The 57,671-nt window shown below is 51.3% G+C and carries 50 protein-coding genes (1 of these 50 running past the window's edge); 30 read left to right on the plus strand and 20 right to left on the minus strand.

Annotated elements, in window-relative coordinates:
- Positions 1 to 151: 151 nt before the first annotated feature.
- Complete coding sequence (cysK, locus tag DES29_RS01175) at positions 152 to 1,075, minus strand: cysteine synthase A (protein ID WP_038025330.1); 924 nt, start codon at positions 1,073 to 1,075, stop codon at positions 152 to 154.
- Positions 1,076 to 1,308: 233 nt separating this feature from the next.
- On the opposite strand from cysK, the gene DES29_RS01180 reads away from it, so the two are divergent.
- From DES29_RS01180 to hydF, 6 genes are all read left to right on the plus strand, one after another.
- On the plus strand, positions 1,309 to 3,138 hold the full coding sequence (locus tag DES29_RS01180) for an AMP-dependent synthetase/ligase (protein WP_021994639.1): 1,830 nt from the start codon (positions 1,309 to 1,311) through the stop codon (positions 3,136 to 3,138).
- Between the two features lie 164 nt (positions 3,139 to 3,302).
- The gene (locus tag DES29_RS01185; RefSeq protein ID WP_016475266.1) at positions 3,303 to 4,616 is read left to right on the plus strand and encodes a coproporphyrinogen III oxidase family protein; all 1,314 of its coding nucleotides are present in this window, start codon (positions 3,303 to 3,305) and stop codon (positions 4,614 to 4,616) included.
- A 643-nt stretch (positions 4,617 to 5,259) separates the two neighbouring features.
- On the plus strand, positions 5,260 to 6,630 hold the full coding sequence (locus DES29_RS01190; RefSeq protein ID WP_021994638.1) for a [Fe-Fe] hydrogenase large subunit C-terminal domain-containing protein: 1,371 nt from the start codon (positions 5,260 to 5,262) through the stop codon (positions 6,628 to 6,630).
- Between the two features lie 21 nt (positions 6,631 to 6,651).
- Positions 6,652 to 7,005, plus strand: coding sequence for an iron hydrogenase small subunit (locus tag DES29_RS01195; RefSeq protein ID WP_113854333.1), 354 nt, complete (start codon positions 6,652 to 6,654; stop codon positions 7,003 to 7,005).
- The gene (locus DES29_RS01200; RefSeq protein WP_005429269.1) at positions 6,998 to 7,684 is read left to right on the plus strand and encodes a cytochrome b/b6 domain-containing protein; all 687 of its coding nucleotides are present in this window, start codon (positions 6,998 to 7,000) and stop codon (positions 7,682 to 7,684) included. Before DES29_RS01195 ends, DES29_RS01200 begins: the two co-directional genes overlap by 8 nt.
- A 186-nt stretch (positions 7,685 to 7,870) precedes the next feature.
- Positions 7,871 to 9,115: a [FeFe] hydrogenase H-cluster maturation GTPase HydF gene (gene hydF, locus DES29_RS01205; protein ID WP_021994637.1), complete on the plus strand. Its 1,245-nt coding sequence runs from the start codon at positions 7,871 to 7,873 to the stop codon at positions 9,113 to 9,115.
- A gap of 69 nt (positions 9,116 to 9,184) precedes the next feature.
- Here hydF and DES29_RS01210 read toward each other — a convergent pair whose 3' ends face one another.
- Positions 9,185 to 10,786 (minus strand): peptide chain release factor 3, encoded by a 1,602-nt coding sequence (locus tag DES29_RS01210; protein ID WP_005429265.1) that lies wholly within the window; start codon positions 10,784 to 10,786, stop codon positions 9,185 to 9,187.
- A 249-nt stretch (positions 10,787 to 11,035) separates the two neighbouring features.
- On the opposite strand from DES29_RS01210, the gene DES29_RS01215 reads away from it, so the two are divergent.
- The gene (locus DES29_RS01215; protein ID WP_016475269.1) at positions 11,036 to 12,379 is read left to right on the plus strand and encodes a solute carrier family 23 protein; all 1,344 of its coding nucleotides are present in this window, start codon (positions 11,036 to 11,038) and stop codon (positions 12,377 to 12,379) included.
- Positions 12,380 to 12,938: 559 nt separating this feature from the next.
- Here the strand turns inward: DES29_RS01215 and DES29_RS01220 are convergent.
- The 5 genes from DES29_RS01220 to DES29_RS01240 form a co-directional block, all read right to left on the minus strand.
- The gene (locus DES29_RS01220; RefSeq protein ID WP_021994636.1) at positions 12,939 to 15,275 is read right to left on the minus strand and encodes a Tex family protein; all 2,337 of its coding nucleotides are present in this window, start codon (positions 15,273 to 15,275) and stop codon (positions 12,939 to 12,941) included.
- 85 nt (positions 15,276 to 15,360) lie between these two features.
- The gene (locus DES29_RS01225; RefSeq protein ID WP_016475271.1) at positions 15,361 to 15,873 is read right to left on the minus strand and encodes an AtaL-like protein; all 513 of its coding nucleotides are present in this window, start codon (positions 15,871 to 15,873) and stop codon (positions 15,361 to 15,363) included.
- A gap of 7 nt (positions 15,874 to 15,880) precedes the next feature.
- Entirely contained in the window at positions 15,881 to 16,981 is a 1,101-nt protein-coding gene (locus tag DES29_RS01230; RefSeq protein WP_016475272.1) for an amino acid ABC transporter permease, read from the minus strand.
- A 10-nt stretch (positions 16,982 to 16,991) separates the two neighbouring features.
- The gene (locus tag DES29_RS01235; protein WP_236578867.1) at positions 16,992 to 18,056 is read right to left on the minus strand and encodes an amino acid ABC transporter permease; all 1,065 of its coding nucleotides are present in this window, start codon (positions 18,054 to 18,056) and stop codon (positions 16,992 to 16,994) included.
- Positions 18,057 to 18,289: 233 nt separating this feature from the next.
- Positions 18,290 to 19,312, minus strand: a complete 1,023-nt coding sequence (locus DES29_RS01240; protein WP_005429248.1) for an amino acid ABC transporter substrate-binding protein — start codon at positions 19,310 to 19,312, stop codon at positions 18,290 to 18,292.
- A gap of 319 nt (positions 19,313 to 19,631) precedes the next feature.
- Here DES29_RS01240 and paeA point away from each other — a divergent pair, with 319 nt between their 5' ends.
- Positions 19,632 to 20,963 carry a polyamine export protein PaeA gene (paeA, locus tag DES29_RS01245; protein WP_016475274.1) on the plus strand — a complete coding sequence of 444 codons (1,332 nt, stop codon included), beginning with the start codon at positions 19,632 to 19,634 and terminating at the stop codon, positions 20,961 to 20,963.
- 90 nt (positions 20,964 to 21,053) lie between these two features.
- Here the strand turns inward: paeA and DES29_RS01250 are convergent, their stop codons facing one another.
- A complete protein-coding gene (locus tag DES29_RS01250) occupies positions 21,054 to 23,642 on the minus strand; it encodes a DNA topoisomerase III (protein ID WP_021994635.1) in 2,589 nt (862 codons plus the stop codon).
- A gap of 112 nt (positions 23,643 to 23,754) precedes the next feature.
- Entirely contained in the window at positions 23,755 to 24,675 is a 921-nt protein-coding gene (locus tag DES29_RS01255) for a DNA-processing protein DprA (protein ID WP_021994634.1), read from the minus strand.
- A 98-nt stretch (positions 24,676 to 24,773) separates the two neighbouring features.
- On the opposite strand from DES29_RS01255, the gene def reads away from it, so the two are divergent.
- Entirely contained in the window at positions 24,774 to 25,313 is a 540-nt protein-coding gene (gene def, locus DES29_RS01260) for a peptide deformylase (protein ID WP_016475277.1), read from the plus strand.
- 11 nt (positions 25,314 to 25,324) lie between these two features.
- On the opposite strand, the gene DES29_RS01265 is transcribed toward def, so the two are convergent.
- Positions 25,325 to 26,218 carry an alpha/beta fold hydrolase gene (locus DES29_RS01265; protein WP_016475278.1) on the minus strand — a complete coding sequence of 298 codons (894 nt, stop codon included), beginning with the start codon at positions 26,216 to 26,218 and terminating at the stop codon, positions 25,325 to 25,327.
- An 88-nt stretch (positions 26,219 to 26,306) separates the two neighbouring features.
- Between DES29_RS01265 and fmt the strand changes: the two genes are divergently transcribed.
- The 7 genes from fmt to DES29_RS01300 all read left to right on the plus strand — a co-directional run bounded on the left by fmt (position 26,307) and on the right by DES29_RS01300 (position 35,338).
- Complete coding sequence (gene fmt / locus DES29_RS01270) at positions 26,307 to 27,266, plus strand: methionyl-tRNA formyltransferase (RefSeq protein WP_021994633.1); 960 nt, start codon at positions 26,307 to 26,309, stop codon at positions 27,264 to 27,266.
- Between the two features lie 47 nt (positions 27,267 to 27,313).
- Positions 27,314 to 28,633 carry a 16S rRNA (cytosine(967)-C(5))-methyltransferase RsmB gene (gene rsmB, locus DES29_RS01275; RefSeq protein ID WP_236578866.1) on the plus strand — a complete coding sequence of 440 codons (1,320 nt, stop codon included), beginning with the start codon at positions 27,314 to 27,316 and terminating at the stop codon, positions 28,631 to 28,633.
- A 16-nt stretch (positions 28,634 to 28,649) separates the two neighbouring features.
- The gene (locus DES29_RS01280) at positions 28,650 to 29,258 is read left to right on the plus strand and encodes a DUF4390 domain-containing protein (protein WP_113854335.1); all 609 of its coding nucleotides are present in this window, start codon (positions 28,650 to 28,652) and stop codon (positions 29,256 to 29,258) included.
- 226 nt (positions 29,259 to 29,484) lie between these two features.
- Positions 29,485 to 31,575, plus strand: a complete 2,091-nt coding sequence (locus DES29_RS01285) for a sensor histidine kinase (protein WP_236578865.1) — start codon at positions 29,485 to 29,487, stop codon at positions 31,573 to 31,575.
- Positions 31,572 to 32,432, plus strand: coding sequence for a response regulator (locus DES29_RS01290; RefSeq protein WP_113854336.1), 861 nt, complete (start codon positions 31,572 to 31,574; stop codon positions 32,430 to 32,432). The genes DES29_RS01285 and DES29_RS01290 overlap by 4 nt, the downstream gene beginning before the upstream one ends.
- 15 nt (positions 32,433 to 32,447) lie before the next feature.
- Entirely contained in the window at positions 32,448 to 33,863 is a 1,416-nt protein-coding gene (trkA, locus tag DES29_RS01295) for a Trk system potassium transporter TrkA (protein ID WP_016475282.1), read from the plus strand.
- A gap of 11 nt (positions 33,864 to 33,874) precedes the next feature.
- Complete coding sequence (locus DES29_RS01300; protein ID WP_016475283.1) at positions 33,875 to 35,338, plus strand: TrkH family potassium uptake protein; 1,464 nt, start codon at positions 33,875 to 33,877, stop codon at positions 35,336 to 35,338.
- Between the two features lie 66 nt (positions 35,339 to 35,404).
- On the opposite strand, the gene DES29_RS01305 is transcribed toward DES29_RS01300, so the two are convergent.
- A complete protein-coding gene (locus DES29_RS01305; protein ID WP_016475284.1) occupies positions 35,405 to 35,794 on the minus strand; it encodes a DUF1840 domain-containing protein in 390 nt (129 codons plus the stop codon).
- A 133-nt stretch (positions 35,795 to 35,927) separates the two neighbouring features.
- On the opposite strand from DES29_RS01305, the gene DES29_RS01310 reads away from it, so the two are divergent.
- From DES29_RS01310 to DES29_RS01325, 4 genes are all read left to right on the plus strand, one after another.
- Positions 35,928 to 36,353, plus strand: coding sequence for a PTS sugar transporter subunit IIA (locus DES29_RS01310; RefSeq protein ID WP_021994630.1), 426 nt, complete (start codon positions 35,928 to 35,930; stop codon positions 36,351 to 36,353).
- A complete protein-coding gene (locus DES29_RS01315; RefSeq protein ID WP_016475286.1) occupies positions 36,346 to 36,615 on the plus strand; it encodes an HPr family phosphocarrier protein in 270 nt (89 codons plus the stop codon). Before DES29_RS01310 ends, DES29_RS01315 begins: the two co-directional genes overlap by 8 nt.
- A 236-nt stretch (positions 36,616 to 36,851) precedes the next feature.
- Entirely contained in the window at positions 36,852 to 38,669 is a 1,818-nt protein-coding gene (gene ptsP, locus DES29_RS01320; protein WP_236578863.1) for a phosphoenolpyruvate--protein phosphotransferase, read from the plus strand.
- Positions 38,670 to 38,679: 10 nt separating this feature from the next.
- Positions 38,680 to 39,405 (plus strand): YecA/YgfB family protein, encoded by a 726-nt coding sequence (locus DES29_RS01325; RefSeq protein ID WP_021994628.1) that lies wholly within the window; start codon positions 38,680 to 38,682, stop codon positions 39,403 to 39,405.
- A 30-nt stretch (positions 39,406 to 39,435) separates the two neighbouring features.
- Here the strand turns inward: DES29_RS01325 and DES29_RS01330 are convergent, their stop codons facing one another.
- Genes DES29_RS01330 through DES29_RS01340 form a run of 3 tightly spaced genes read right to left on the minus strand, consistent with a single transcriptional unit; the run spans position 39,436 to position 42,259 of the window.
- On the minus strand, positions 39,436 to 40,767 hold the full coding sequence (locus DES29_RS01330) for an AmpG family muropeptide MFS transporter (RefSeq protein WP_016475289.1): 1,332 nt from the start codon (positions 40,765 to 40,767) through the stop codon (positions 39,436 to 39,438).
- On the minus strand, positions 40,764 to 41,471 hold the full coding sequence (locus tag DES29_RS01335) for a 16S rRNA pseudouridine(516) synthase (RefSeq protein WP_016475290.1): 708 nt from the start codon (positions 41,469 to 41,471) through the stop codon (positions 40,764 to 40,766). Before DES29_RS01335 ends, DES29_RS01330 begins: the two co-directional genes overlap by 4 nt.
- On the minus strand, positions 41,468 to 42,259 hold the full coding sequence (locus DES29_RS01340; RefSeq protein ID WP_016475291.1) for an exodeoxyribonuclease III: 792 nt from the start codon (positions 42,257 to 42,259) through the stop codon (positions 41,468 to 41,470). Before DES29_RS01340 ends, DES29_RS01335 begins: the two co-directional genes overlap by 4 nt.
- 122 nt (positions 42,260 to 42,381) lie before the next feature.
- Here DES29_RS01340 and pyrE point away from each other — a divergent pair, with 122 nt between their 5' ends.
- A complete protein-coding gene (gene pyrE, locus DES29_RS01345; RefSeq protein WP_005429199.1) occupies positions 42,382 to 43,059 on the plus strand; it encodes an orotate phosphoribosyltransferase in 678 nt (225 codons plus the stop codon).
- 96 nt (positions 43,060 to 43,155) lie between these two features.
- On the opposite strand, the gene gatB is transcribed toward pyrE, so the two are convergent.
- Genes gatB through gatC form a run of 3 tightly spaced genes read right to left on the minus strand, consistent with a single transcriptional unit; the run spans position 43,156 to position 46,403 of the window.
- Positions 43,156 to 44,607: an Asp-tRNA(Asn)/Glu-tRNA(Gln) amidotransferase subunit GatB gene (gene gatB / locus DES29_RS01350; protein WP_016475292.1), complete on the minus strand. Its 1,452-nt coding sequence runs from the start codon at positions 44,605 to 44,607 to the stop codon at positions 43,156 to 43,158.
- A 35-nt stretch (positions 44,608 to 44,642) separates the two neighbouring features.
- Positions 44,643 to 46,097, minus strand: a complete 1,455-nt coding sequence (gene gatA, locus DES29_RS01355; RefSeq protein WP_016475293.1) for an Asp-tRNA(Asn)/Glu-tRNA(Gln) amidotransferase subunit GatA — start codon at positions 46,095 to 46,097, stop codon at positions 44,643 to 44,645.
- A gap of 18 nt (positions 46,098 to 46,115) precedes the next feature.
- Positions 46,116 to 46,403, minus strand: coding sequence for an Asp-tRNA(Asn)/Glu-tRNA(Gln) amidotransferase subunit GatC (gatC, locus tag DES29_RS01360; RefSeq protein WP_005429196.1), 288 nt, complete (start codon positions 46,401 to 46,403; stop codon positions 46,116 to 46,118).
- Positions 46,404 to 46,643: 240 nt separating this feature from the next.
- On the opposite strand from gatC, the gene DES29_RS01365 reads away from it, so the two are divergent.
- From DES29_RS01365 to DES29_RS01405, 9 genes are all read left to right on the plus strand, one after another.
- Positions 46,644 to 47,687, plus strand: coding sequence for a rod shape-determining protein (locus DES29_RS01365; protein WP_005429195.1), 1,044 nt, complete (start codon positions 46,644 to 46,646; stop codon positions 47,685 to 47,687).
- Positions 47,688 to 47,710: 23 nt separating this feature from the next.
- Positions 47,711 to 48,640 carry a rod shape-determining protein MreC gene (mreC, locus tag DES29_RS01370; RefSeq protein ID WP_016475294.1) on the plus strand — a complete coding sequence of 310 codons (930 nt, stop codon included), beginning with the start codon at positions 47,711 to 47,713 and terminating at the stop codon, positions 48,638 to 48,640.
- Entirely contained in the window at positions 48,637 to 49,158 is a 522-nt protein-coding gene (gene mreD / locus DES29_RS01375; protein WP_113854337.1) for a rod shape-determining protein MreD, read from the plus strand. Before mreC ends, mreD begins: the two co-directional genes overlap by 4 nt.
- A 21-nt stretch (positions 49,159 to 49,179) precedes the next feature.
- The gene (mrdA, locus tag DES29_RS01380) at positions 49,180 to 51,099 is read left to right on the plus strand and encodes a penicillin-binding protein 2 (protein ID WP_021994627.1); all 1,920 of its coding nucleotides are present in this window, start codon (positions 49,180 to 49,182) and stop codon (positions 51,097 to 51,099) included.
- Complete coding sequence (rodA, locus tag DES29_RS01385) at positions 51,096 to 52,205, plus strand: rod shape-determining protein RodA (protein ID WP_016475296.1); 1,110 nt, start codon at positions 51,096 to 51,098, stop codon at positions 52,203 to 52,205. Before mrdA ends, rodA begins: the two co-directional genes overlap by 4 nt.
- 24 nt (positions 52,206 to 52,229) lie before the next feature.
- Complete coding sequence (locus tag DES29_RS01390) at positions 52,230 to 53,111, plus strand: septal ring lytic transglycosylase RlpA family protein (RefSeq protein WP_113854374.1); 882 nt, start codon at positions 52,230 to 52,232, stop codon at positions 53,109 to 53,111.
- A 76-nt stretch (positions 53,112 to 53,187) separates the two neighbouring features.
- A complete protein-coding gene (locus DES29_RS01395) occupies positions 53,188 to 54,597 on the plus strand; it encodes a M20/M25/M40 family metallo-hydrolase (protein ID WP_016475298.1) in 1,410 nt (469 codons plus the stop codon).
- Complete coding sequence (locus DES29_RS01400; RefSeq protein ID WP_005429181.1) at positions 54,597 to 54,812, plus strand: hypothetical protein; 216 nt, start codon at positions 54,597 to 54,599, stop codon at positions 54,810 to 54,812. The genes DES29_RS01395 and DES29_RS01400 overlap by 1 nt, the downstream gene beginning before the upstream one ends.
- 4 nt (positions 54,813 to 54,816) lie before the next feature.
- Positions 54,817 to 55,260, plus strand: a complete 444-nt coding sequence (locus tag DES29_RS01405; protein ID WP_038025336.1) for an HIT family protein — start codon at positions 54,817 to 54,819, stop codon at positions 55,258 to 55,260.
- A 1-nt stretch (position 55,261) separates the two neighbouring features.
- On the opposite strand, the gene DES29_RS01410 is transcribed toward DES29_RS01405, so the two are convergent.
- The 3 genes in view from DES29_RS01410 to DES29_RS01420 are tightly spaced (at most 32 nt apart) and all read right to left on the minus strand, a layout consistent with a single transcriptional unit that may run on beyond the window.
- A complete protein-coding gene (locus DES29_RS01410; protein WP_016475300.1) occupies positions 55,262 to 56,038 on the minus strand; it encodes a hypothetical protein in 777 nt (258 codons plus the stop codon).
- Between the two features lie 32 nt (positions 56,039 to 56,070).
- Positions 56,071 to 56,853 carry a type III pantothenate kinase gene (locus tag DES29_RS01415; RefSeq protein WP_113854338.1) on the minus strand — a complete coding sequence of 261 codons (783 nt, stop codon included), beginning with the start codon at positions 56,851 to 56,853 and terminating at the stop codon, positions 56,071 to 56,073.
- 12 nt (positions 56,854 to 56,865) lie between these two features.
- Positions 56,866 to 57,671, minus strand: the 3' portion of a protein-coding gene (locus DES29_RS01420) for a biotin--[acetyl-CoA-carboxylase] ligase (RefSeq protein WP_113854339.1). 7 nt of this gene lie beyond the right edge of the window; the window shows 806 of its 813 coding nt (coding positions 8-813); the start codon falls outside the window, past its right edge; the stop codon is at positions 56,866 to 56,868.

The following is a 57,671-nucleotide window of genomic DNA, read 5'->3' on the forward strand; positions in this document are numbered from 1 at the left end:
TGGTGCGTCAGTTAAGTAAAAAGCAGCGCGATATGCTCGCGCTGCTTGGATTGAAACTGCCGCCTAAAACTCTCCGCTGATTTATGGATCAGTTAACCGGGAGTTCAGGAAAAACGGGCTGATTTTATTGAAAGATTGCTGACTTCAAAAATTAGGCATTCGTCTTCACGAAACCTGGAACCGACAGATAGCGCTCACCAGTATCAAAGTTAAGCGCTAAAACTCGCGAAGCTTTCGGCAAGGTCGGCAAAAGCCCTGCAACGGCAGCGAGTACCGCACCAGTGGAAATACCAACGAGCAAACCTTCCTGACGAGCTGCCGCCTGTGCATACGCAAAAGCAGCATCGTCTTCAATATCCAGGAACTGGTCAATCACGTTCTTGTCAAGATTGCCCGGCACAAAATTGGCGCCGATACCCTGAATGCGATGCGGACCAGCGTGCCCCTCCGTAAGAAGTGGGCTGCCCTTCGGTTCGACAGCATAGGTCTTCACGGTCGGCCAGGCGCGTTTCAAAACCCGTGAAATACCCGAAACATTGCCGCCGGTACCAAAAGCCGAAACGAAGACATCCAACCCTTCAGGGAAGTCAGCGACAATTTCCGGCCCCGTGCGCAATTCGTGCGCCTTGGGATTACTTGGGTTTTCAAATTGGCCTGCCACCCAAGCATCAGGCAGCTCCTTCTGCAATGCCAGCGCACGGTCGACGGCACCTTTCATACCCTGTGCAGCAGGTGTAAGAACAAGTTCCGCACCATAGGCCTGAGCAAGAAGACGACGCTCCACGCTCATCGATTCTGGCATGACGAGAATCATACGGAAGCCCAGCACAGCACTCACCATCGCAAGTCCCACGCCGGTGTTGCCTGATGTTGGTTCGATAATAGTGCCTCCTTTTTTGAGGTCACCGCGGGCAACCGCATCAAGCACCATTTGCAATGCAATACGATCCTTAACAGATCCACCCGGATTGGCGCGCTCCAGCTTCAACCAAACATCATGATCCGGGAAGAGACGCGACAGGCGCACCACCGGCGTATTGCCGATAAGTTCGAGCACGGAAGCGTACTTACTCATTAGATAATCCTCCATCACGTGCGGCTTTATGAAGTAAAGAAGCCGCATTCGTTGCTCCGACCAAGGACCATCATATAACGATTTAGTTAAGGTGTCAGGGTAAATACGGATAAATTAGGACAGAAACAAGGCAACTTCTTCTATAGTTTTACGCTTGGTTTAGTGCATCCGAACTTTGTTCACAAAGTTCGTGAGCGCATAAAAAAAGAATCTCATTAAGGATCTATCAGAGAATGGGTCGATCAAGTGAACTCGATGGGCTGACCACACTCCCCGAACTGCTCATGCAGAGCATCCAAAAGAACGGCGACCGTGAAGCCTTGCGCCAGTACGACCGTGCGACCGGAAAATGGGAAAGCTGGACCTATAAGGAACTGGGCGAGCACGTGCTGGCCTGGCGCCGAGCTTTTGCGGCGATGGGATTAAAACCTGGGGAACGCATCGCGATCCTGATGCCCAACGGACGTGACCATGTCTGCGCCGATCAGGCTGCGCTTGCCAATGGTCTCATTCCGGTACCGCTGCATGCAATTGATACGCCGGGAGCAAGTGCTTTTATTACCATCGATAGTCAAGCTGCGACTTTAGTCACTAACAAACTGACTCGCTGGCAGCAGATCCGCGCCACAGGCGTCCCGCTACCCGACCTTAAGAACATCATCATTACCGATCCGGGAGAAACCGAAGACAAGTCTGAAGGACGTTTTCACATCCGCAGTCTTGAGTCGATCCTTCTGGAAGGGGCTTCCGGGACAGAAGATCTCCCTGCCGGTCCGCTTGAAGATGACTTAGCCGGCATCATCTATACATCCGGCACTACCGGTCGCCCAAAGGGCGTGATGCTCACGCATCGCAACATTGTGAGCAATGTAAAGGCAACACTCGAATGTGTGTCCCCAAAAGTGGGGGACACCTTTCTTTCTTTCCTGCCGCTATCGCATACATTCGAACGCACGGCCGGATACTACCTCGCCTTGGCCACTGGCTGCATCATTGCCTACAACCGCTCTGTATTGCTGCTTGCCGAAGATTTGAAAACAATTAAGCCCACGGTAATCATTTCGGTCCCCCGTGTGTATGAACGTATTTACGCTCGCGTGCAGGATAAGCTTCGGAAGTCCCGTCCTATCGCCAAGAAGCTTTTTGACTGGGCTGTTGAAGTGGGTTGGCGCGATTTTTGCCGCAAGAACCATCTTCCAGTAGAAAAATCCGGTCGTTCGTGGCTCGACGGGATTGTTCGCGCAACGCTGCTTCACAAAATGGCCAATACACTTCTTTCGCAGTTTGGCGGACGCCTTCGTATTGCCATTTCGGGAGGCGCAGCGCTCAATCACAAAGTTGCCCGCACCTTCTGCGGCTTGGGACTGCCTATCATTCAAGGCTACGGCATGACCGAAGCCAGTCCTATCATTGCTGGCAACTGTGTTGAGTTCAATCAGCCCGACACTGTTGGCAAACCTTTCTGTAATGTCGAAATCCGCCTAGGCGAGGGCAATGAAATTCAGGTCCGCGCACCCTCCATCATGAAAGGTTATTGGCACCGCCCTGAAGACACTGCGGCTGCTTTTACTAAGGACGGTTGGCTTAAAACCGGTGACGTCGGCGAGTTCAATGCTGACGGGATGCTCAAGATTAAGGGACGCATCAAGGAAATCATCGTAACCAGCACAGGAGAAAAAATTCCTCCTGCTGATTTGGAAAGCGCTATCGAAACCGATCCGCTCTTCGCACAAGCCTACATCGTGGGAGAGAACAAACCTTACCTTGGCCTCCTTGCCGTCGTAGAGCCCAATGAATGGGCTAGCCTTGCCGCATCGCTTAATCTTGATCCCAATGCGCCTGAAAGCCTTGCTTCACCTGCAGTACGTACAACAGCACTTAAGCGTGCTAAGACTGCGGCAGCTGACTTCCCCAACTATGCGCTTCCGCGTGCCGTAATTCTTACGACGGAACCCTGGACGATCGAAAACGGTCTGATAACGCCGACTTTGAAGCTCAAACGCGGCCCGCTCTCAAAGCACTTTGCCGCCGAGATTAAAAAGCTGTACGCCGTTCACGGCTGACTAACCTTGTGACTAAAGTGAAATCAACGCCCGCAGAAAGATCTGCGGGCGTTGATTTATCTCCATCAGACTTACGCTTCTTCAGGAAACTCCGGATGCGCATTGTTTAGAATCCGGAACTTCAAAAACATCTTCGGGCCCGAAATCGGCCCCGCCAGACCTTCATGACGAACAGCACCTACGTTCCCAAGCCGCGCGAGCTGCTTCCGGACTGGATGGTCGGACTTACCGACCGAGTGATGAACTACTACACCAAGCGGTATCTGAACTGCGAACCGGTGATCTTAAAAAATCCGCCGTTACCGCAGGAAGGACACCAGTACATGCTTTACGCGCATGTGCCCTTCTGCCACACGCTCTGTACATACTGCACTTTCCATCGCTTCCTTTTCAAGGAATGGAAAGCGCGTGAATATTTCCAGAACCTGCGCAAGGAAATGGAATATGTAAAAGCACTGGGATATGACTTCACGGCGATGTATGTGGGCGGCGGTACGACCACAATTCTTGAGGACGAACTCGTCAAGACGCTCGAACTTGCCAAAAAGCTCTTTCCATCCATCAAAGAAATTTCATGCGAAACGGATCCGCAAGTCATCATGACGCCGCAGTTTCGCAACCTGCAAGGGCTCGTCGACCGTATGTCCATCGGCGTACAGAGTTTCAATGATGAAATTTTGAAGCTTTCTGACCGATATGAGAAATTTGGTTCCGGAGAGCAGATTTACGAACGCCTTCAATATGCGCAGGAACTCTTCCCCACCTGCAATGTTGACATGATGTTCGGCTTCCGCGGTCAATCGCTTGATGTCCTCCATGAAGACATGGAAAAGATTGTGAAACTCAATCCTCGTCAGGTAACGACCTATCCGCTGATGGTAACTTCGCAGACGCGTGCAAGTGCCAGAGCCAAGATTGCCGCTACGGGCCTTGAGCTCGCAGATCAATATCGCGTGATCATGGATTCGCTCGAGAATCATTATCGCCAACTCACCTCATGGACCTTTGGACGTACAAACGACGAAGGGTTCGATGAGTACGTTGTTGACCACGACGAATATCTAGGCGTTGGTTCCGGTGCTTTCAGCTTCCTCGGTGACAGTCTCTACGTCAATACCTTCAGTCTTCGCCGCTACGCCGAACGTATCGCTGCTGGCAATACTGGTGTCGAACGCCGCCGTACGTTCGACAAACATTCAATTCTGCAGTATCGACTCCTTCTCGGACTATTCTCTCACCGCCTTTCGCGCAAGTACTTCCGTGAAGTTCACGGTGTCAATCTCGACCGTGCGCTCATGAAGGAAATGATGGGATTGCGCCTTTCGGGCGCCATCAAGGATGACCCAAACGATCCTGACCGCATTATCGTCACGGATGCCGGCAAATTCCTCGGTCTCGTCATGATGAAAGCTTTCTATGCCGGCATGGATCACGTTCGTGCGGAACTTCGTGCCCCGCTCAAAGAAGAGGACATGTAAAAAAACTGTTCAAGTTTCCTAAAAATGGCAGCTCAATAAGAGCTGCCATTTTTATTGATAATCCCCAAGCATCCTCGACAGTCCTCATGACGCCGGCAAGCAATCAACTCTGCAGAATTAGATGGATATCCCTCTAAACAAGGCAAACCGAACGATAAAAGTCATCTTGTTCAGCCCTTTGAAGCTGCTCTTCTGATAATCCAGTTTTTGTACCAATTGAATGCAAGATGCTTCACTGATAATCCTGACGAAATTTCTCAGGAATATGAAGGGAATTGTTCACAATGCAGTTCCAGTTTGATTTGCATTAACTACCGCATAGAAACAATTCAAAACACTTCCAAAGAACTACCGATGTCTACCTACTTGGTATTAAACAGGGGCATTACGTTCGAGCTAGCTGCACGATAAAATGCGGGCGTTCGCAGGAGTCTCGGATTAACTTTCTACTAATTCGACTTGCTCCCGCTCAAAATTAAAAACATGTCCAGAAATTTCAACGATCCCAATCGTCGGGCGCTCACGCTGCACGACGGTTCGCTGAAACTTCGGACTGCAACAAGAAGAAGGAACTGCGCTGCGGACGCCCTCTACCTAGGGGTGCGCCCCTTTAGGTGTTTTTCCGACTTCGGAGAAAATGTCCATGTTCAAGGATACGATGACGATCCACACCTTCGGGCCGGGCGAAAACGCATACGGTCAGAACGGTGGCGCCTACGAAGGCAATCTGCGCAAGGGTGAGCTGCGCGGGATTATTCACATCAACAAAGATCACTGCGTTGGGTGCGACACCTGCCGCAAGTTCTGCCCGACAGATGCCATTAAGGGTGGTCTCGGCGCCAAACACGAGATCATTGACGATGCGTGCCTTTATTGCGGCCAGTGCCTTGTGGCCTGCCCGTTCAATGCCATTGAGCAGATGAGCTTCGTTGATGAGGTCGAACGCGTTCTTGACGCTAAGGACCGCATCGTGGTTGCCCAGCCGTCGCCAGCCGTGCGCGTATCGATCTGCGAAGAATTCGGTGGGGAACCCGGTGAACTCTCGACCGAGCAAATGGTCAACGCTCTGGAAGCCCTCGGCTGCGTCACGTACGACTGCAACAGCTCTGCGGACCAGACGATTATCGAAGAAGGCACCGAATTCGTGAAGAAGGTGCAATACTGGGTACTCGGCGAACGTGGGCCTGAAGTCGACGAGCAGGGTAAACACCCGTTCCCGCATTTCACATCTTGCTGCCCGGGCTGGGTGAAGTACGCCGAAACTTATGCGGCCGACATGCTCCCCCACCTTTCCACCGCGAAATCCCCTCTGCAGATGGGTGGCACGCTCGCGAAGACGTGGGCAGCCAAGCACATTCTCAAGTGCGATCCCCGCAAGGTCTACTTTGTTTCGATGACGCCCTGCACGGCCAAGATCTTCGAGGCTTCCCGTCCCGAAATGAATACCGCCTGGCGTTGGCTCATTGAGCACAAGGAAATCCCGGCTAACACGCCTTCCTTCCAAGATATTGACGCCTCTCTCACGGCGCGCGACCTTGCCGAACTTTTCCGTCGCAAGGGCATCAACCCGCTCCTTATGCCGAAGACCCGCAAGCGCGACAGCGAAACACATCCGCTTGAGGTCTATTCTGGCGCTGGCACGATCTTCGGCTGCTCCGGCGGCGTGATGGAAGCGGCGCTGCGCACCGCCTACTTTGCCCTCGCTGGCAAGGAACTCGATAACAAGGACATTGAGGTCGTTCGCGGCCACAACAACGCGATTATTGAAGCCACAATCCCCGTTCCCGTTAAGGAACTCGGCGGCAAGATTTTTGAAGTCCGCGTTTGTGTCGTTAACGGCTGCAACCAGGGTATCGCTGAAGTGCTCCACCGTGTTCGCGTCGATAAGAACCGCTACCACTTCATCGAAGTCATGAACTGTCCTGGCGGCTGCGTCAACGGCGGCGGCCAGCCGGTTCAGCCAGTTGGTACATCTTGGCTCAAGCCCACCACACCGCTTCCCCTGCGCGTCTAATTTTTAGAGGTTCTCAAAAAAATGTTCTCTCAAAACTATTCCTACGCGGAACGTCCTGCGGCCTTGATTCTCGGCCGTCGAGGCTTCCTGAAGGTGAGCGGCCTCTGCATCGGCGCCGCAGTCGTTTGCGGCTGGGCAATTGGCGACATGGTGTCGCGCCGCAGTTCAATCATCCTTGCTCGTCAAGCCGGTCTCTATCAAGATGACAAGCTTTGTCAGGCAATGGGACTTGCCTCTTCGCACAACAATCCGGTTGTGATGTCTGTCTATAAGACCATGAAGGCCAAGCCCGTGGATCATACGATGCACGAGCTCCTGCACACCCATTTCTACTCCCGTTCCATGCTAACCATGACGGAGGCTGCTCATGTCTGATATTCCCGCCCTTGCTCCAGACCGTATTCTGCGTTTTCATGCGCCGGATAAGGTTTTTCACTCGCTCAACGCCATCACGTGGTTCGCACTGCTCTTTACGGGCATGTACGTTTACTTTTTGAATCCGTCGGATGAAGCTGCCGAAACGGCCATGCTTATTCACTTGATTCTCGGCGCAGTGTTCACGTTCAACCTGCTCGGCTTCATCGTGATTGCCCCGGACCGCTTTGCTCTGATCATGCGTGCCTGCTTGGAGTGGGATCGCAATACGATCTACTGGTTCCGCAACTTCGGTGGCTATCCCCGCCGTTTCTTCAAGATCCCGTTCGGTCCAGTTGAAGTTCCTCCGCAGGGCCGTTACAACGGTGGCCAGAAGGCTTCTTACCTGCTCTTCATGGGTATGATTGCCGCGCTGGCGGTGACGGGCTGGCTCCTTTGGATCGGTGCACCGGTCACGGGCAAGTTTGTATACTGGGCCACCTTCTATTTCCACGTCTGGGGTTCAATCATCATCTCAGTCCTCGTGGTTTGCGCTCATATCCCGCTCGCACTTCTCTCGCTCGAGCACTTCAAGGGCATCTGGCGTCTTGGCCCGGGCACCATCTCGGTTGAAGCAGCAGAACACCATGCTCCGATCTGGTTCGAACGAGATGTTGTTCGCACCGACATCGAGAAGTAATGTGAGCATGCCGCTGCATTTTTCCTCATTCACATGAGGCGCAGCAATGTGCTAAAGGCCGGATTTTCCATCCGGCCTTTTCTTTTTGCGCTATACCACCACCATCAAACAAAAGCCGCACACGTCTGAGATTCCTCAAACCTCAGAACTCAAGCAGCTCCTCTCATAAGTACCTCGGAATTCACCATGCTCGACACGCCCAAAGGTCTACGCATCCATATCGGTCTCTTCGGTCGACGCAATGCCGGTAAAAGTTCACTGGCCAATGCATTGACGCACCAACACATTTCCATTGTCTCTGATGTTCCCGGCACCACAACGGACCCGGTGGAAAAAGCCTGTGAACTCGCCCCCATCGGCCCCGTAGTCTTCATCGACACCGCTGGTATTGATGATGTCGGAGAACTTGGCCGCGCCCGCGTCGAACGCTCCAAGACCGTACTTGAATGGGTCGATCTTGCGCTCATCGTTGCATCGGCCCAAGGCCTCGAAAACAATGATCGAGAAATTGCTGCAGATGCCAAACATCTCGGCACCCCAGCAATCCTCGTTCTCAACAAAGCCGATCTTGCGGGAGGAGCCCCTTCCGCTGAAGTACTGTCTGACGCCGAGTCTCTAGGGCTGCCCATTGTCATCACGGATGCAAGAACTGAATGCGGCGTAGACGCCCTCCGAACAGCCATCATTAAGATCGTGCAGGATGATACGGAGCCTGACCGCCCAATCGCCGGCGATCTTGCCCATGCCGGAGATACCGTTGTTCTGGTTACCCCAATCGATAGCGGAGCTCCCAAAGGACGTTTGATTCTTCCTCAAGTGCAAGCAATCCGGGAACTCCTTGACGCTCATGCCAAAGTAGTGGTCGTGCAACAGGACCGCGTAGCTGAAGCCATCAATGAACTTAAGGTGAACCCTGCCTTCGTAATGACAGATTCGCAAGCGATTGATGATGTCGCAGCCCAAACGCCCGACAACATTCCGCTCACGACTTTCTCTCTGCAGATGGCCTACGCTAAAAGCGATCTGATTGAACTTGCTCGCGGAGCAGCAGCCCTTTCGCATCTCAAGGACGGCGACAAAGTTCTCATTTGTGAAACGTGCAGCCATCATCCGCAGAAAGATGACATCGGACGCCTGAAAATTCCTCGCTGGCTGCGAGAGAAAACCAAAGTCAATCTTACGATTGATGTGGCTGTCGGCAAAGATTTCCCTGATGATCTTCGTCCTTACAAAGTACTGATCCAATGCGGCGGCTGCGTTGTAACGCGCAGACACATGCTGATGCGTCTGCGCAGGGCAAAAGCTCAAGGAGTCCCGATGACAAACTATGGCATTGCCATCTGCTGTTTACGCGGGTATTTGGAAAGAGTTCTTTCCTGTCATCCTGAAGCACTATCCGCTTATCGCCAAGCACTTGCCAAGGAAGCCTAAGAAAAGAAAGCCCGACCGTTCTGTCAAAGTGAACTGCCGGGCTTTATTGTTATTAGCTCTCGGAAACGATCAGAAGACCTGATTCATTTCACGAGTAGTGTGAAACTGCACCTGTGGCCAATGCTTCATCGTGGTTTCAAGGTTGTAGATCGATGTTGCAAGGTAAACCTCATTCCCGTTGACATCGGTGGCAAGACGCGCATTCTGCTCCGCTTCGAACTCACGTTTAGTCTTGTCGTCAGGGAACGAGAGCCAGCGAGCAGTGGAAACATCAGTAGATTCGTAAAGTGCATCCACTTTGTATTCATCAGCCAGGCGCTGTGCAACAATCTCAAATTGCAGCTGACCGACCGCACCAAGAAGAATGTTTCCGAATTCGCCCGTGAAAACCTGAATTGCACCTTCTTCGCCTAGTTCTTGGAGTCCCTTCTGCAATTGCTTGGCCTTGAATGGATCTTTGGAACGAGCAGCACGGAAAAGTTCTGGCGCAAAATTGGGGATGCCGGTGAATTGCAGTTTTTCTCCTTGTGTCAAGGTATCGCCAATATGAAGTTGGCCATGGTTGTAGATACCGATGATGTCTCCAGCAACAGCATCCGTCATGATCACACGGTCCTGCGCCATGAAAGTAAGTGCATTCGGAATCTTCATTTCGCGGTCTTCGCGAACATGCAGCACTTTCATGCCAGGTTGGTAGCGTCCAGAACAAACACGGAAAAACGCAATACGGTCGCGGTGGCGAGGATCCATATTGGCTTGGATTTTGAAAACAAATCCAGAAAAATGATCCTCAAATGGGTCTACCATGCGAACGCCAGCATCACGCGGCTGCGGGCGAGGAGCCCAATCGACAAGCGCATTGAGCACATCTTCAACACCAAAATTGTTCACACCAGAACCGAAGAATACCGGGCTCTGTTCACCAGCAAGGAACTTCCTAAGGTCAAAGGGATCCGTCGCCCCCTGCACAAGTTCGATCGACTCGCGCACGTAGGGCATTTCCATCGGATAAAGCTCATCAAGCTCGGGATTGTCGAGCCCTTCAATCAATTCGCGATCTTCCGTGAGGCGATCTTCGCCAGCGGTGAATCGCACGAGATGATTCTTCAACAATGAAAATACGCCGCGAAAGGTTTTGCCCATGCCAATCGGCCACGTAATCGGTACGCACTGAAGTTTCAGCACGTTTTCGATTTCGCCGAGCAGATCGAGAGGATCTCTGACTTCACGATCGAATTTATTGATGAACGTGATGATCGGCGTCTTGCGCATACGACAGACTTCAAGCAGTTTGATCGTCTGAGCCTCAACGCCCTTGGCGGCATCAATCACCATGACTGCAGCATCGACTGCTGTAAGCACACGGTAAGTATCTTCCGAAAAATCCTCGTGACCCGGCGTATCAAGCAGATTGATGACGTGATCGCGGTAGTGAAATTGCATCACTGAACTCGTCACCGAAATACCGCGCTGTTTCTCAACTTCCATCCAGTCAGAGGTCGCATGCCGAGAGGCCTTGCGGCCTTTAACCGCTCCAGCCATTTGAATGGCACCGCCAAAAAGAAGGAGTTTTTCGGTAAGTGTCGTCTTACCAGCGTCAGGGTGGGAAATGATGGCGAAGGTGCGGCGTTCTTCCACGTCTCGCACTAACGCAGGATTAGGGCTTGTCATGCTTCTTCAGGACAATGGACTGACTGCTCTGGCAAGGCGATTGCATTGGCGCGGCAGCCGAAAGGTTCGCCATTTTAGCAGAGGCCCCATGAAAAACCTTAGGAATTGCCAGTGAACCAAGCTTCAATGGCTATCGACAACCATGCCAAAAAGTTTGTATCACAAACGATTCTCGAAACATTTGGATACGACGAGCTCTAAAATGGGGCCGTTTGACCTTTTCACCTACCTTTGCACCGTACTTTCGCTATGAGCTACTTTCCTACCTGGAAACTGAAGACCTCCGGCATCATCGCTCCTGATGAGCGCCTCCCTATCGGACAAACGCTTGCCCTGGGCGTTCAGCATGTTGTCGCCATGTTCGGCTCCACTGTGCTCGCCCCGCTATTGATGGGTTTTGACCCCAATCTCTGCATTCTGATGAGCGGCCTTGGCACGCTCATTTTCTTTCTGCTCGTGGGCGGTCATGTGCCGAGCTACCTTGGCAGCTCCTTCGCCTTCATCGGTGTTGTCATTTCAGCAACCGGCTACGTTGCCGGTTCGGGCATGAATCCCAACATCCCAACGGCCCTAGGCGGCATCGTCATATGCGGCTTAATCTATGCAATTGTTGGGCTCATCGTTATGAGCACAGGCGTACGTTGGATTGAGCGCCTGATGCCGCCAGTTGTTACCGGCGCAGTGGTGGCGGTAATCGGCCTGAATCTCGCACCCACCGCTGTTAAGAGCGTCGGTCCCACAGATTTTGACGCCTGGATTGCCATCCTTACAGTGCTCTGCGTGGGCGGCGTTGCTGTTTACACCCGAGGCCTCATTCAGAAGCTTCTGATTCTCGTAGGCCTTTCACTCGCCTACGTTATCTACGCCATTCTCACAAACGGTATGGGATTAGGAACCCCTATCAACTTCGCCAAGATATCCGAAGCTGCTTGGTTCGGAATGCCGCAATTTGAAACTCCCGTCTTCTCTCTTTCGGCCATCACGCTGATCGCCCCTGTGGTAATCATCCTTGTGGGCGAAAACCTCGGTCACATCAAGGCGGTTACCGCTATGACTGGCCGTAATCTCGATCCGTATATGGGCCGTGCATTCCTCGGCGACGGCCTTGCCACCATGTTTTCGGCCTCCTGCGGCGGTACGGGCGTTACGACTTACGGCGAAAATATCGGCGTAATGGCTGCCACCCGCGTGTACTCGACGCTGCTCTTTCCAGTGGCGGCATGTTTTGCAATCATCCTGGGCTTCTCACCCAAGTTCGGTGCAGTCATTCAGACAATTCCGCAGCCAATTCTTGGCGGTACATCAATCGTGGTCTTCGGGCTCATTGCTGTTGCGGGTGCTCGCGTATGGGTGGTGAACCATGTCGATTTCGGCGACAACCGCAATCTCATCGTTGCAGCCGTAACACTCATTTTGGGTGGCGGCGACTTCACTATTCACTTAGGGAACTTCACGCTCGGAGGCATCGGCACTGCTACCTTTGGCGCGATCATCCTCAACGCACTGATGGAATTCGGTGAACGTCGAGTTTCCGGCACGATTGAAGAGGAACCGCATGAAGCAAATTTAGACGCTCAGGCTGACAAACAATAATTCTTGTCGCCCTCCGTTCCATTGAAGGCCCAAACGGAACTGCTCGTTTGGGCCTTTCCTATTGCAGCGACATGCCTTCTTCACGGTCTCTCCCGTTTTTTTTGCAACTGCATGCGCCCTGCTAGGATTAACGAAGGCTAGTGCCATGCGTTGAGCTCTATCACCTCCCATCGCAACTCCTACAGAACGCGCATCACGAACAATGAAACGCTTGAGAAGGCCAGTAAATCCTCCAGCGATTTATGCATAAAAAATCCTGTCATTTGAGCTCTATGCTGCTGCGAATCGAAATGCGGACATGATCCCTTTGTCGCTCAGGTGCTTTGCCGAATGCACAATGTATTGATGCGTTTTCCCTAGCCCCACTGTCGCCGCAATTCATGCATTTTCGTCGGCGCATACATTCACCGAGCATACGACCTTGTTCCTCCCGCCTATAAAGAGAGCTGCACGATCCTTAGCCGCTTGACGGTAGTCTGAGTAACCACAATCTTAGTGATGCCGCAAAAAGGCTCGAAGTTATCCCTAAACTTCGAGCCTTTAATCTCCCGGATCCGTTTTATCGCTTAAGTGCAGCGAAAGCTGCTCCAAGGGCCGTCTGGGCAACTTTTCCGCCCTTATTCCGATCACTGTGATCGTTTCTGCCGGAGCCTCCCTTACGACTGACGGCAGAGGCACTTGTATAACCTCCCTTGCCATCTGAACGCATGGAGAGTGCAATGCGTTGACGCGCAGGGTCTACCTCAATCACGACAACGTGCACTACTTGCCCCACTCGCACTTCTTCCCGCGGATCCTTAACGAAGTGATCAGCTAGTGCCGACACATGCACCAAACCGTTGACGTGCACCCCAATATCAACAAAGGCGCCAAAAGCAGCTACGTTGGCAACAACACCCTCAAGCTTCATGCCTGGACGCAGATCATCAATCGTCTGCACATCATCCTTGAAGGATGCTGTCTTAAATTCCGCTCGAGGATCGCGGGCAGGCTTTTCGAGTTCGGCAAGAATGTCGCGAATCGTGAGAACACCGAACTTTTCATCAACGAAATCCGTAGGTTTAATGCGCTTTAAAACGGCTCCATTTCGCATTAAATCCTGCACACTCGTTAAGCCCAAAGCCTTGGTCATCTCCTTAACAAGTCCATAGGCCTCTGGATGCACTCCTGTTTCATCCAGTGGATTTGTTCCCTGCGGAATGCGCAAAAACCCAGCAGCCTGCTGAAAGCGTGCATCCCCAAGAAATGGCACTTTCTTCAATGCTTGTCGGTCGGGAAAAGCTCCTTCCTTTTCGCGATAAGCAACGATTTCTTGCGCCACACGACGAGTCAGCCCCGCAACATGCGACAAAAGCTGCGGACTTGCGGTATTGACGTCAACACCCACAAAGTTCACACAGTCCTCAACCACTGCTGCTAGACGACGGGCTAGCTTTAGGTGATCCACATCGTGCTGATATTGACCAACACCAATTGCTTTGGGATCGATTTTTACCAACTCAGCAAGAGGATCTTGCAGTCTGCGTGCGATAGACACCGCCCCGCGGTAACTTACATCAAGATTTGGCAGCTCTTCCGTGGCGAGTTCCGAAGCGGAATAAACCGAAGCGCCTGCTTCACTGACCATAACGCGCTGCGCCTCAATATCTGAATGCGTACGCAGAACATCTCCCACAATGGCGGAAGTTTCTCGACTTGCCGTCCCATTGCCAATAGCAATAAACGCAGGTTTGTATTTATGGCATAAGTCAATCAGCTGTGCCTCAGCCCGCTGCTTTTGGGCTGCCGATGTATGCATCATCAATACATCATGTGCGAGTACTCGACCTGTTGAGTCGATAACTGCAGTCTTTACCCCAGTCCGAAAGCCTGGATCCAGACCAAGCACCGCATAATGCCCGGCAGGAGCAGCCAATAACAAATCACGTAAGTTTTCTCCGAAGACTCCTATAGCCGTTTCTTCCGCTCGCTCACGAATCTCTTCAAGGAGATCTGTTTCAATGGAGAGACGCAATTTCACGCGCCATGCCCAACGACAGACGGAAAGAAGCCAGTCATCGGCCAACCGCCCTGTTCGCTCAATCCCATAATGCTTCGCGATAAGCGACTCTGCCGGATGCGGGCTCTGCAGCTCTTCATCGGGAGTGAGTTCGACAGAGACAGCCAAAACACCCTCACGGCGACCGCGAAGCACAGCAAGCACGCGATGGGAAGGAATTTTTGAAAGTGCCTCTCGAAATTCGAAATAATCTTTGAATTTCGCACTCTGGGCATCGGCATCAGCAGGCTGATCGCCCCCCAGTTCCACCCACTTGGAGACCAACTCGCCGCGAGTGGACATGAACTCACGCAGTGTCTCGCGTAAGCCAGGATCCAAACTGATGCGCTCGGCCAAAATATCGCGGGCTCCCGTGAGTGCCGACGCTGCGTCAGCTACGCCTTTTTCAGCATTAATGAAGTTTTCTGCCGCCGCCATAGGATCAACCGTACGGTCTGCCAAAATAAGATCCGCGAGCGGCTCGAGCCCTGCTTCTTTGGCAATCATTGCACGCGTACGACGTTTGCTCTTATAGGGAGCATAGAGATCTTCAAGTGTCTGCTTAGCGTCGGCAGCTAAAATTTGTTCACGAAGCTCATCGCTGAGCTTTCCCTGTGCCTCTATTGCGGCGAGGATGACTCCGCGGCGGTCGTCGAGCTCCCTTAAATAAATAAGACGCTCTTCAAGGATGCGAAGCTGCGCGTCCGAAAGATTACCGGTCACGTCCTTGCGATAACGGGCGATAAATGGAACGGTTGCGCCGCCATCAAGAAGTGCGACGGCCGCCTCCACCTGATTTGGGCGAGCCGAGATTTCCTGAGCAATACGCGTAGTGATGCGAGAGGAGAATTCTGTCATGAAGATCCTGCAGAAAATTTGGGCGCTCTCCCAGAACCTCATCGGTTCAGGACGGAGCGCCCGCAATAATAGCTGTTAGCAATAATCAGTTCTTAAGCGCCATTTTGCGCTCAACAATATCGGTAAGCATCTGCGCCACAATGCTCTGGTCTTTGCTCTCATAAGCAAGACGACGCAGATAGTCGACCTGTTGTTCACGGGAGTTCATCTCTATTGCTGTCGGCACTTCTGGGCGATCTTCGAAATAAATGAAGCGGATGAAGAGTTGCCCAGGCTCTGGTTCTTCGATCTGCATGGAAAAGTCAGATGCCGGCCGTTCCCCGGAACCAGCCGCATGGGAGCGGTAGCTCCCATCTGCTCCAATCTGTACTGTCTCATGAAAGACCAAGTGTCCAAAGTAGATGTTGCGTTCAAATGCGATGCTTCCTGGTTCGCTGCCGCGCCGCTCTGGGGAAACAACCTCCGACTTCGTGACTTCTTCCAAAAAATGCTCCGGCCGATGCGCGAAATCCGCAAGCTCGCCTGAAAGTTCTTCCCGAGTAACCTCACAAGGAAGTCCGGGAACAGTAACGCGAATGATGTGTTCGTGGAATTTCATGGAAACCTCAAATACGGACAACGTGGCGCGCCTTTGCACCTTTCAGCCGTAACTCAAGCCACTGACTGTACCGAGAAATAATGAAACTCGAAATAAAATAGACAAGCGCAATGAATACGTACCCTTCAATAAAATAGGCACGCCAAACAGCATCGCCCAGTGCGAGTTTCAAACTACCCGTCAAGTCATACATAGAGACGACGGTAACTAGGGACGTGTCCATGAAGCAGGAAAGTAGGCTGTTGACAAACGCGGGAATAATGGCTACCAAAGCCTGCGGCAGGATCACGTACTGGTAGCACTGCCTTTCGGTAAACCCCAGAGATCGGGCTGCCGCATACTGTCCCTGGGAAATGGTTTGCAAACCGCCCCGCACAGTTTCTGCCATATATGCCGCCTGGAAGAGTGCAATGCCAATAGCAACGCGCCAGAAGGCATCACACTGCAACCATTCAGGCAAAAGCAGCGGAAAGACAAAAGTGGCCACAAAGAGCACCGTGATAAGCGGCACACCACGAACCAATTCGATGTAACCTGTTGATAGTGCTGAAACAATCGGCATGCGGCTACGGCGACCGATCGCTAACAGAATACCAAGCGGCGACGAGGCAGCCATACCAAAAAGCGTAATGATGACGGTGAGAGGCAAACCGCCCCACATATCGGTACCAATAGGCTCTAAATTGAAAACGCCGCCCAACATCAAAATAAAAAAGGCAAAAAAAGCGGCCACCCACCCCCACAGCAACATGCGGACACCCTGACGCGTCCAACAGGCAGGGATTGCGGAAACTACAAGCATTCCGACGATGATCAAAGTTGCCAGCCCCGGACGCCACTGCAGTTCATAGGGGAATCGGCCAAAAATAATGAGACGCCACTTTTCGGCTACAAAACCCCAACAGGCCCCTGAAGCCTCACGGCAAGCCGCAGGGTTGGGATCCCAAACGGCATTCGCGATGCCCCAATCGAAAACATAGCCCACAACGGCCAAAATAATGAGACCGAGTACAACGGAAAGCACGCTCGCAGCGGGCGAGTAGAAGCAGTTTTCACGCAACTTCATAACCCAGCTGCCAGGATTGCCGACTGTTTGAATCTGCGGCATGACGGCCTCCTTACTGCGGGGCGCGCATGATACGCGCATTAAAGTGGTTCATGATGAACGCGATGATGATATTCACCGTGAGATAAACACCCATGATGATGCAAATGACTTCCAATGCCTGCCCCGTCACATTCATCACTGTCGTGCCAACATTGACGAGATCCGGGTACCCCACCATGACAGCAAGGGATGAATTTTTGGTAAGCGTCATGAACTGACTGGCGAGCGGCGGCATGATTAAACGCATCGCCTGCGGGAAGATCACGTAACTCACTGCTTCCCCGGACTTCAACCCCAAAGCCGCCGCTGCAGCCCATTGCCCAGGTCTTACCGACTCAACCCCCGCACGAACGATTTCCGCAATCGACGCAGAAGTAAAAAGCGTCAGTCCCAGCCAAAGAGTGAGAAATTCCGGTGTCATCGCCGCTCCGCCACGCATTGAGAATCGTGTCGCAGTCGGATGATCCCAACCACCTATGACACCGCAAAGGATCCAAACGAGAGCACTTAAAATAACGAAAATCAAAAAACCACCCATATTGGCAATGAGATTCGTTTGAACCCTCTGAAGTCTTTTTGCGGCTAGCCATCCACCAAAGACGCCGACAACCAAAGCGCCAAGAAGCGCTTTCATTCCCCATAAAGGTACGGCACAAAGCAATCCTGTCTTAGAGAGATAAATCCAATTGCCCAAATGCCAAGCCTGACGAACGCCTGGCAGGAGCTCAGTTACCACCAAATAAAGTGCAAGAAGCAGGACCAACAGCGGCACATTGCGGTAGGCCTCAACATGTGCAGCACCGAGAAAACGCACGACACCGTTTCTCGACAAGCGCATCAGTCCAACGATGACACCAAGAACTGTTGCCGAAACAATCGTACAGGCTGAAATCCGTAGTGTATTGAGAAGTCCTGTCAAAAAAGCTTTCCAAAGCGGATCGCTACTCGAGTAGGCAATCAGCTGTTCGCCGATCTCGAATCCCGCTCGATGATTTAAGAAAGCAAAGCCACTGTGTATATTCTTTGCCGCGAGATTGTCTGCAACATTAGTTGCCAATACGGCAATGAAAGCCACCAAAATGAGGATCAACACGGCTTGAAGTGTGTATTCCCGACGACGACGTGCCTTTTCTCGTGCAATCCAGGCTTCATCGCCTGGAACGATGCTGAAGCTGTCTCTAGCAAACATGTTGGTGGCTCAAATTATTAGAAAATCAACATATTGAGAGGCTCCAGGTCTCGACTAAGTCCTGGAGCCTCTGATGGGAGCTGCTCAAATCGCTCCCTGCTGCCGCAAGGCGGCAAGCATCAGCGGATCGGCATGGCGTACATCAGGCCGCCATCGGTCCAGAGCTTATTCATCCCGCGAGGAAGATTAAGCGGTGAGGTCGGACCAAAGTACTTAGTCCATGATTCACCGTAGTTGCCGACCTGCTTAATGATACGGTAAGACCAATCCTTGTCGAGACCCAGCATACGCCCCATATCCTCACCTGTTCCCACAAGGCGCATCACGTTGGGATCCTTAGAAGTCTTGCGCATGTCATCAACATTTGCCTGCGTTACACCAAGTTCTTCAGCATTAAGGAACGCCATAAAGGACCAGCGAACGATTTCAAAAAACTCCCAATCTCCGCGTCGAACAGCCGGTCCAAGAGGTTCCTTGGTGATCGTTTCCGGCAGAATGTCAAATTTGGAGGGATCCTGAGCCACCGTACGAACGCCGGCCAAGTCGGACATGTCGGACGTATAAGCGTCACAACGACCGGAAAGGAATGCCCCCTGCGTAGCCTCTGTTGTATCGAAGACGACTGTCTTGTACTGCATGCCATGCGAACGGAAGTAGTCCGCCGTAGTCTTTTCGGTCGTTGTGCCCGTTTGGACACATACCGTCGCACCATCAAGCTCCTTCAGACTTTTCACGCCGAGACTCTTTGGAACCATGAAGGCCTGGCCATCATAGTAAGAAACGGCCACAAATACGTTGCCGTGGCTTGCGTCACGAGTCATCGTCCAGGTCGTATTGCGCGCAAGCATATCAATCTGGCCTGAAGCCAGTGCGGTCATGTGCTGCGTAGAGCTCAAAGGAACGTACTTCACCTTGTCTGCATTGCCAAGCACCGCTGCAGCCACGGATCGGCAAAGATTGACGTCGAGACCTTCCCAATGTCCCTTACTGTCGGCACTGGAAAAACCCGGAGCAGACGTATTCACGCCACAAACAAGCTGATCATTGGCACGAATCTTATCGAGCACGGCACCGGCGAAAGCGGGTGAGGCAGCCGTTGCGGCTGCGGCAACAACCGCCGCTGAAAGGAGAGTGGTCTTCATAGTTGGTTTCCTTGTAGTGAAGAGATCGTCGCGGCAGAACGTCCTTGAAGAGATCGCCGGCTGGCGGAGGGAATTATCAACGTCTGGGCTTCCGAGTGTAGCTGACGAACGAAGTAAACCTCGTCTTCATTATCCATCAACACCCAATATCCGAAAAAATAATGCGAAAAAACAAACGGTTAGTAATTGAAATATGCTACACTTCATGATCTGCATCTAATTTGCAGTCGAGCCGGCGTAAAAATTGCGGACTATCGGAAAGTCCCTCGACCGCCGTCCGCTATTCCTTTTTCCGCCCGTTCTGCCTATCGGATTCCTCATGATCTCCTCCCTGCCGCAAGTCGTCGGCCTGTTTTGCCTCGTTCTTCTGAGTGCGTTTTTCTCTTCGGCTGAAATTTCTCTTTCAGCCGCTTCGAAAACTCGCTTGATGGCGCTTTCTGAAGACGGCGATCGTCGAGCCGCCATGGTATTGGAGATGCGCGAACACCCCGGGCAATTCTTCTCTGCTCTGCAGATTGGACTAAACGCTACCGCGCTCTTGGGCGGCATTGTAGGTGATGCAGCCTTTTCGCCTTTCTTTCAATGGCTGCTTGCGGAAATTCTGCCGGGGCAAGATTGGGGACGCATCAGTTTTGTTATTTCGTTCCTTATCGCAACGACACTCTTTGTAATCTTTGCGGATCTCCTCCCAAAACGACTGGCTATTGCACGTCCGGAAGCCGTAGCAATGTTCGTTGTGCGCCCAATGCACTGCATCATTACGCTCTTCAAACCGTGCGTTTTCATTCTTGAGCGCCTTTCTGATGCCTGCATTCGCTCTCTCGGTGTACCTACAAAGCGCCAGGAAGCGATTACCTCCGAAGACATTCTTGCGAGCATCGGCGCAGGTACAGCTGCCGGCGTTATTGCTCCGCAGGAAGAAGCCGTTATTCAGAATGTCTTCGAAATGGAAAGCCGTCTCGTACCGTCAGCTATGACTGCACGTGAAAGTATTGTTTACTTCACGCTCGATGAAACCGAAGCGAGTATCAGAGCAAAGATTGGTACGGTCCCCTACAACCGCTTCCTCGTCTGCGACAAAGACCTTGATCACGTCATCGGCTTTGTGGATTCCAAACATCTACTCCGTTGCGTCTTGGAGGAAAAGCCCATTACCTTCAAAGATCCAGAGCTCGTGCAAAGCGTGCAGTTCATTCCGGACTCACTTACGCTCTCAGAAGTGCTTAACACCTTCCAACGCACGCACTCAGACTTTGCGGTCATTCTTAACGAATACGCGCTCGTGGTCGGCATTATCACCATCAATGACGTCATGTCCACAGTAATGGGGGACCTCGTAACCATTGACGAAGATATGCAGATTATTCAGCGCGATGACAATACCTGGCTCGTTGACGGTGCGACCCCAGTTGACGATCTAGAACACGCACTTGAAATTGATGAACTGCCGGAAGATTCCGCTTATGAAACTGTAGCTGGCTTCATGATGTATATGCTTCGGAAAATTCCTAAACGCACCGACAAGGTTGTCTACGCTGACTACACCTTTGAGGTCATGGACGTCGATAACAATAAGATTGACCAGGTTCTGATCACTAGAAATATCAAAAAACCTGACGACCCAGTAAAGCCTGTGCCTCCTGAAGCCTAAAGCACTGCTGTTACCACCGATCAGAACAACAATGCCGCACAAGTCTTATGAAGTCTTGTGCGGCATTTTTCATTCCATCAAGCCAATCGGTTACTCTCCTGATGACGTACGGCGTGTGCGTTTACCTGTGGCAGCCTTTGCTGCCGCTGTCTTCCGAACAGTTTTCTTAGCAGAGCCGTCTTCCTCGTGGTCTGACGCCGCTTTCTCTGCAGGTTTTTCGCGTTTTTCAAACTCGAACACCACGGATTTCTTCTTCGAATCCCATACAAGATAGGATTTAAACGCACGGTTCGTACGCTTCGAAATAAAGCCGTCAAGAAGCGGCGTTCGTCCTTCGGCCAGAAGCGTAGCGACTTCGTCGTGCGTCAACGTTCGCTGCAAAATGGTCTTTCCCACGCGGAAAGTGCAGGTCCGCGGATCATTCACTGCATGCTCGCAGACATATTGATCATTGAGATCGAGTACGCGGCCATGACACAAGGGGCAATTTCCTACCGCTGGAGCGGAAGCAATCTCTTCTGCATCAACCTCTGGGCGTTCTTCGAATGCAAAACGCATACCCCACTGTCCGGTTTCTTTGTCACGCTCCAAAAGAAGTTCCCCCTCAAAAGGGAAACCACGACGACTCATAAAGCCTGAAAGAGGTCCTACTCGGTGATTTGCTAAAAGCTCTTCAACCTCATGAATCTCAAAGGTGCGCCCTGACGGATGTTTTGAAAGCGAGAAGTAACAGCCAGGAGTCGTACAGGCGTAGCGACGATAGTTTTCAACAATTTCACCTCCGCAAGCAGGACACCGATTGTGGAAATGAATCGGGTTGACGATAGGAACACTATCGCCTTCATACTGCTTGGCCGACGCAACCATACGTTCGGTCATCTCGCGAATCTCGTGCATGAATTCGTCACGCGAAACTTGATTCTTTTCTATGAGAGAAAGCTTGTATTCCCATTCCGCCGTTAGTCTGGGTTGAGTCAGCGCATCGATCTTCAGCCCCCGTACAAGCTGCATCAATTGGAACGCTTTTGCATTCGGAATGAGGTCGCGTCCATCACGGCGCAGATACTTTTGCTCGATCAACCCTTCGATGATCTGCGCACGAGTAGCCGGTGTTCCGAGGCCCTTTTCGGCCATAGCATCGCGCAATTCGTCAGCGTCTAGTTTCTTTCCTGCCGATTCCATCGCCGAAAGCAGCGTTGCATCCGTAAAGCGTGCTGGCGGACGAGTTTGATCAGCCTCAGCGGCTATATTTTTTGTCTGAACGGCTTCACCGTTTGTAATGGGGCAGAGGTCGGACTGCGTACGACCGGCGCGGCCAACAACGGCCATCCAACCAGGTTCAACAAGAACCTTGCCTTCCGTCACAAATTTTTCACCTTCAACGATCGTTTCGCGGGTCGTGACATCGAAAACCGCGGAAGGAAAGAATGCCGCCATGGTACGGCGCACTACTAGGTCATATATTTTCTGTTCTGTTTCTTCAAGATCTTTAGGAAGTTCACCAGTTGGCACGATGGCAAAGTGGTCGCTGATTTTCTTATTATCAAAGATCCGACGATTATCTCCCTTGACCCAACCACTCATCAGAATCTGCCCGGCAAAGGCGTTATAAGCTTCCAACTTCTGGAGATGCGAAAGAGTCTCCTTCATCGTTTCAGGATAGTCTTCCGGTAGCGCACGAGAGTCGGTACGCGGATATGTAAGTACCTTGTGGCGCTCATAGAGACGCTGCAAAATCGCCAGCGTCATCTTGGCGGGGAAGCCAAAGCGACCATTGGCTTCGCGCTGCAGACTGGTCAAATCAAAAAGCGCAGGAGGAGCAGAGGTCGCCCGGCGCTTGTGATCTGTGACAATACCAAGCTTGCCCTGACATTTAGCGACAATGGCTTGCGCTTCGGCAGCAGTCCAAAGACGTTCTGGTTTGAGCTCCGCAGATTGACCCTTCGTTTTTTTGAAGTCGGCATCAACCCAAACGGAGTCATAGTCCCCCGCTTGTGCGCCAAAAGTTGCATGCACTTCCCAGTAGTTCTGCGGTTTGAAGTGCGTTATCTCTTCCTCTCGAGCAACAACGATAGCAAGAGTCGGCGTCTGCACGCGGCCAACGGTAGTAAGGAAGAAGCCGCCGTCTTTGGAATTGAACGCTGTAAGTGCACGTGTGCCATTGATGCCGACGAGCCAATCAGCCTCAGATCGACTGCGGGCCGCCGCTTCAAGTGGCTTCATTTCAGCATCTGATCTCAGCGCTGTAAAAGCTTTTTGAATAGAGGCTTTCGTCATCGACTGCAACCACAATCGACGAATAGGTTTCTTCGTTCCGGTTGCCTGAATGATGTACCGGAAAATCAACTCACCTTCACGCCCCGCATCACATGCATTGATGATGTCGGTAACGCTGCGGCTGCGAATCTTTTTCTCCAACCCCTCAAACTTCTTTATGGATTTCTTGATGGGTTGCAAATCAAAGTGGGGCGGTAGTACAGGTAGATTTGCGAACGACCATCGGCCGCGCTTTACGTCGTACTCTTCCGGAGCCTTAATTTCGAGCAGGTGTCCGACAGCGGACCCCACAATCATGGCATCGCTTACCCAGAAGTCGCCGTCCTTCTTAAAGCCGCCCAATGCCCGAGCAATGTCGCCAGCCACAGAAGGTTTTTCTGCGATCACCAAGGTCTGTCCCATGGCACCTACTCCTCATACGCTTTTCACTGCTAAGCGCAGAATCTAAAAATATTGTTGTTCTAAAGGGTTTGCCGAACATTGAAAAGACTTGTCCGGGAAAAACACGCGCGCATTATGTCATTAGTTTGCCGGCGGGCGCCTTTCGCAGCCCAATATCTGTAATCATTTCCACTAATGCAGCACCGTCTCGGATAAGCTGATGACAGCCCTTGTATGCTGGATTATGAATGCTTCCTGGGACTGCACCGACCTGCACGCCCGCGTCAGCAGCCTGACGAGCTATGTTCATCACCGAATCGTTCCTCTCAGCCTCAATCACAAGGAGCCTAGGTGCAAAATTTGCCAAAAGTGCGTCCCGTACTCGCCTAGAGTGCTCATCGGTACTCGCTCCTGGAAATGCTGCCGAAATGAGTAGTCCGCCTTCATCCACCACGCGATGCTGCAGCTGCGATATTGCACTCAAAGCTCTATCTGGTCCAGTTGCCAAAAGAGCAATCGGCGCCCCCTTCACAGATAATGCCCCTTCGAGCACGGCACCGCCCACATCGTCCGGCATCTCCAATGCAGTAACGGATACCGCTCCAGCTCGAGCTAACGCCGCGCCGAAATCTGCCGCATTCGTTCGGCCTTCAGCATCAGGACGACTTGTTCCAACTACTGCCACTCGCTGCTTGTGAAGTACTTCAGCATCCCCGCAAAGAAAGAGTGCCAACGGCGCAGTGCCTGCCTCAATGAGTTGTTGAGGATAAAGCGGGTCATAAAGCGGCAAAAGTGCGGTTTGAGGTCTACTCGTCAGCCAATTTAGCGCTACATCAAGCTCATCATCACGTGCTCCTCGGCCGACAGCCCGCATAGCCTCGGCCATTCGACCACCCACTTCCCGAGCAAGCTCTTTCAGCGGTGCGGACAGCGCTTCAGCAACTCCACCGAAAGTCTGAACAGCTCTAAGTGCCAACGGTACAGGAAGATTGGGTACGAGCAAGAGACGCATCCATTCTTCAGCTTCATCAAGACGATCCGCAGCAATCGGCATGGACATCCTTCCAAAACAAAAACTCAGCAAATCTATAATGCACCGACTCAGAAGCCGTAAAGTCCGAGTTCTGCATTCATTTGAGGAGAAGCCAGAAAGTGGCCAAACTGCCTATCCTTCAATACCCGCACCCAAAGCTTGCCGCTAAGGCAGAGCCTGTCGCTGATTTCAACGATGCCATCAAAACACTCGTTAACGACATGGCTGAAACCATGTACGCTGCGCCAGGCGTTGGCTTAGCTGCCAATCAAGTGGGCATCCTCAAGCGCATTGTCGTCATTGACATTACTGACGACAACTCTGATCTTCTTGTTTTTATCAATCCAGAGATCATCGAAACAAAGGGCGATCTTGTAGACCATGAGGAAGGCTGCCTTTCACTTAAAGGGCTCTATGAGCATGTGAAGCGGCCGGGACAAGTCCGAGTTCACGCACAGAACATCAAAGGTGAAACATTCGAACTTGAATGCACGGGGCTTCTCGCCGTTTGTATTCAGCATGAGGTCGATCACCTTAACGGCATTGTTTTTATCGATCACCTCAGCCAACTAAAAAAACAGCGTGCCTGCACAAAGCTTCGCAAGCTTCGCCGAGAAGATCGCGAACGTGAAAAAGACAAAGAAAAGGAACACGTTTAAATATCTAAGGATTAAGCCGGGTGTGCATGACAATGCTCGGCGATCCACCGGACATAGGATTCCATCAACGCTGGTGCAAGCTGATGACCCAAACCATCTACAGCGATCAGCTTCGCGCCGCGAATAAGTGCCGCCGTTTCCTCACCAGCCTTAAAAGGCAGAAGCGGATCATTCCGTCCGTGGATAACGAGTGTCGGCGCTGTGAGCTCACGCACCTGTCGAGAGCGGTTACCGCTCGCAAGCAACGCTATTAACTGCCGACGGGTAGCCTCAGCGTCATATGCGAGCCTCAGTTTGGCCGCCTCTGTAAGCTCGGCTTCTGAAGGAGGATATTGGGGTCCTGCCAATGTGCGCAGTATGCGTGTGTAGTGCTGAGCTGCCGAATTTCCATCGGACCCTGTCATAGCAACCGCAGCAATCGCTCGAAGATTTCCAAATCCCGTACGAGGATTTCCCACAGCAGACGAAATCGACGTCAGCGTTGCTGCACGATTGGGACACTGCGCGGCAAAAACCTGCGCAATCATGCCGCCCATGGATATACCAACTACATGCGCTCGGCGAATACTAAGACGATCAAGCAGACGCTCCAAATCAAGCGCCATATCTTCTAATGCATATTCACCAACGACCGGCCGCCCGATCATCGTTTTAGCAATTGCCTCGAAAACATCGCGGCCAGATACCTGCCAAGATGTCATATGCGTGCTTTCGCCCGCATCACGGTTGTCTGGCGTAATAACCTGAAAACCTTCGGCGAGCAGCCCAGAAACCAACGTCTCCGGCCAAGCTTCCTTAGGAAGTCCAAGTCCCATAAGAAGTACCACCGCCGGCGCATCTTCATCTCCTCGTCGACGGTAGGCATAGCGGAATCCTTGCCTTTCTAAAATTGCTGTTTCACTCATCTCTTCCTCCTGACCACAAGTGAAACACATCATAAGCGGCTCTTTTAGAATAACGCCGTTCCTCAACCGATGACCTAACACCTTCTTCATGAGAATTATTTTTGCCGGTACGCCAGACTTCGCCGCCGTCGCTCTTCAAGCGCTGGCCGATGCAGGACATGAAATCCCGCTCGTTCTAACTCAGCCCGATCGTCCGAGCGGCCGCGGCATGAAGCTTACGCCTTCACCCGTGAAGGTTCTGGCCCAGAAGCTGGGTATTGAAGTGGCCACTCCTTTTACGTTGAGCCTCAAAAAAGATCCGGATGGTGCAGCCGCTATGCATGCTCGGCTAAAGAGTCTCAACGCAGATCTTCTTGTAGTAGCCGCCTACGGTTTGATCCTCCCGCTGCCGGTACTCGATTGTGCAAAAGGCATCGGCAAATTCGGTGATATCAAAGCTCTCAATATTCATGCGAGTCTGCTCCCGCGCTGGCGCGGTGCTGCCCCTATTGCCCGGGCGATTGAAGCCGGTGACGCTGAAACTGGCGTTACGCTCATGAAGATGGAGCTTGGGCTGGATACAGGCCCAATGGTGGCAGAGGCACGTACGCCAATCCTGGCCGAAGACACGACCGCAACACTTACTGAACGCCTTGCATCCATGGGTGCCAACCTCTTAGTTCAATCCCTGCAACATGCAAATGAGCTTATTTGCACGCCGCAGCCTGACGAGGGTGTTCTCTACGCGGAAAAGCTGCTCAAAAGCGAAAAACGCATTCAATGGAGCGATTCCGCTGCAGTCATTGCTCGAAGACTACGCGCTTTTACACCGTTCCCCGGACTCGAATTTCACCGAGGTGCTGATGTCGTCAAAGTCTGGTCAGCCACAGCCGAAGATGCCGATACAGGTTTATCCGGCGAAGTGCTCTCGATTGAGCATGACCTTGTTGTCCGTTGCGGAGTTGGAGCTCTCCGTATTACAGAACTTCAGCGTCCAGGCAAAACTCGAAGCTCAGCGCAGGCAGCCGTACAGGGACTGCACCTCCAAAAGGGTGAGGTGCTTCAATGATGGATCAGGCCCCCAATAAACATACGACTGACAAAGCAGCAAACCGATTGCAACTCCCATTGCAGCAGCTTATTGAACTTGCTGCCGAGGTTCGGCGACGTATGCTTGAAGGCGTATCGCTCTCCTCTGCGCTCGAAACCGTTTCAATTGGATTGCCTGCACAAGCTCGTGCAGCGCTCCAATCGATTGTCTACGACGTGATTCGTCGTCGAGCATTCGCTAATGCTGCTGCGACGGGTTTGCTTTCCAGTCCGCCACCGCCGCCAGTAATGGGGCTTCTTGAAATCGCTATAGCACTCGTCGTTGAAGGGCGCTACAGTGACTTCACCCTCGTCAATGAAACCGTCAATGCAGCACGCAACAACCGCCGAACCGTACGCTTTGCAGGGCTCATCAATGCCGTGCTGCGCCGATTTTTACGCGAACGAGAGCAAATTTCGGCAGTTCTACAAAAAGACCTGGATGTTCGCTTCAACGCACCGCTTTGGTGGATACGCCGAATTAAAGAGTCCCACCCCTCCAATTGGGAAGAAATCCTGCGCATTGGTACACTTCACGCACCAATGACACTTCGCGTTAATGCTCGTCGAATTACGCCGGCTGCATATCTAGAGGAACTTAAGGCCCGCGGTATTCCTGCTTTACGTGTCGGACGCTCAGCCGTCATGCTCGAGTCACCTCTGCCCGTAAAAAATATTCCAGGATTTACTGAAGGCATCGTATCCGTACAGGATGCCGGTACGCAGCTCGCTGCGGAAATTCTCGCTCCCCAAAAAAATGAGCAGATCCTTGACGCCTGTGCGGCGCCAGGAGGCAAAACAGCTCACTTATTAGAAAGTGCAGACTGCCATGTAACAGCTCTTGAAATCGACCCAAAACGTGCGGAACTTATTAAGTCAACACTTTTACGACTGGGGGTTGAAGCGACAGTCCGGGCAGCAGACGCAGCGATGGTGAGTGAATGGCATTCCGGACGCGAATTTGACGCCATCCTATTGGATGCTCCTTGTACGGCTAGCGGTATTGTGCGGCGGCAGCCAGATGTCCCTTGGTCTCGGCGCCCTGAGGATCCCGCGCGACTAGCTCGTGAACAAGCAAGACTGCTCAATGCTCTCTGGCCGTTAGTGAAAAAAGGGGGGAGGCTACTCTACTGCACCTGCTCTATCTTCCCGGAAGAAGGTCCCGATCAAATCCGTCGCTTCACCGCCAATCATGGCGACGCTCAACTTACTGCCTTCAAAGGTGCCCCAACAGGTATGATGAGTCTTGTCCCTGCCGATCATGTTCACGAATTGCCATTTAACCCAAACGCAGCTGAACCGCTCGTGCACGACGGTTTTTTCTACGCCCTCCTAACAAAGCTCTAAAAAACGCTTTCATCTCATGCTCCCTCGAAGCATCCTCTGTCACGCTGCCAAACTCGCGCCGATCGTTCTGACCTGCGCTCTGGCTGCCGACGTCGCATGGTGTGCCCGAGCGGAACTGATGGGCGCAAAAATTACCATAGACGAACCAGGCGAGCCGCCGGGTCTCTTTGTTGAAGCACATTACGAATTTGATCTTCCGACCCCTCTGATCAACGCGATGCATCGAGGCATTGCGCTTTACTTCGCCTATTCATTCGAACTAACGAAAAGTCGTTGGTACTGGCTTGATAAGGAAGTAGCTTCAAGCACCTTCACTATTCGTCTGGCTTTCAATCCTCTCACTCGCCGCTACGCAGTCTCCTATAGCGGTTATTCGCTCAATTTCGACAGCCTTGAAGAGGCGCTTCCCTATATTAAAAATATTCGCCGTTGGCGAGTGGCAGGAGCTGGCGATGCCAAACCAGGAACAACCGCCGAACTGTGGTTTGGCCTCGATGTTGGGAAACTGCCTAAACCAATGCAAGTTACTAATCAAGACACTGATGACTGGAATGTCGTGAGCGACCCTGCCGAAATACCGATTCCAACCACGGTAATGAGCGCAGCTGCGGCTGCCGAGGAGTAAAGCGATGCCTGCTTGGCTGCGCGTCGTATTCTTCACTGCATTGGGATTGGCCGGTCTCTCGCTTTTCGTCCTGGCTGCGACCAGCTCCGATTCAAAGCTTTTTGAGCGTTGGTTCCCGGTTCTCCTTATCATCAATCAGGCGATCGCTGCTGCGCTCTTTGTCGTTGTAAGCGCAATGGCATTCCGACTTATACAAAACGTTCGGAACCGCGTGTTTGGTGCCAAGATGACTGCACGACTCGCCCTAACCGTAGCAGGGATGGTCCTCATTCCATGTGCACTCATTTACTTTGTCTCTTCAGTCTTCATTTCACGTTCGATCGATTCCTGGTTTGACGTCCGCGTCGAAAAAGCGCTTGATTCTGGCGTCACAATCACCCGCGGCATTCTCACGGAGCAACAACAGCAGATTGAAGTTCAGGCACAGCACATGGCCAGCTTGCTGACCAACACACCTGTCTCAATGATTCTCCCTGAACTACTGAAGCAACTTGAAAATCGCCCTAACCAGGAAGCTTTGGTCTTTTTATCGAACGGCACAGCTGTGGCTGCCGCAGGAAGTCGCATCAACGTTCTGATGCCTGATATGCCGACCGCTGCACAGCTTCAGACCGTTAAAAACACAGGCATCTACAGCGTAATTGACGGCGATGCTTTCGAAAATTACGACGCGTTGCGTGAAGGTAAACTCTCCATCCGCGTGATTGTTCCGATTACCAACGATCCATCACAAGGATTACCTCAGTCAACCCTAGGACTCACTGGCGCAGCAAATGCTTCAAATGCCGCAGCCCTCAATCGTCAGCAGCTCTATTTGCAGCTCATTCAACCTGTAGCTGCCGATACAGCAAAAAACGCCGCCATGCTTGTGGCTGGTTACCGTGACTATCAAACACTTATTCTTTCGCGCCAATCACTCCAAAGCATTTACGCAAGTACTCTACTGCTTGTCCTTCTGCTCGGAGCCCTTGGGGCATTAGCCTCTGCGCTTTCATTTGCACGCCGTACTGTCTCACCTGTGCAGCAACTTGAGCAAGGCACACGACGTTTGGCTGACGGCAACTTTCAGCCTATTAGGGAATTCCCCGGCAGCAATGAAATCAATGTGCTTACTCAATCCTTTAACCAGATGATCCGAGAAGTGTCTGCTTCCCGACGAGCGATTGATGAACAACGCCGGCGAGCCGAACAAGTCCAGGCATACCTGGAGCGAGTCTTAGCCAACATTTCTTCCGGCGTAGTGGTGCTTGATCGCTCCGAGCAGATTGTCACGGCAAACGTCGCCGCTAGAGCCATCCTTGGTGAAGAAGTTTGTCGGAGAGGTAAGCCCTTCAGTAGCGTCAATGCTGATCTGGCACAGGCTGTGCGCAACTGTCAGCTTTCGCTTTCACTCGGCCCTGATGCCACAACAGCTAACTTAGAGTATGACCTTGCTCGCCCAACAGGAGATATCCCATTGTTCCTGAAGCTTTCGAAAATGCCTTTGGGAAACGGACTGTTCGGACTCGTGATCGTATTTGATGATGTTACGAAATTGATAGAAGCTCAGCGCGCCACTGCCTGGGGCGAAGTAGCACGCCGGTTGGCTCATGAAATCAAAAACCCCCTCACGCCGATTCAACTTGCGGCAGAACGGCTGGAGCTCCGCCTTGGCCCCAAACTGAGCAACGATGATGCGCTAATTCTTCATCGCGCAATCAGTACCATCAGTACTCAGGTTGACGCCTTGAAACAAATGGTGAATGACTTCCGCGAATACGCGAAACTCCCGCAGGCTAAATTGTCTGCGTTGGATCTCAACAATTTCCTCTCCGAAATTGCACAGCTTTACCAAGAGGCGGGAACATCCATCAAACTTGACTTTGAAAAGAACATTCCTCTTATTGAAGGCGATCCTGCGCAGCTACGACAAGTCCTGCATAATCTGATTAAGAACAGTATTGACGCAGCCGAAGGGGAAGACCCTGGTATCGTCATACAAACGCGCCATATTGTGACGGACAGCGGCATGAATGCCGTTCAGCTTCATCTGCATGACAATGGTGTTGGTTTCAGCGAAAATATTCTCAATCGCGCTTTCGAGCCCTACATAACGACTAAGCCCACGGGCACAGGTCTGGGGTTACCGATGGTCAAGAAAATTCTCGATGAACACCGCGCCGTCATCCGACTCTCCAATCGGACAGATTCGAGCGGCTCCCTCGTCTATGGCGCACAAGTTGACATTCTCTTCGAGCACCTTGCAGCTGTCGGCCGCAAGGATCATTCCTCGCAGATTTCCAATTACGACGAGCAGCATCGCGCATCAGAAAAATGACAGATATCCTCATCGTCGACGACGAACTCGGCATACGCAACATCCTGTCGGAAATTCTGGGTGAACAGGGCTACCGTGTTGCAACGGCGGCTAATGTCGCCGAAGCCAAAAAAGCTGTAACCGGACGGCATTACGATCTCATACTCCTCGATATCTGGATGCCAGACGGAGATGGTTTAACACTTCTACGGGAGTGGAAATATTCCGGAGCACTTACGTTTCCTGTCATTGTCATGTCGGGGCACGGTTCACTCGATCACGCCAAACGTGCAATAGAGGATGGCGCCATCGACTTTATCGAAAAACCTATTTCTCTGAAGCTGCTTCTCAGTGGAATCAAGAATGGTTTAGCTAAATGGAGTGATCGCCAGAAGCAGCTCGACGAAGATCGAACTCGCGATAGACGCATGCGCCGTCGCGCAAATAACAGCGGTCCTCGCCCAGCATTGCCGGCTTTCGATATTAAGGAATATGGTCTCACTATTGATTTCAACAGACCATTTCGCGACATGCTCTACGATTTTGAGCGTGCCTATTTCCGCACCGTGCTCAAACATCTCAATCACTCTATGGCTGACCTTGCACGACATGCAGGGATGGAACGTACTCATCTCTACCGCAAGATCCGTATGCTCGGTCTCGACGTTGAAGCCATGCGTGAGGAGGCACGTCAGGCACCATACAATACGCCAGCCGTAGCTAAACCCAACAGCTCTGCCCTTTCGAATTTTGAAGAAACAAAACCTAAAGAGCGGCCGCTTGCTCCGGAAAATGCTGTGGTGTGTCTGGATATGACAAACTCCATTGAATTTCCTACCGGTTCAACACTTGACAACTTACGGTCGCCAGTCAAATAGGCAGACTTCAAGTTCATGAAGATACTGATCATCGGAGCGGGACGAATTGGCACATCCGTCGCCGAAAGCCTCGTCTCCGAAGACAATGACATTACGGTCATTGATAAAAATCCCGAAAGCATCTCGCTGCTTCAGGCTCGCTTTGACCTGCGAGGCATCGTAGGCAATGCGCTGAGCCCGGCGCTTCTGACTGAAGCATCTGCCAACGATACCGATCTTCTCATCGCCGTCACCTCCAGCGATGAGACCAACCTTGCCACAACACTTTTGGCCGACAAGCTCTTCAATATTCCAACTCGTATTGCACGAGTGAGAAACGAAGAGCTTCGAAGCTATCCTCGCATCTTAAAAGAGGAAGGTTTCTCAGCCACTACAATTATTTGGCCTGAACAAGCTCTTACCCGATACCTCGTTAAACTAATCAACATTCCGGAAGCGCTTCAGGTACAAGAATTTGCAGAAGGGCGAGTCAGTCTTGTAGTAGTCCGTGCCGAGGCCGGCGGTCCTATGGTTGGCGGTCCCGTTGGCGAATTGAATGCCCACATCCCTAATGCCTGCGCTCGCATCGCTGCCTTATTCCGACGCAATCAATGTCTTAGCATCACGGGAAACACCTTAATCGAAGCAGGCGATGAAGTCACTTTTGTCGCCGATGCTCGTCATGCACGGCTCGTCACCACACAACTCAAACGCCGGGCTAAGGCGGCTCGCAACGTCATCATTGCCGGCAATGCTGAATTAAGCCTTGGCATTGTCAATGCACTCTACGAAGCGGATGAAGACGAAAGCGTTGCCATTCCCTCCGCTATTCGTGTCATAGAAGCCGATCGCCGTGAAGCTCGAAAACTCGCTCTGGCTCTTGAATCTCGAGCGATCGTCTTGAGCGGAGATTTTGATGATGAAGATACCCTCCTATCGGCCGGTATGGAGAACTGTGACCTTTTCATCGCACTCTCGGACGACGATGAAAACAACATTCTTTCAACACTTCTTGCAAAAAAACTGGGCGCAAAACGAACCATTGCACTCGTCAATCGCCGCATATACGGCGAACTGATTGAAGGCTCACGTATTGACGTCACGGTATCTCAGACCCAGGCAGCACTCGACGAAATCATCCGCTATGTTCGCCACGGCGATGTAACCGCTGCCTGCACGCTTCGTCATGGCGCAGCTGAGGCGTTGGAAATTGCTGCTCATGGAACGACAAAAAGCTCCAAAGTAGTCGGTCGCCGCATTCACGACGTACCGCTGCCTGCCGGATGCAGTGTTGCCGCATTGATTCGCGGTGAAGGTGAGCATGCTGAAGTATTGATGGCGCAGTTCGACCTTGTTGTAGAGGCTGAAGATCGACTCATCATCTTTGTCCCGAACAGGCGTCTAATTCCGAAAATTGAAGCACTCTTTGCCGTTGATGTGGGGTTCTTCTAGAGCCAGACGCAATGTTCAGATATCTCCTTTTTCCCGTTCTTAACGCTTTAGGATCTGTGCTCGCAGCTTTTGCCGCACTGATGCTCGTACCGGCCCTCTACAGCTGGGCAGAAGGCGATGGGGCAGTTTGGGATTTTCTTTACTCCGTCGGAATCACCTTTGCCGCAGGAACGATTCTTTTTTTCACTTGTCTTCCTTTTCGACGAGAATTGACCGCGCGCCATGGCTTTTTACTCGTAACGCTCTCCTGGACACTCACCAGCGCTTTTGCGACGATTCCACTGCTTTTAAATCAACCTCAATACAACTTCTCTGAACTCTATTTTGAGACGGTTTCCTGCATTACAACGACAGGCAGCACCGTCATAACAGGTCTCGACTCACTTCCTCCTTCCATCAATGGCTGGCGGTGTTTCCTTTCATGGGTAGGTGGCATGGGGCTTATCGTTTTCTCAGTTGCCATTCTGCCGCTCTTAGGGATCGGCGGTGCACAGCTTATGAAGGCGGAAACCTCTGGCCCAATGAAGGAGACACGACTCACTCCTCGTGTTGCAGAAACTGCTCGAGCGCTCTATATCATCTATCTTGGAATTTCCGCGATATGCGTCATTGCCTATCATCTGGCCGGTATGAACTGGCGCGATGCGGTGATGCATATGATGACAACAGTGAGTCTCTCAGGCATTGCTACACACGATGCTAGCTTTGCATTTTTTAAAAGTGCGGAAGTTGAGACTGTTGCCATCTTTTTCATGTTGATCTGCAGTCTCAACTTCGCCTTGCACTTTGTCGCTTGGCGGCGTAAAAGCCTGCTGGCCTACTGGCGTAGTACAGAGGCACGCTGCTGCTTAGCAGCGTTCCTAATGCTTGCTGCCGGCACGGCTTTTGCGCTTTATTACACCGGCGCTTATCCAGAACCATTGGAAGCATTTCGCACAGCATTCTTTGCCGTAGCGAGCACTGCTTCAACAACGGGGTATGCCTCCGCTGATTGGTCTAATTGGCCTTACGGCATCCCCTTTATTCTGCTGTTGTCGTCGGCCGTAGTGTCGTGCGCTGGCTCCACAGGGGGTGGCCTCAAGATGCTACGAGTCGCGATCATTTTCAGTCAGCTTCGACATGAATTTACAAGGCTTCTTTATCCAAATGCTGTTACGCCAGTCACTATAGATGCCGCAGAGATTCCTAACAAAATCGTCTTTTCTGTCCTTTCCTATGCCTTCATCTGGCTGTTGTCTGCACTGACAGGTGTATTACTGCTGCTTGGCAGCGGTATGTCCCCACTTGAGTCCTTCTCGGCTGCAGTCGCATCCATTACCAATCTTGGGCCAGGCCTGGGCTCTGTCGGACCGGCAGGCAACTATCAAGCACTTTCAGATCTGCAGCTCAACATTCTTTCGAGCCTCATGTTAATCGGACGACTTGAGCTCTTCACTGTCTTTGTTCTGTTCTCGCGTGCATTCTGGAAACCCTGATTTTCCGGAACGATGCAAAAATTGGCTATAGCGTTTCAGTTTTGTGAACTGCGGACGCTGAGCTCTTTAGAGCGGTCCCCACATTACAGCTTTCTGATGTTTGATCGCTCGTCGGATCATGTCCTGTAACGGAGCTATCCGTTGGTAAAGGCGGACCGAGTTTTCATGATGCTTGGTTTTGTCAGTTTGTTCTTTTTCAGCCTCAAGCGCCCGAAGCTCAGCATCGTAAGATCCTGTACGAAGCCGTTTTTCACGTTCAATTTCAATTTCCTGCTCAAGTTTTCTGTCTGCCGCAGCGGCTGCATCAAGCTTAGCGAGAATACTCGGCAAATCCTCTGCTGCGAAAGCGCCATGCTCGTGGAAGGGTTCTCCCAAAGCCTCAAAAATACGCTCTGCCGTTTCCTTGAATGTAATGAACGGGCCTGTTGCAATGCAGCTGAATTGAATCAGAGCCATCTGTCGCCTACTCCAGTAAACAAAATGTTATATAGACAAATTCATGAGAGATAAATTTATCTACATAAGCTAAAAATCTCGAACTGCTAAAATTCCAGCTCCCCCTATTTATTGTAGTTTGGAGCCAGAGATCGTGACTGTCGGCATATGCATCATTGCCCATGCACCGCTCGCGTCCGCGCTAAAGACCTGTGCCATGCATATTTACAGCATGACGGGCGACACGGTCGCCGAACGCATCGAGGCATACGACGTTCCCAGTACCGTCGACACGGAAGCTGGACTCATCGAGGTACAGCAACGCACACGCCGTCTGCTTGAAGAGTCTCACGAAGGTGTCCTTGTCTTCACCGACATTCTCGGTGCCACACCGGCAAACATTGCTCATCGGCTGCTCGACGATCCGCGCATCTGCGTCATTAGCGGAGCGAATCTACCCGCCATCATTGCTGCATTGAATGCCCCTGCCGACGCCCCCGTCTCTCAAGTGATGACTCTTGCCGAAGCAGCTGCTAGAGCAGGCTTAAGTTCTCAATCGGGACGATCCGACAATGCTTGAAATAAAGCTCACCATTAAAAATAAGCTCGGCCTGCATGCCAGACCATCAGCTCTACTAGCTAAAACTGCTGGTCTTTTTCGTTCCTCCATCACCCTTACCAGCGGAAAACGAACTGTAGACGCCAAATCTATCCTTGGCTTAATGACGATGGCGCTTCCCTGCGGAACGGAGCTCACACTCTCCGTAGACGGCCCCGACGAAAAAGCTGCTGCGCAAAGCATCATCGAACTCTTTGAAAGCCGCTTTGGTGAAGAAGATTAGCGACGGAGGCGCAGACTATGGCTACTGAAGAAAACAAAACTGACACTGCACCAACCACAAATAAATCTGACGCTGATATTTCCTTTCCGCCTCAGGAGAAATCCAAGTCATCCGCAGCTTCTGATACTGTTGAAATCAAAGCTGCAACAACCCAAACCTTAGAGGCATCAGCTGTCAATAGCAGAAAGATTGACTCCTCAGTCGAGCTGCAAATAGGAGGTGCCGAAGAGAATCTATTGACAGGACTTAAAGTTTGCCCTGGCGTTGCTTGGGGGCTTACGCTTCAGCTCACTTCCTCAGATCTGGAAATCCATCAATTCGCGATCGACAAGTCCGCAGTACGTGGTGAAATACAGCGTCTGCGTATGGCTACAGCATCAGCCAATAAACAACTTGAACAACTTGCAGAAACCCTTGATGAAGATGCTCCTGCAGAAGCTTCAGCATTTTTAGATGTCTACCAAACAATTCTGCAAGATCCGTCACTCATCACGGAAACTGCAGACATCATTCGTGAAAAACTCGTCAACGCCGAGTGGGCACTATCACTGCGTCTCGAACAAATCCGACGCGATTTTGAGCAAATTGACGATGATTACCTCCGAAACCGTCTTGAAGACATTTCCGGCGTATTCCAACGTATTCAACGCGTGCTCGCCGGGAGACGCTCTGCAGCAAGCCTGCTGAAGGCCGAAGAATTTGACGACTCTTTCATTCTCATTGCTGATCAGCTTGGTCCAGCTGACATGCTCCAGCTGCGTGAGCGTGATGACCTCGACATCGTCGGAATCATCATGGAGACTGGTAGCGTTACGAGTCACTCAGCGATTCTTGCGGCGAGTCTTGGCATTCCAACGCTCGTTGGCGTTACGAACGCCATCGAACGCCTCGGAACTGGCAGAGAAATTCTGATCGACGCCACTGCAGGAACGGTTAAGGTAGCCCCATCTCCTGAAGAGAAAAAAGCTGCGGCAGCAGCAATGAAAAGTCTGCGTCAGAGGAAACGTCTGCTTCAAAAACTTCGCGATGAAATGCCTGTCACTACAGATGGGCATTCCGTGAGGCTGTATGCGAATATTGCACTTCCTGAAGACATGCCGGATGCACGCAAAGCAGGAGCCAACGGCATTGGTCTTTTCCGAACAGAATTTCTATTTCTGAATCGCGACGCACTGCCGGACGAGGAAGAGCAGGTATCGGCTTATCAGAAAGTAATACGCGGCATGCGCGGAAAAACCGTGACCATCCGCACAGCTGACTTAGGGGGTGACAAGATGCCCTCAAAAGAGGCGCTTGCACTTCTCGGAGAAGATGAGTTCGACGAAGAAAATCCTGCACTTGGGCTGCGTGGACTGCGCTTTGCATTTACTCACCGACCTTTCTTTATTACGCAGCTACGAGCCATTATGCGAGCGGCCACCTCTGCTCCGGAAGGAACCGTCCGAATTCTCCTCCCCATGGTGACGTCGGCCTCTGATGTTACTGAAGTTCGGCTTTGTCTGGCACAGGCTGCTGCAGAGCTTGATTCTGAAAATTTGAAATATGAACAGAATCTTCCGCTCGGCGGCATGATAGAACTTCCCGCCGCCGTTGCCTCTATTGGAGATCTTGTACAGATACTCGATTTCTTCTCTATCGGCACGAACGACCTTGTACAGTACACGCTTGCTGTCGACCGCACTAATGCGCGAGTCTCTCGTTGGTGGGAAGAGTGTCACCCAGCAGTTCTACGTCTTATTGCCCAGACAGTGAAACGTGTGCGTGAAGCGGGCAAAGGTATTTCTGTCTGTGGTGAAATGGCGAGTCGCCTCAACATGGCCCCGTTTTTCATCGGCATCGGTTGCTCTGCACTCTCCATGGATGCCGCTCATATTCCCGCCATGAAAGAATGCGTTCGCAAGCTCAGTGCTGAAAGTTGTGAAGACTTTGCTCGCGGACTCCTGCGCCGCCGTTCTACAGAGAGCATCCGTGAAGCGATAGATGGATATGCTTTAACACTTCTTTCATCATCGACGGAAAAACTCGCAGAAAGAACGCATTCCAAGTCAACTTAAAGATATCTGCATGACCCAAGACGTTAACTTTTACGATAAACCGCTTTCCGACGAAGAATTTGTAGAAATCGGTGAGCTCCTCGCTTTGATGCCGGAGCCCTATGAGTCAATGGAGCCCGACCGTATGGACGGATTTCTCACTGCTATAGCGCTCCTCCCGGAACCTGTTGCTCCAAGTGAATGGATGCCGTTTGTCTTTGACGAAGAAGGTCGCTCCGACGCCGCGTTGACCGATTCCAACAAGCAGCATGACCTTGAAGATCTTGTTTATAGACGGATGCGCAATATTGAGCGCACGCTTGCTGCCTGTGATCCCATTGACCCAATCATTTATGACGTGGAAGACGAACGCGGTCGTCCAATTGGAGGTTGGGAGGCTATAGCTGCGCTGGAACCTTTTGCAGCAGGTTTTCTTGAAGCGATTAATCGCTGGGAAGGATTAAAAGATACTAACGACGAGATGATTGACAGCGCTCTTCTTGGGATTCTGCGGCATCTCCCCGCCAATCTTTTGGGCGATCTTGCTCAGATAAAAGAGGATCTGGACTTTGAAAGCCCATTGGAAAACATAAAGGACGCCCTAGAAGACGTTGCGGAAAGTGTTGCTGAAATAGCCGCTGTGACGCGCGGCTTCACTTCAAAGACAAAACCGAGCAAAGTGAAGGGTGGGCAACGCTCAGGACGCCGTTCTAATCATGTCATCAGTAAGGATCAAAAAAGATTCCGTCGAGGCTAACCTTGCCATTCAGCGTCGATTGAACTCTTCTTATGTTTCGTCGGCGCTTTCCGGCACCCAGCGCATTACCAACATCACCAATCCAACAACCGGCACACCGATAGCAGCTGTAATCAGGAAAAAGTTTGAATACCCAACAAATTCAACCACAATACCGGAAAACCCAGCAAGAAATTTCGGCAAAAGCAGCATAAGGGAACTGAATAGGGCGTACTGTGTAGCCGAACACCCCCGCGTTGTCAGCCCAGAGAGATAAGCAACGAAGGCAGCGGAAGCCAACCCGCCAGCCAGATTATCGGCAGAGACGGCAGCAATAAGCAGCGTAAGGCTAGCCCCAATCTGCGCAAGCATTGAAAAGAGCACGTTCGTAGCAGCTGACAGCACAGCACCAAGCATCAGCATCTTCAAAACACCGTATCGCATCGTTGCTGCCCCTCCGATAAAAGCACCGAGAAGCGTCATTACCACGCCGAACACCTTGCTTACTGCTGCTACCTGTTCTTTTGTGAAGCCTATGTCTTGATAAAACGGATTCGCCATGATTCCCATCACCACATCCGAAATCCGATAGGTAGCAATGAGCACCAGCACAAGCAGAGCAGACCACCCGAAGCGATGAAAAAAAAGCGTGAACGGTTCAACAATCGCAGCTTTAGTGCGTTGCAAAAAAGGTTTTTTTTTAGCCGTCTGTCCCCTCTGCTCTGTTGTCGATGGTTCCGGCGCAAATAAAGTAGTGACAATACCGACACTCATAGACATTGCCATTACGCTATAACTGACCCCCCATGCAGAGTGCAAGTAACCTGATGTGTCACCCGCTGCCCATGCAGCAAATGCAAGCGCACCGGCTCCCGCCCAGATCATTCCCATCCGGTAGCCAGCCTGATACATGGCTGCATAAGCGGCTTGACGACGACTGTCCGCCGATTCAATCCGGTACGCATCAAGCGCTATATCCTGCGTAGCAGATGCAAACGCCGTACCCACAGTACTGACAGCGAGAATTCCCAGGTTAATTTGAGGGTCGGCAAAAGCGGTGGCGAAAAGCCCAAGCATCACCCCGAGCTGCGCAACAAGGAGCCATGACCGCCGCTGCCCCAGCCAATGAGTCAATATGGGGATAGGCAGACGGTCAACTAAGGGCGCCCAGCTCCACTTTAATCCGTATATCAGCCCTATCCATGACATAAAGCCGATGGTTTTGAGATCAACCCCAGCTTCCCGTAGCCAAAATCCCAGTGTGCCAAGCACCAATAGGAGCGGGAGCCCAGAGCTGAATCCAAAGAAGGCCATACGAATCGCGCCGGATTCTAAATAAACCCGCCAGCCTACAGATTCCCGGAGCATCGACTCGGTACTCACTTGCTCCCCTCGCCGAGAACGCTCTCAGGGCCGCGAAGCCAACACCACTCTCCAGACTTCAAATTGGCAGGCAGTTCGTAAGCACCGACTCTTATTCGATGGAGTGCAACGACACGGTTGCCGCATGCCGCTACCATGCGTTTGACCTGATGATATTTCCCCTGAGAAATCGTCAACATCAGCACATCCGGCGCCATCAGTTCTGCAGCCTTAGCAAAGACCGGTTTGGGATCATCATCAAGTACGACACCTGACAGCAATTTTTCGCAGGTTCCGTTTGCAGCCGGGTGTGAAAGCGTCGCACGATAAACCTTGTTGACATGTTTTTTGGGATGAGTGAGCCGATGGAGAAGCGATCCATTGTCCGTGAAGAGGAGTAATCCAGTCGTATCCCAATCAAGACGTCCAACCGGCTGTACGCCTCGTGTACGAAGTGGACCGGGAAGAAGATTCATGACGGAAGGGTGAGCCGACGGTTTAAGAGAACATTCATAGCCAGTCGGCTTATTCATTGCAATGAGCACGTTATCGGATACAGGCCACTGCATCCCTCGCCAAGTCAGTACCAATCCCTCTAGATCGAAATCTTCATCCGGATCGGTAAGTTCACGTCCGTCAATGGATACAGCACCAGATGTGGCAATGCTGCGACAGTCATAGCGAGTGCCAAAACCTTGCTTAAAAAGAATATCAGCCAGAATCATTTAGCAGCTCCCTCAACCATCAAGTCATAGTCCACCCATAAGGGCGCATGATCTGAAAATTTTTCGTCTGGAAAGATCCCTGTATTCCGAGCCAATGCAGCAATGCCGGGCGTAGCAATTTGGTAATCAATACGCCAACCGACATTCTTTGCCCGAGCCTGTCCTCGCTGACTCCACCAGGTATATCGCTCCGGCCTAGGATCGAGCATTCTAAAAACGTCAACCCATCCTTCTTTCCCGAAACGTTGATCAAGCCATGCACGCTCTTCAGGTAAAAAACCTGAATGATCGAGATTTCCCTTCCAGTTCTTGAGATCAATTTCTTTGTGAGCGATATTGATATCCCCGCAAATGATCACCTCTCTACCGCTCTGCCGCAGTTCATCCATGTGCACTTTAAAAGCATCGAGAAAACGAAATTTTGCGCTCTGCCGTTCATCCGATGAGCTTCCTGACGGGAAATAAACAGAGATCACTATGACAGCGCCGAAATCCGCTTCAACATAACGCCCCTCGGCATCAAATTCACTGTTTCCAAACCCCGTACGCACAGCAAATGGGTTCACGCGGCTCCAAAGACCACAGCCTGAATACCCCTTCTTCTGCGCACAATGAAAATAGCCGTGGAATCCCAAAGGGGTTCGCAAATCATCCGTCAAATCAGATTCTTGTGCTTTGAGCTCTTGCATGCAGAGCACATCTGGAGACATCGTCCTCAGCCATGTGAAGAATCCTTTACGGGAAGCAGAACGAATACCGTTGGCATTAAAGGTAATGATACGAAACATTTCAGGAAGGCTATAATTTTCAGTTATTTTCTACATATTTCGGCCAACAGGCCCGTACCAGAACTCCTCAATGACACAGGAGAACTGTTCGGGATTCTAGCCGCAACGCTTCTCTCATCATCATGCAGAACACCAAGCAGCAGTTCATTGAGTTTGCGCTCGAAGCTGACGTTCTTCGCTTTGGGGAATTCAAGACCAAAGCAGGACGCCTGTCACCCTACTTCTTCAACGCAGGACTTTTCAATACCGGTGCGCGTCTTGATCGTCTCGGTGCCTTTTATGCCGAAACGCTCCTTGCTGCCCGGAAAGCTGGCCGTCTCGACTTCGACATGATTTTTGGTCCTGCATATAAGGGCATACCTCTCGCGGCCAGTGTCGCGATGAATCTTTCGCGCATGGGGTGTGATGTGCCATGGGCCTTTAACCGCAAAGAAATTAAAGATCACGGTGAAGGCGGAATGATCGTAGGCGCCCCCTTGAAAGGTCGCGTCGTCATCATTGATGATGTGATCTCTGCCGGCACCTCAGTGCGGGAATCTGTGAAGATTATTGAAGCCAACAATGCATCCCCCTCCGGCGTCCTTATTGCTGTAGATCGTATGGAACGCGGCGGCACGGCCGATGCCCCAACGGCCACTTCAGCCGTTCAAGATGTAGAGAAAACATTTGGTCTTTCCGTCGTCTCCATCATCAATCTCCATGACCTTCTCGCCTTCATGGACGGCCCATCCGAAAAAGCGAAGACCGTGGCACAGTACCGTGATGCCGTTGCTGCCTATCGCGCCCGTTACGGTGCATAAATAAACCACAAAAACAAATACATTCGCCGTCCATTAAAAAGAAGAGGTTCCAAACTTTAAGTTCGGAACCCCTTCTTTTTTCAGAAAATCAAACTATTAACCAGCGATGCGTTTGCGCAGCAATGCGTTCAGTTGTCCGGGATTGGCTTTGCCCTTCGTCGCTTTCATACATTGTCCGACTAGAGCATTCAAAGCCTTTTCTTTACCAGAACGGAACTCATCAACTGATTTTTGATTCTTCGCGATCACTTCATCAACGATTGCTTCCAGAGCTCCAGCATCAGAAATTTGCTTCAGCCCTTTAGCGTCAATCAACTGATCAACGTCTTGACCTTCACCATCCCACAATGCCTGAAAGACTATGCGCGCTCCCTTGTTGGAGATCGTACCGTCGGCAATGCGTCCAAGCAATTTTGCTAATAGTGTTGGCGTCACAGGAGCTGTGGCAAACGTGAGACCTTCCGTTTGGTTGAGCGCAGCAGCTACCTCTCCCATCACCCAGTTTGCAGCAATCTTCTTGTCAGCCGCTGCGTCCGCTACGGCCACATAGTAGTCGGCAATATCACGTCCACCCGTGAGAATGCCGGCATCATATTCAGAAAGACCAAATTCCTGCATCAGGCGCTGGCGCATTTCCTGCGGCAGTTCGGGCATTTCACTCTTCACCTTAGCGATCCATTCATTGCTAACCTCAAGAGGCAACAGATCTGGATCAGGGAAATAGCGATAGTCCATTGAGTCTTCCTTCGTTCTCATCTGGCGGGTTTCCCCCTTATCGGGATCATAGAGCCGCGTAGCTTGAACGATCTTGCCTCCGTCTTCGATGACTTCGATCTGACGCTGAACCTCATAATTGATAGCTTCTTCCAGAAAACGGAATGAGTTGAGGTTTTTGATTTCGCATCGAGTCCCGAACTTCGTTTCGCCCTTCGGACGTACTGAGACATTAGCATCGCAACGGAAGTTGCCTTCCTGCATATTGCCCTTAGAGATCCCCAACCAGACAACCAGCGCATGAAGCGCACGAGCATAGCCGACGGCCTCTTCGGCCGAACGCAGTTCTGGCTCTGTCACGATCTCCAGAAGAGGAGTTCCGGCTCGATTCAAATCAATGCCGGAATGGCCGGAAACAATGCCGTGAACAGACTTGCCGGCATCTTCTTCAAGATGTGCACGCGTCAGATTGATTGTCTTCATGTACGGTTCACCGGTCTTTGGTTCGACTGGGAACGTCAACTGACCACCAAGTACGATTGGCAGCTCAAACTGACTGATTTGATACCCCTTCGGCAGATCTGGATAAAAATAATTTTTGCGATCAAAAACCGAATGATTAGCAACCTTGGCCCCAATAGCGAGGCCGAATCGAATAGCTCGCTCAACAGCACCGTGGTTCAGCACCGGCAGTGCACCGGGGAGCGCTAAGTCAACGTAGCAAGCGTGAACATTCGGTGCATCACCGAAATGGCATGGGGCGCCAGAAAAAATTTTCGATTGGGTTGAGAGCTGAACATGCGTCTCAAGGCCAATAACAACTTCCCATTGCATATCTGTAAATCCTTAACTCTCACGGGGTTGAGCGCTTAGCAGTCGGCCGGATGACGCAAATGCCAATCGGTTGAACGCTGCCATTGAGCAGCCAACTGCAGAAGACGAGCTTCCGTAAAGTGTTCGCCAAGAAGCTGCAGGCCGATTGGACGACCGTTCGAATGAATGCCGCAAGGCATTGCTACACCGGGAAGGCCCGCCAAAGATGCAGGAACGGTGTAAAGATCACTCAGATAGGCCGACACAGGATCTGCGTTGGTCCCAAAATCGTAGGCCGTACCAGTGGTCACCGGAAGAGCAATCGCATCCACAGTCTTGAAAACATCATGGAATTCATTGGCAATTAAACGACGAACGCGCTGAGCCTTAAGATAGTAGGCATCGTAGTAGCCATGTGAAAGCACGTAGGTACCAATCATGATGCGACGCTTGGGTTCTGGACCGAAGCCCTCATCACGAGAGCGCTTCATCATGTCAAGAATGTCTGTGTATTCCGCCGCACGGTGTCCATAACGAACACCGTCAAAACGCGAAAGATTAGAACTAGCCTCTGCGCAGGCAACAACGTAATAAACCGGGACGCCGAGACGAGCCATTTTGAGTTCAATGTCGACAATTTCCGCACCTTCACGGCGATAAAAGTCGAGCACCTCGTCAATCGACTTGCGAACTTCCGGATCCAACCCTTCTCCCATCCAAGAGTAGGGCACACCAATGCGCATTCCTTTGATAGGTTTAGCCAGATCCCGAGTGAAATCTTCGGTCGGCATATTGACACTCGTTGAATCCCAAGGATCATGTCCAACCATTGCTCCAAGCACTGCCGCGCAGTCTTCAGCGGAGTGTCCCAGCAAACCAGCAGTATCCAAAGACGAAGCAAAAGCGATCATGCCGAGACGGGATGGACGGCCATAGGTTGGCTTAACCCCTGTAACACCAGTAAAAGCAGCTGGTTCGCGAATCGACCCGCCCGTATCAGTACCCGTGACAATAGGTGCAAGCCCAGCAGCTACAGCTGCGGCGGAGCCGCCGGAAGATCCCCCAGGAACGGCGTTGATATCCCACGGATTGTGGACTCGACCGAATGCCGAATTTTCATTGCCAGAACCCATTGCGAATTCGTCACAATTGAGTTTACCCAAGCACACCATGCCGGCACTCTTAAGCTGACGCACAACCGTGGCATCAAAGGGACTCATATATCCCTTAAGCATGCGACTTGCAGCGGTAGATGACCATTCCTTGGTCACAAAGATGTCTTTATGCGCAATCGGAATACCAGTCAGGGGGCCTGCCGTGCCTGCGCTCAACTGAGCGTCAGCAGCTTCTGCTTGCTTGAGTGTTTCTTCTGGGCGAACATCAAGAAAAGCATTCAGATTCTTCTTGGCCTCAATGCGTTCAAGATACCCGCGAGCCAGCTCAACCGCGGAAATTTCACGATTGTGCAAACGACGTGAGAGCTCCCCAACGGAGTCAAATACGTTTTCCATGACGATTCCTTCCTCGAACTATTCAATCACTTGGGGCACGAGGAAGTAGCCCTCGGATTTTTCCGGAGCATTCTTCATGTTCTCCGTACGGTTATCGCCCTCTGTCACAATGTCGTCGCGCAAATGCTCAATACCGTCATGAGGATTAGGCATCGGCTCCACGCCCGATGTATCAATAGATCGGATCTGTTCGATCATCTGAAAAATGTCGTTGAGTTCACCTTGCATGACCTTGACCTGCTCATCAGAAATATCGATGCGACCGAGATCAGCAATGCGGTGAATGTCGCCTGCGCTTAGTGCCATAGTTGACGTCTTCAATATAGATAAATGCGGCAAAGCCTCTTTTACAGGCCGGCGGCAAAGCGGAGAAAAATCCGTAACAAACCCATGCAGAGGTCTGACTTCCGGCCAGGGTGAGGCGCCTATAAAAGGTGAGTTAGTTTATCATTGTCGAATTGTGCGCGCGGGTCACAAACTCTCCGCAAATCCGCTATTTCCGGTGTTTTTTGCACCCCTCCGACTGCCCTCGGGATCAGATAAACCATGTTTGGCTTTCTTCGAAACTACTTCTCCAACGACATTGCCATTGACCTCGGCACAGCCAATACGCTCATTTATATGCGTGGAAAGGGAATTGTCCTCAACGAACCGAGTGTCGTTGCCATTCGTCAAGAAGGAGGTCCTAACGGTAAAACTACGATTCATGCCGTCGGCCGGGAAGCCAAGCAAATGCTTGGGCGTGTTCCTGGCAACATCAGCGCCATTCGACCGATGAAGGACGGTGTCATCGCCGACTTTACGGTGACTGAACAAATGCTCAAGCAGTTCATCCGCATGGCGCATCCATCTCATCTTTTTGCGCCGAGTCCGCGCATCATCATTTGCGTACCGTGCGGATCAACTCAAGTTGAACGTCGTGCAATCAAAGAAAGTGCTTTTGCTGCCGGGGCAAGTGAGGTTTTTCTCATTGAAGAACCAATGGCCGCAGCTATCGGTGCCGGCCTGCCAGTAAATGAAGCCGCGGGTTCGCTGGTAGTTGACATTGGCGGCGGCACGACTGAGGTCGGTCTGATTTCTCTGGGGGGTATGGTCTATGCCGGTTCTCTGCGAGTTGGAGGCGATAAGTTCGATCAGGCGATCATCAACTACATCCGCCGCAACTTTGGCATGCTGATCGGCGAACCGACCGCTGAATACATTAAAAAACAAATTGGCTCGGCCTTCCCTGGTTCCGAAATGCTCGAAATCGAAGTAAAGGGCCGCAATATTGCGGAAGGCGTACCACGTACTTTTACAGTGCACTCCAACGAAGTACTTGAAGCTCTCACTGAACCCTTGAATCAGATCGTTGTCGCAGTGAAGAATGCATTGGAAAAAACACCTCCCGAACTTGGCGCAGACATCGCCGAACATGGCTTGATGTTAACGGGGGGCGGGGCCTTACTGCGTGACATTGACCTGCTACTCAAGGAAGAAACAGGGCTTCCCGTGCATGTTGCAGAAGAACCTTTGAACTGTGTCGTCAAGGGCTGCGGTATCGCGCTTGAAAATATGGAAAAGCTCCGCACCGCCTTTGCGGCAGGCTAATTCACTGAGGTTGGACGCCATTCATGGCATACGGAGCTCCCCCGCTCTTTCGTCAAGGCGTGTCGATTCGGGCGCGTTTTCTGTTCTTTCTCATGCTCTCGCTTGCGGTCATTCTGGTGGATGGGCGCCTGCGAGCGCTTGACGATTTTAGAAGCGCGTTAACCAGTTTTCTCACGCCATTCAAAGAAGTTGTTCAACTCCCCGGACTATTTATTGAAAATAGTGCAGGCTACTTCATCAGTAAAAAAAACCTCAACGAAGAAATTCAACGTTTAACGAAAGAGAATCAATTACTTCAATTGGATGCGGCTCGCATGGAGGAAATGCGACAAGAAAATGAAAACCTGCGCCACCTTGTTTCCGCTTTAGCCGCAACTACAGACCATGTCGTTACCACGGAAGTTATCGGACGTCCCGCAGATCCATTTTCCCGACGTATTCAAATTGCTGCAGGTGCACTTGATGGCGTGCAGGTCGGCATGCCCGTCATTGGTCCTTTCGGCGTATTAGGCCAAGTGTCACGTACCGTCAGTCATCAAAGTGAAGTGACGCTAATCAGCGACCATAAATCACGCATTTCGGTTATCAACAACCGCACTGGTCAAATCTTTCTTCTGGCGGGCACTGGCGACAGTGGTCTGCTGACTGTTGCCTTTGCACAGCCTTCGGCAGATCTTCAGCCCGGTGATGAGCTGGTCACCTCTGGGCTTGATCATCTTTATCCAAAAGCTGTTCTCACAGCCATCGTAAAAAGTTCGACGTATGTACCTGGGGAAGCTTATCGTCGTGTAGAAGCTACGGCCGCTGCGGATCTAACAGATGTGCAATTCGCTACTGTTGTTCTTGTCAACCCACACCCAACGGCCGAACTCGACATCAAAGACGTCAAACCTCAAAATCGCTTTGAACGACGCGATAAAGCTGATCGACAGAATCGGAGGGACCAGAAATGAGCGGTCTCTTTAAAAAGCGTTTAGACGACAGTGCAGAATCTCGCATGGAGCATCCTGCCTCGAAAAGTTGGATTTTCTTCACATTTCTTTTAGCTTTCGTCCTTTGCATTGTGTTCGGTGAAATATTCTGGGCTCCAGATTTTGTTGCACTCACACTTATTTTTTGGACGCTTCGAGAGCCTGATCGCGTAGGCTTTTTGACAGCTTTCATCTGCGGCATTTTGATGGACGCCCTATTTGGAACCGTACTTGGCCAGCAGTCACTTGCTTACGTCACGCTCTGCTACCTGACATTCGCCTTATCGCGCCGTTTACCTAGCTTTGATCTGTTTGGCCAAAGTCTGCATATTCTGCCGGTACTCTTGATTTCTCAGCTGTTTGTGATGCTCGTTCGCCTTTGGTTCGAGGGGCTTTGGCCTGGCTGGGAATGGTTCTTGGCGAGCGTCACAGGTGCACTGCTCTGGGGTATCTGGACGAAGCTCCTTACGCCCCGCGCACTGCGGTCCGCCTCACTTTAACGTCATAGTGAGGCGAGGCCCATGGCGCTTGAAACGCTGGAATTTAAAGATGAGGATGAGTCCGTCGGCCCTTTCCGCCGACGACTCTTTTTCGTCTTCAGTCTGGTTGCACTTTGCTTTCTGATTCTGGCATGCCGACTCGCTTGGCTACAGATCATTAACCGAGATCTCTATGTCGAGCGTGCAGAGCAAAATCGCACGGTGACAACGACATCTCAGGGATCACGCGGTCTCATCTTTGACCGTAATGGCACGCTTCTGGCAGGAAATCGGCTCAGCTGGTCTCTTGAAGTGACTTCTTCACAGACGGCGGAACCCGTTGAGCAACTTTTCGACAGATTGGCAGAGATCATCCCAATAACCTCTGCTGATCGCCGCCGTTACCGTCGATTACGAGAAAACTTTAACCGCTACGATAGCGTCCCTATCCGTACCGACCTCACTGACGAGGAGGTAGCCGTTTTTGCCGCCCAACGTTGGCGGTTCCAAGGCTTAGAACTGAATCAGCGTGAGCATCGCATCTATCCTGAAGGAGCTGTGGGGAGCCACTTTCTGGGCTATGTTGGCGCCCTTTCACTCAATGACAAAAAACGACTTGATGCTGCAGGGGATCTTGCGCTTTACCAAGGCGAACGGGAGATTGGCAAAGTGGGATTGGAGCGCAGCTACGAAAAAACGCTCCACGGCACACCGGGACACGAAATTCTTGAAGTATCAGCTGGCGGGCGACCTGTCCGTACGCTTGAACTTGAAGCTGCTCAACCCGGAAGTAATTTAACACTCACCATTGACTTGAATCTGCAACGCGTTGCAGAAAAGGCAATGACTGGCAAAACAGGAAGCGTCATTGCCATTGAACCTAAAACTGGGCGCATTCTAGCCTTTGCTTCTCTTCCCACATATGACCCGAATCTCTTCCCAGGAGGCATTGACCCAGAATCTTGGAATTACCTTAATACGGCTGAAGAAAAACCTCTTTTAAACCGGGCTATGCGTGGTATTTATCCGATTGGCTCAACGTACAAGCCTTTCATGGCGCTTGCTGGGCTTGAGCTTGGTGCCGTTACAGCGGACTATGTTTTGAATGACACCGGCGTTTTTCAAGTCGGCAACCATAAATTCCGCGACGTCACAGGATCTCCTAAAGGTTTACTTTCCCTTCGCAAATCGATTGCCGTCTCATCGGATATTTACTACTACTGGCTCGCCACTCAGCTTGGAGTCGACAAAATTCACGACTTTATGCAACAGTGGAGATTTGGAGCGAAGACTGGAATCGATCTTGTCGGAGAACAGACTGGCATTCTTCCGAGTCGAGATTGGAAGGAAGCACGTTTCAAAGAGCCTTGGTATGTCGGAGATACACCTTCCTTGGGAATTGGGCAGGGCTACAACGCCTTTACGCTCCTACAGCTTGCACATGCCACTGCAACTTTGGCCAATCGCGGCATCATCATGACTCCTCATCTTGTCGATAAGATTGAGAATCCTGTTACGGGTGAAAGTATCAAAGTTGATGCAGAACCTACTGGCAAAATTCCTTTAAAAGATGCCAATCTTGACGTGGTTATTGCCGGTATGACAGATGTTACCCGTACCGGCACAGCGCGCTCGGTATTCCAAGGAGCTCCTTACTCTGTAGCAGGGAAGACTGGTACTGCACAGGTCATCAGTATTGCGCAAGACGATCGTTGGGATGAGAAAAAAGTTTCCCGAAAACACCTCGACCATGCGCTATTCATTGCTTTTGCTCCTGCGCGAAATCCACGCATTGCTATGGCCGTTTTGGTTGAAAATGGGGGATTTGGCGCTCGTGCTGCGGCTCCTGTTGCTAAAGAGCTAATGGACTACTGGCTTACGGGAGAAAACTCTCTGGGGTTGCCGCCTCCCAAAAATACTCCTCTCATCTCCATGAAAAATGCGGAGAGGAAAAAGCCATGATGGAAGTAAAACGCCTTCTAGGGCTCGCAACACAGTGGCTACTCGCTCGGGTACTTCGCTACGATTTGATGCTTCTCACGATTGTGATGTGTCTCATTACCGTAGGCTTCATCACCCTTTTTTCAGCTGGATACTCCTTCCCTTGGCGCATTGAAGATCAGATGCGCAACATCATCGTTGCGCTTACCGCGATGTTCATCGTCTCTTTCGTCCCAATACGTTGGGTACGTAAGGTTTCTGTTGCAGCCTTTGCAGCTGGGTGCTTATTGTTATTGGCAACGGAACTTGTAGGTGTCACTGTCAAAGGGGCGACGAGATGGCTGGATATTGGTGTTCGTATTCAACCCTCAGAGATCATGAAACTTGCTGTCCCCATGATGCTTGCGTGGTACTACTGGAAACGTGCTGAACAAACAGTCTGGTGGGATCACCTTCTTGCCTTAGCGATTCTCTCTGTCCCTGTTGCCTTCATTTTGAAGCAACCAGATCTGGGAACGGCCATTCTCGTTTCGATAGCCGGTTTAGCCGTCATCTTTTTTGCCGGGATCAATGCAAAATTGGTTACCGCTTGCTGCGCCATTGGTATTGCACTCATGCCGCTTCTTTGGACGATGCTGCATGACTACCAGCGCGAACGCATCTTGACTCTAATTGATCCAACGCTTGACCCGTTGGGTAAAGGTTTTCACACTCTACAGGCCTTAATTGCTATTGGTTCTGGGGGGCTTTCCGGTAAAGGGTGGATGGAGGGAACACAAGCCCATCTTGACTTCATCCCTGAACGCACATCCGACTTTATTTTTGCGGTTTTCGGCGAAGAGTTTGGTTTCGTTGGTGGGGTGCTTTTGCTCATCCTATATCTCAGTCTCATTGCCAGAAGCTTTTACATCGCCGCTCATGCACGATCTCGCTACGCTCGACTTTTGGCAGCTGCCATTGGTGTCATTTTCTTTACTTATTCCTTCGTCAACATCGGCATGGTGAGCGGCATACTACCTGTAGTGGGAGTTCCACTGCCTTTTATGAGTTACGGTGGTACAGCACTCCTCATTCTTGGCATTTGCACAGGAATTCTGCTCAGCATCTCTGTAGATGCAAAAGACTGATTTTCGATATTTATGGAGATTTCCATGAAGCAGCACTCCGTTCTGCTTGCAGTAGCTGCAACAGCAATAATTGCCGCCCTTGCAGGATGCAGCACGCATTCTCCCTACTACGACAAAGATGGTCCTCCCAGTGTCGGGGCACATATTGAAAATTCAAGTGCAACGCCGAAAATCGAAGCCTTCCGTCAAGCGGCAAACCGACCCTATACGGTACTCGGTACTCGGTACTCGCCAATAACAACAGATCAACCGCTTCGTCAGCGTGGTACGGCATCTTGGTATGGCAAGCAATTCCATGGCAATAAGACTTCCATCGGTGAGGTCTATGACATGTATCAACCCACTGCAGCCCACCCGACCATGCCGCTGCCGTCCTATGCACGTGTCACTAATCTCAAAAACAATAAGTCCATTATTGTGCGGGTCAACGACCGCGGGCCCTTTCTGCATGGTCGGATTATCGACCTTTCTTACGCGGCAGCTAAAACGCTTGGCTACGCAAATGCTGGTACCGCACAGGTAGAAGTTGAACGTTTAACTTGGGATGACATCCGCTCAGGACGTTGGAAAGCGAATACCTCAAATACCAATATGCTTGCCTCAGCAACGGCTCCTCTGACCTCTCCGGCTCCAGCACCGTCACTGTCTGCAGGCATCTCTAAACCGCAGTCGGGCTGGGGGGTACAAGTAGGCAGTTTTTCCTCTGAGGATAATGCCCGCAGTTGGGCTGCACACTGTCAGGCAGTACTTGCCGCTGTTGGCGATCAACGCACAGCCCGCATTGTTCAGGATGGCATGCTTTGGCGCGTAATCATGGATCAAGGAATGACTTATGAATCAGCAGCTTCAGCAGCTCGAATAATTGGGTCTCAACTTGGCGTTCAAGCCTTCAGCATCCAAAAATAAGTGAGGTAGGATTCCCTTACCGGTTTTTAGCAAAAAGGCGCCTTCTGGCGCCTTTCTTTCAAGCGAGATTACATACATGACGACCACTGCAGAATTCATCAAGAACGCCTGGAAGGGAGAAACGCTTGAAGCGATGAAAAATTTCATTCGCATTCCATCAAAAAGCAGCGCCTTTGAAGCCGATTGGGAAGTGAGAGGTGAGCTCCTACGCGCCGTGCGCCAAGCTGAATCTTGGGGGCACCAGCGCTTTCCTGAGGGAATCTTTGATGTACTCCAGAAACCCTGTATTCCCCCCGCACTCTATATTGATCTTCCAGCTTTCGGAGGTCACACTGGTCGTCCCGTCTTTTTCTACGGTCATTTCGACAAACAACCAGAAACTCAAGGATGGAGTGAAGGACTCGGCCCCTGGACACCTGTTGTAAAAGACGGGCGACTTTATGGCCGCGGCTCTTCCGACGATGGCTATAGCTTTTATACAGCGCTCACAGCAATTCAAGCACTTGAGGCCTCAGGAAGACCGCATCCGCGCATTGTTGGCCTATTTGAAACTGATGAAGAGTCAGGTTCTATAGATTTAGCGCAATATTTAAAGGACATTGCTCCCCGCGCGGGCAACCCATGTATTCTGACCATTCTTGATCTCGGAATCCACGATTATGATCGCATTTGGCTTACTCAATCACTTCGCGGAGTTGTCAGTTTCAAGCTTAAAGTAGAGGTTCTTCAGCACCCCGTACACTCTGGTATTGCAAGTGGCATTGTCCCGAGCTCATTTGCTGTGATGCGTGAACTTCTTGACCGTTTAGAAGACCCGGCAACCGGCCGCGTCAAACTTCCGTCGTTCCACGTGGAACTGCCGGAAGAACACCGTGAAACATTGAAACGGTGTGCAGAAATTGTCGGACAACATGCTGTTGAATTTCCGTATGCTGGTGACACGGAGCCTCGGAGTTCTGATCCCTTTGAAGCTATGAAACGAAACACTTGGGAGCCGTCGCTTTCCATTCTGGGAGCTGATGGTCTTCCCAGCACATCAGAAGCAAGCGCACTACTTAGAGCAAGTACGACGCTCGCACTCTCCTTCCGGCTACCCCCCCGATTGGATGCTCAAAGGGCACTTAGTGAAGCCATCTCGGCCGTTACGACGAACATTCCATCGCACGCCAAAGTAACTGTTTACGATCTTCGTGCAGAAGGCGGATTTGATGCGCCAGCACTTGCTCCTTGGCTTAAAAACAGCATAGATAAAGCCAGTACGGAAGTATTTGGACATCCCGTTGAATTCTGTTTTGAGGGGGCAAGCATCGGTACTATGCGCGATTTCCGCACCACTTTCCCAAATGCCTCTTTCTTCAACACTGGTGTACTTGGCGCTAAAGAAAATGCCCATGCACCGGATGAATCTTTGCCGCTTTCTTATGTTGAACGCCTTACAGAAGTGATTGCAAGAGTAGTAGCTTCTGTTCCTTTGGAGGAAGCATAATGCGCCGAGATTGCGTCACCCAGGTCATCGTTCGTTGGAGAGATGGAGAAGAAGACAACTTCGCCACTCCTTTTGAAGCAGAAAACTACATTAATTGGGCTCTTGATGAACTCGGAGAGCCCGAGGCTGCATGGCTGGAGGATATGCAGGGACGTAAGAAATGGGATTACCGCCTCGTCGAAGATGAGGAAGGTCGATTGAGACTCATGGATTAAGGGGATGATTATGGCCCATTGTGAATTCTGCACCTCGCAACATCAAGCCGAATTCTGGCGTGGACATTATTTCTACGCCATTGACGCCAGTAGCAATGATTTTCCAGGATTTATTCGTATCGTGGCGGTTGATCATGTCGCCGAAATGAGTGCTCTTTCACCTGCAGTTCGCACTTATCTATGGGATCTTCTTGAAACCACAGAAGAAACAATGCGCGACTCGCTCGCCCCTGACAAGATGAACCTTGCAGAATTCGGCAATATGGTGCCACATCTACATTGGCATGTAATCGCACGTTGGAAAGATGACGGTTGGTATCCAGAATGCCCTTGGGGAACTAAGCAACGCGAAGTTAACGCTGAAATCATAAAAATGCGCCGAAAGAGAGCAGAAGCGATGCTCCCGAAACTCGCAACAGCGCTCGCAGCAATATCTGAACCTCAATAAATTAATCGCAAGCAGAGAACTGGGCGCCCTGCATGGTCAGCACCCTGCGCAGCTTTTGATTTTCCGTACTTGAAAGACCTGGAAAAATTAAATTAAAAGCTTTGTTGTACCGGCGTTCTTCGTCTACAACGATACTTTTTACTTTAAAGGCTCTCGCAGCTTCCTCAGCCCAAAGCTTAGCTTTTGGGCGGATGTGAGTCTTTCCCATAAGAACGGCCCACCCCGTTGCAGAAAATTTAATGATGCTTGCTCCTTGCAGCCCAAAGTCCGTCAAACGCTTGAGCTCTTGCTTTGCTTTTCCTTCACTCTTAAATGGACCGCTATAGACCATATAAACAGATGCATCAGTCTCTTCCATTACAAGCCGTCCGATAAGACCTGATCGCTCAATTCCGCGACGCAATTCAGGCAACCGACGTTCTCCCACAGGTCCAAATCGTAGACAGGTAGCAGTTTCTAAATTGCCAATGGTCATCTCTTCCAAAACAAGAGCATCAGGAAGAGAGTGCTTTTCGCTTTTTTCCGCAGAGAGCTTCACAGCTTCCTCAGCTTTCTTAGCGGCTCGTGCAGCTCCTGACAGAGCAGGTGCAGGTTCAGTACTCTGCGAATCCTTTAATAAAACAGATCGATCCTCTAATTCCTTCAATTTTTGTATATCAGGAATAACGGATGCTGATTCTGTCGGTACGGTGCGTTGAGGTTGGCTGTCGGACTCAAACCACAACCATCCTACCAACCCCACTACTGCAAGCATTGCGATCAGGAATAGGATACGCATTCAAACGAACTCCCAAACTTCAAGCAAATTATTCAAGATCCTGTCCGCGCACGTGCCAATGCAGCAAGCCCCAGAAGCACTAGATTGTGACGCAACTCCATTTGAGGCAGGACCTGCCGCATACGTTCTTGAGCAAATCGAGCAGATCCTCCCGCGACAACGACTCGGACAGATGCAGGATCACGTACCTGTTGAGCAAGCTCTTCAAATGCGAGTCGAACCAGTCCGGCTTGGGAATCCAAAATGCCCGAAACAATGGCATCTTTAGTGAGACGTGGTTCACTTTGCCAAAGACCAATATCGCTAGTCAACGCTGCCGTCCCGTTAACAAGCGACTGTTGCATCATAGTTGGACCTGGAGCTATACGTCCCCCTAAAAAAACATAATGCCTCTCACTTTCGCGAAGCACCGCATCCACCGTCGTGGCGGTTCCCAGTTGCACAATGAGAATCGCTTCTGCAGGGGCTGAATCAATAGCTCCTATAGCAGCACACCAACGATCTGCACCCAATAGTTCAGGATGCAGATAATTATTCCTGAGCTCCCATTGAGCACATCGGAATGTAGGCAAAGAATGGACCCATTGCCAAGGAATATCACAGGCATTAAAAAACTTAGTGGCAGAGAAGGCCAACTTAGGGGCGGCTACTGTGCAACCTAAAACAGCATCAGGTGCTTCACACTGCCACACTTCATAAAGATCATGAAGCGATTCAGGCGCTCCTCGATGTACCACTGTGTGAGGTTCATGCTCATTGCCTAACACTGCCCATTTGAGTGCTGTATTTCCGAGATCTACCAGAATCGTTTTCATGTCTTAATGACTTTAAGAGTTAGCGAGTGAAACAAGTTCCCCAGACAAAAAATGGAGTCCTTCAGCTCCTGACCTCTGCATAATCAAGCGCCCTTCGGCATCAATACCACAGTCAATACCGAGAACGGTTCGACCACTGTCGAGCTCGCGCCAAAGAACCTCCTTGCCGTAAAAAGCGTCATAAAGACGCCAACGTTCGAAAAGCCTTCCTACAGCATCCTCTTCCTCAAGGGACTTGAAAACCTCTAATAAATCGTCAACAAGCATGGCTAGAAGTTCACCGCGAAATTGTGGATCCCGAGGATTCATAAGGAATGCCGGCGCTCGGATCGGCCATCCACTACTTGTAGTGCCACCAGATTCAACTTCCAAATTAAGACCTATGCCTATGATGAGGCTGGAACGGCCTTCATCATCTTGAACCGACTCCAAGAGAATACCCCCAACCTTTCCACCTTCGGCCCAGACATCATTAGGCCATTTAACAAATACTTTTCGCATCGCAGCCCGAGAAAGAGCCCCTGCTGCTCCCATAGCAGCCGCAATACTCAATAATCCCGGCGCTCGGGCTCTTAGTGCAACTGTAAAGGGGAGGCCTACCGAAAAAATAAGTGATTGGCGAACATTACGCCAAACACGCCCTCGAGTCCCTCGGCCAGCTGTTTGATAGTCAGCCGTCAACAACACCGGCTTATCAAAGCCTCTCTTATGCGCCCATAGCTTTAAATCGTCATTAGTTGAACCAGTCTCACGTACCCACCTAACATCAACAGCATGCGTAAGCGAAGACTTAAGTGCAGTGAGAAAAACACAAGAAT

The organism is Sutterella wadsworthensis (assembly GCF_003315195.1).
In the GTDB taxonomy this organism is placed as follows: domain Bacteria; phylum Pseudomonadota; class Gammaproteobacteria; order Burkholderiales; family Burkholderiaceae_F; genus Sutterella; species Sutterella wadsworthensis.

Bases quoted from the DNA above. Each gene is read 5' to 3' on its own strand.
- DES29_RS01265 (WP_016475278.1), bottom strand. From the start codon at position 26,218: ATGAGTGAAACAGCAATTTTAGAAAGGCAAGGATTCCGCTATGCCTAC.
- DES29_RS01340 (WP_016475291.1), bottom strand. From the start codon at position 42,259: ATGTTTCGTATCATTACCTTTAATGCCAACGGTATTCGTTCTGCTTCC.
- paeA (WP_016475274.1), top strand. From the start codon at position 19,632: ATGATCTCCTCCCTGCCGCAAGTCGTCGGCCTGTTTTGCCTCGTTCTT.
- DES29_RS01395 (WP_016475298.1), top strand. From the start codon at position 53,188: ATGACGACCACTGCAGAATTCATCAAGAACGCCTGGAAGGGAGAAACG.
- DES29_RS01390 (WP_113854374.1), top strand. From the start codon at position 52,230: ATGAAGCAGCACTCCGTTCTGCTTGCAGTAGCTGCAACAGCAATAATT.
- cysK (WP_038025330.1), bottom strand. From the start codon at position 1,075: ATGAGTAAGTACGCTTCCGTGCTCGAACTTATCGGCAATACGCCGGTG.
- DES29_RS01230 (WP_016475272.1), bottom strand. From the start codon at position 16,981: ATGCCGCAGATTCAAACAGTCGGCAATCCTGGCAGCTGGGTTATGAAG.
- DES29_RS01210 (WP_005429265.1), bottom strand. From the start codon at position 10,786: ATGACAAGCCCTAATCCTGCGTTAGTGCGAGACGTGGAAGAACGCCGC.
- DES29_RS01365 (WP_005429195.1), top strand. From the start codon at position 46,644: ATGTTTGGCTTTCTTCGAAACTACTTCTCCAACGACATTGCCATTGAC.
- DES29_RS01300 (WP_016475283.1), top strand. From the start codon at position 33,875: ATGTTCAGATATCTCCTTTTTCCCGTTCTTAACGCTTTAGGATCTGTG.
- mreC (WP_016475294.1), top strand. From the start codon at position 47,711: ATGGCATACGGAGCTCCCCCGCTCTTTCGTCAAGGCGTGTCGATTCGG.
- DES29_RS01410 (WP_016475300.1), bottom strand. From the start codon at position 56,038: ATGCGTATCCTATTCCTGATCGCAATGCTTGCAGTAGTGGGGTTGGTA.
- fmt (WP_021994633.1), top strand. From the start codon at position 26,307: ATGAGAATTATTTTTGCCGGTACGCCAGACTTCGCCGCCGTCGCTCTT.
- DES29_RS01215 (WP_016475269.1), top strand. From the start codon at position 11,036: ATGAGCTACTTTCCTACCTGGAAACTGAAGACCTCCGGCATCATCGCT.
- DES29_RS01255 (WP_021994634.1), bottom strand. From the start codon at position 24,675: ATGCCGATTGCTGCGGATCGTCTTGATGAAGCTGAAGAATGGATGCGT.
- mreD (WP_113854337.1), top strand. From the start codon at position 48,637: ATGAGCGGTCTCTTTAAAAAGCGTTTAGACGACAGTGCAGAATCTCGC.
- DES29_RS01185 (WP_016475266.1), top strand. From the start codon at position 3,303: ATGACGAACAGCACCTACGTTCCCAAGCCGCGCGAGCTGCTTCCGGAC.
- DES29_RS01335 (WP_016475290.1), bottom strand. From the start codon at position 41,471: ATGATTCTGGCTGATATTCTTTTTAAGCAAGGTTTTGGCACTCGCTAT.
- DES29_RS01305 (WP_016475284.1), bottom strand. From the start codon at position 35,794: ATGGCTCTGATTCAATTCAGCTGCATTGCAACAGGCCCGTTCATTACA.
- DES29_RS01315 (WP_016475286.1), top strand. From the start codon at position 36,346: ATGCTTGAAATAAAGCTCACCATTAAAAATAAGCTCGGCCTGCATGCC.
- DES29_RS01180 (WP_021994639.1), top strand. From the start codon at position 1,309: ATGGGTCGATCAAGTGAACTCGATGGGCTGACCACACTCCCCGAACTG.
- DES29_RS01400 (WP_005429181.1), top strand. From the start codon at position 54,597: ATGCGCCGAGATTGCGTCACCCAGGTCATCGTTCGTTGGAGAGATGGA.
- hydF (WP_021994637.1), top strand. From the start codon at position 7,871: ATGCTCGACACGCCCAAAGGTCTACGCATCCATATCGGTCTCTTCGGT.
- DES29_RS01405 (WP_038025336.1), top strand. From the start codon at position 54,817: ATGATTATGGCCCATTGTGAATTCTGCACCTCGCAACATCAAGCCGAA.
- DES29_RS01225 (WP_016475271.1), bottom strand. From the start codon at position 15,873: ATGAAATTCCACGAACACATCATTCGCGTTACTGTTCCCGGACTTCCT.
- DES29_RS01250 (WP_021994635.1), bottom strand. From the start codon at position 23,642: ATGGGACAGACCTTGGTGATCGCAGAAAAACCTTCTGTGGCTGGCGAC.
- DES29_RS01240 (WP_005429248.1), bottom strand. From the start codon at position 19,312: ATGAAGACCACTCTCCTTTCAGCGGCGGTTGTTGCCGCAGCCGCAACG.
- gatB (WP_016475292.1), bottom strand. From the start codon at position 44,607: ATGCAATGGGAAGTTGTTATTGGCCTTGAGACGCATGTTCAGCTCTCA.
- trkA (WP_016475282.1), top strand. From the start codon at position 32,448: ATGAAGATACTGATCATCGGAGCGGGACGAATTGGCACATCCGTCGCC.
- pyrE (WP_005429199.1), top strand. From the start codon at position 42,382: ATGCAGAACACCAAGCAGCAGTTCATTGAGTTTGCGCTCGAAGCTGAC.
- DES29_RS01190 (WP_021994638.1), top strand. From the start codon at position 5,260: ATGTTCAAGGATACGATGACGATCCACACCTTCGGGCCGGGCGAAAAC.
- DES29_RS01200 (WP_005429269.1), top strand. From the start codon at position 6,998: ATGTCTGATATTCCCGCCCTTGCTCCAGACCGTATTCTGCGTTTTCAT.
- DES29_RS01325 (WP_021994628.1), top strand. From the start codon at position 38,680: ATGACCCAAGACGTTAACTTTTACGATAAACCGCTTTCCGACGAAGAA.
- DES29_RS01415 (WP_113854338.1), bottom strand. From the start codon at position 56,853: ATGAAAACGATTCTGGTAGATCTCGGAAATACAGCACTCAAATGGGCA.
- DES29_RS01195 (WP_113854333.1), top strand. From the start codon at position 6,652: ATGTTCTCTCAAAACTATTCCTACGCGGAACGTCCTGCGGCCTTGATT.
- gatA (WP_016475293.1), bottom strand. From the start codon at position 46,097: ATGGAAAACGTATTTGACTCCGTTGGGGAGCTCTCACGTCGTTTGCAC.
- rodA (WP_016475296.1), top strand. From the start codon at position 51,096: ATGATGGAAGTAAAACGCCTTCTAGGGCTCGCAACACAGTGGCTACTC.
- DES29_RS01285 (WP_236578865.1), top strand. From the start codon at position 29,485: ATGACTGCACGACTCGCCCTAACCGTAGCAGGGATGGTCCTCATTCCA.
- DES29_RS01220 (WP_021994636.1), bottom strand. From the start codon at position 15,275: ATGACAGAATTCTCCTCTCGCATCACTACGCGTATTGCTCAGGAAATC.
- DES29_RS01290 (WP_113854336.1), top strand. From the start codon at position 31,572: ATGACAGATATCCTCATCGTCGACGACGAACTCGGCATACGCAACATC.
- gatC (WP_005429196.1), bottom strand. From the start codon at position 46,403: ATGGCACTAAGCGCAGGCGACATTCACCGCATTGCTGATCTCGGTCGC.
- DES29_RS01280 (WP_113854335.1), top strand. From the start codon at position 28,650: ATGCTCCCTCGAAGCATCCTCTGTCACGCTGCCAAACTCGCGCCGATC.
- mrdA (WP_021994627.1), top strand. From the start codon at position 49,180: ATGGCGCTTGAAACGCTGGAATTTAAAGATGAGGATGAGTCCGTCGGC.